The sequence below is a fragment of the Stenotrophomonas sp. 22LJNL06-5-1 genome (assembly GCF_056861455.1).
Genome location: NZ_JBSPUE010000007.1, coordinates 1 through 55,131, shown reverse-complemented (window position 1 = coordinate 55,131; position 55,131 = coordinate 1). Strand labels below are relative to the sequence as shown.

General features: G+C 66.6%; 52 protein-coding genes and 1 pseudogene. 27 read left to right on the top strand and 26 right to left on the bottom strand.

Going from position 1 to position 55,131, the window contains the following annotated elements; translation table 11 throughout:
• Positions 1–30 precede the first annotated feature (30 nt).
• On the top strand, positions 31–351 hold the full coding sequence (locus AC13GF_RS15320; protein WP_005411369.1) for a DUF6122 family protein: 321 nt from the start codon (positions 31–33) through the stop codon (positions 349–351).
• Positions 352–610: 259 nt separating this feature from the next.
• Here the strand turns inward: AC13GF_RS15320 and AC13GF_RS15315 are convergent, their stop codons facing one another.
• Genes AC13GF_RS15315 through AC13GF_RS15305 form a run of 3 tightly spaced genes read right to left on the bottom strand, consistent with a single transcriptional unit; the run spans position 611 to position 2,876 of the window.
• Positions 611–1,930, bottom strand: a complete 1,320-nt coding sequence (locus AC13GF_RS15315) for a sensor histidine kinase (protein ID WP_483005179.1) — start codon at positions 1,928–1,930, stop codon at positions 611–613.
• Positions 1,927–2,586, bottom strand: coding sequence for a response regulator transcription factor (locus AC13GF_RS15310; RefSeq protein ID WP_154264680.1), 660 nt, complete (start codon positions 2,584–2,586; stop codon positions 1,927–1,929). Before AC13GF_RS15310 ends, AC13GF_RS15315 begins: the two co-directional genes overlap by 4 nt.
• A complete protein-coding gene (locus AC13GF_RS15305) occupies positions 2,586–2,876 on the bottom strand; it encodes a PepSY domain-containing protein (RefSeq protein ID WP_483005178.1) in 291 nt (96 codons plus the stop codon). Before AC13GF_RS15305 ends, AC13GF_RS15310 begins: the two co-directional genes overlap by 1 nt.
• A 151-nt stretch (positions 2,877–3,027) precedes the next feature.
• On the opposite strand from AC13GF_RS15305, the gene AC13GF_RS15300 reads away from it, so the two are divergent.
• Positions 3,028–3,462 carry a PepSY domain-containing protein gene (locus AC13GF_RS15300; RefSeq protein WP_483005177.1) on the top strand — a complete coding sequence of 145 codons (435 nt, stop codon included), beginning with the start codon at positions 3,028–3,030 and terminating at the stop codon, positions 3,460–3,462.
• Positions 3,463–3,607: 145 nt separating this feature from the next.
• On the opposite strand, the gene AC13GF_RS15295 is transcribed toward AC13GF_RS15300, so the two are convergent.
• The 3 genes from AC13GF_RS15295 to AC13GF_RS15285 all read right to left on the bottom strand — a co-directional run bounded on the left by AC13GF_RS15295 (position 3,608) and on the right by AC13GF_RS15285 (position 5,933).
• Positions 3,608–4,090 carry a hypothetical protein gene (locus tag AC13GF_RS15295; protein ID WP_005411364.1) on the bottom strand — a complete coding sequence of 161 codons (483 nt, stop codon included), beginning with the start codon at positions 4,088–4,090 and terminating at the stop codon, positions 3,608–3,610.
• A gap of 126 nt (positions 4,091–4,216) precedes the next feature.
• Positions 4,217–5,425 (bottom strand): NAD(P)/FAD-dependent oxidoreductase, encoded by a 1,209-nt coding sequence (locus AC13GF_RS15290; RefSeq protein ID WP_483005176.1) that lies wholly within the window; start codon positions 5,423–5,425, stop codon positions 4,217–4,219.
• Between the two features lie 13 nt (positions 5,426–5,438).
• Positions 5,439–5,933 (bottom strand): lipocalin family protein, encoded by a 495-nt coding sequence (locus AC13GF_RS15285; RefSeq protein ID WP_483005175.1) that lies wholly within the window; start codon positions 5,931–5,933, stop codon positions 5,439–5,441.
• A 182-nt stretch (positions 5,934–6,115) separates the two neighbouring features.
• Here AC13GF_RS15285 and AC13GF_RS15280 point away from each other — a divergent pair, with 182 nt between their 5' ends.
• Both AC13GF_RS15280 and AC13GF_RS15275 read left to right on the top strand, forming a co-directional pair.
• Positions 6,116–6,364, top strand: coding sequence for a hypothetical protein (locus AC13GF_RS15280; protein WP_049422925.1), 249 nt, complete (start codon positions 6,116–6,118; stop codon positions 6,362–6,364).
• 147 nt (positions 6,365–6,511) lie between these two features.
• A complete protein-coding gene (locus AC13GF_RS15275) occupies positions 6,512–8,881 on the top strand; it encodes a DUF3772 domain-containing protein (RefSeq protein WP_483005174.1) in 2,370 nt (789 codons plus the stop codon).
• Positions 8,882–9,413: 532 nt separating this feature from the next.
• Here AC13GF_RS15275 and AC13GF_RS15270 read toward each other — a convergent pair.
• Both AC13GF_RS15270 and AC13GF_RS15265 read right to left on the bottom strand, forming a co-directional pair.
• The gene (locus AC13GF_RS15270) at positions 9,414–11,519 is read right to left on the bottom strand and encodes a phosphoglycerol transferase I (RefSeq protein ID WP_483005173.1); all 2,106 of its coding nucleotides are present in this window, start codon (positions 11,517–11,519) and stop codon (positions 9,414–9,416) included.
• Between the two features lie 244 nt (positions 11,520–11,763).
• Positions 11,764–13,410: pseudogene (locus tag AC13GF_RS15265) on the bottom strand (ABC1 kinase family protein); the annotation flags it as partial.
• A gap of 206 nt (positions 13,411–13,616) precedes the next feature.
• Between AC13GF_RS15265 and AC13GF_RS15260 the strand changes: the two are divergent.
• On the top strand, positions 13,617–14,543 hold the full coding sequence (locus tag AC13GF_RS15260; protein WP_483005172.1) for a DUF808 domain-containing protein: 927 nt from the start codon (positions 13,617–13,619) through the stop codon (positions 14,541–14,543).
• A gap of 108 nt (positions 14,544–14,651) precedes the next feature.
• Here the strand turns inward: AC13GF_RS15260 and AC13GF_RS15255 are convergent, their stop codons facing one another.
• Entirely contained in the window at positions 14,652–16,190 is a 1,539-nt protein-coding gene (locus AC13GF_RS15255; RefSeq protein WP_483005171.1) for a GGDEF domain-containing protein, read from the bottom strand.
• A 105-nt stretch (positions 16,191–16,295) separates the two neighbouring features.
• Between AC13GF_RS15255 and AC13GF_RS15250 the strand changes: the two genes are divergently transcribed.
• From AC13GF_RS15250 to AC13GF_RS15240, 3 genes are all read left to right on the top strand, one after another.
• Positions 16,296–16,931: a Rossmann-fold NAD(P)-binding domain-containing protein gene (locus AC13GF_RS15250; protein WP_483005170.1), complete on the top strand. Its 636-nt coding sequence runs from the start codon at positions 16,296–16,298 to the stop codon at positions 16,929–16,931.
• Complete coding sequence (locus AC13GF_RS15245) at positions 16,931–17,638, top strand: helix-turn-helix transcriptional regulator (protein WP_483005169.1); 708 nt, start codon at positions 16,931–16,933, stop codon at positions 17,636–17,638. The genes AC13GF_RS15250 and AC13GF_RS15245 overlap by 1 nt, the downstream gene beginning before the upstream one ends.
• A 248-nt stretch (positions 17,639–17,886) precedes the next feature.
• Positions 17,887–18,273 (top strand): VOC family protein, encoded by a 387-nt coding sequence (locus AC13GF_RS15240; protein WP_483005168.1) that lies wholly within the window; start codon positions 17,887–17,889, stop codon positions 18,271–18,273.
• Positions 18,274–18,470: 197 nt separating this feature from the next.
• Here AC13GF_RS15240 and AC13GF_RS15235 read toward each other — a convergent pair whose 3' ends face one another.
• From AC13GF_RS15235 to pdhA, 4 genes are read right to left on the bottom strand one after another with little or no spacing between them, the layout of a single operon-like run.
• Entirely contained in the window at positions 18,471–19,859 is a 1,389-nt protein-coding gene (locus tag AC13GF_RS15235; protein WP_053496443.1) for a dihydrolipoamide acetyltransferase family protein, read from the bottom strand.
• Entirely contained in the window at positions 19,856–20,209 is a 354-nt protein-coding gene (locus AC13GF_RS15230; RefSeq protein ID WP_012512332.1) for an SH3 domain-containing protein, read from the bottom strand. Before AC13GF_RS15230 ends, AC13GF_RS15235 begins: the two co-directional genes overlap by 4 nt.
• Before the next feature lies 1 nt (position 20,210).
• Positions 20,211–21,278 (bottom strand): alpha-ketoacid dehydrogenase subunit beta, encoded by a 1,068-nt coding sequence (locus AC13GF_RS15225; RefSeq protein WP_005419896.1) that lies wholly within the window; start codon positions 21,276–21,278, stop codon positions 20,211–20,213.
• Positions 21,271–22,353, bottom strand: coding sequence for a pyruvate dehydrogenase (acetyl-transferring) E1 component subunit alpha (gene pdhA, locus AC13GF_RS15220; RefSeq protein ID WP_099554048.1), 1,083 nt, complete (start codon positions 22,351–22,353; stop codon positions 21,271–21,273). The genes AC13GF_RS15225 and pdhA overlap by 8 nt, the downstream gene beginning before the upstream one ends.
• A 335-nt stretch (positions 22,354–22,688) precedes the next feature.
• Between pdhA and AC13GF_RS15215 the strand changes: the two genes are divergently transcribed.
• From AC13GF_RS15215 to AC13GF_RS15200, 4 genes are all read left to right on the top strand, one after another.
• The gene (locus AC13GF_RS15215; RefSeq protein ID WP_483005167.1) at positions 22,689–23,564 is read left to right on the top strand and encodes a tryptophan 2,3-dioxygenase; all 876 of its coding nucleotides are present in this window, start codon (positions 22,689–22,691) and stop codon (positions 23,562–23,564) included.
• Between the two features lie 181 nt (positions 23,565–23,745).
• On the top strand, positions 23,746–25,245 hold the full coding sequence (locus AC13GF_RS15210; RefSeq protein WP_483005166.1) for a peptide MFS transporter: 1,500 nt from the start codon (positions 23,746–23,748) through the stop codon (positions 25,243–25,245).
• Between the two features lie 19 nt (positions 25,246–25,264).
• Positions 25,265–25,870 carry a thioredoxin family protein gene (locus tag AC13GF_RS15205; RefSeq protein ID WP_277779207.1) on the top strand — a complete coding sequence of 202 codons (606 nt, stop codon included), beginning with the start codon at positions 25,265–25,267 and terminating at the stop codon, positions 25,868–25,870.
• 264 nt (positions 25,871–26,134) lie between these two features.
• Complete coding sequence (locus AC13GF_RS15200; RefSeq protein WP_483005165.1) at positions 26,135–27,274, top strand: hypothetical protein; 1,140 nt, start codon at positions 26,135–26,137, stop codon at positions 27,272–27,274.
• 31 nt (positions 27,275–27,305) lie between these two features.
• Here the strand turns inward: AC13GF_RS15200 and AC13GF_RS15195 are convergent, their stop codons facing one another.
• Positions 27,306–28,361, bottom strand: coding sequence for a PDDEXK nuclease domain-containing protein (locus AC13GF_RS15195; RefSeq protein WP_483005164.1), 1,056 nt, complete (start codon positions 28,359–28,361; stop codon positions 27,306–27,308).
• 379 nt (positions 28,362–28,740) lie between these two features.
• Positions 28,741–29,298 carry a MarR family winged helix-turn-helix transcriptional regulator gene (locus tag AC13GF_RS15190; RefSeq protein ID WP_483005163.1) on the bottom strand — a complete coding sequence of 186 codons (558 nt, stop codon included), beginning with the start codon at positions 29,296–29,298 and terminating at the stop codon, positions 28,741–28,743.
• 66 nt (positions 29,299–29,364) lie between these two features.
• Between AC13GF_RS15190 and hppD the strand changes: the two genes are divergently transcribed.
• Together hppD and hmgA are read left to right on the top strand one after the other, a co-directional pair.
• The gene (gene hppD, locus AC13GF_RS15185; protein WP_483005162.1) at positions 29,365–30,477 is read left to right on the top strand and encodes a 4-hydroxyphenylpyruvate dioxygenase; all 1,113 of its coding nucleotides are present in this window, start codon (positions 29,365–29,367) and stop codon (positions 30,475–30,477) included.
• An 85-nt stretch (positions 30,478–30,562) separates the two neighbouring features.
• Entirely contained in the window at positions 30,563–31,861 is a 1,299-nt protein-coding gene (hmgA, locus tag AC13GF_RS15180; RefSeq protein ID WP_483005161.1) for a homogentisate 1,2-dioxygenase, read from the top strand.
• A gap of 84 nt (positions 31,862–31,945) precedes the next feature.
• Here hmgA and AC13GF_RS15175 read toward each other — a convergent pair whose 3' ends face one another.
• Entirely contained in the window at positions 31,946–32,482 is a 537-nt protein-coding gene (locus tag AC13GF_RS15175) for a hypothetical protein (protein ID WP_483005160.1), read from the bottom strand.
• Positions 32,483–32,607: 125 nt separating this feature from the next.
• Between AC13GF_RS15175 and AC13GF_RS15170 the strand changes: the two genes are divergently transcribed.
• The gene (locus AC13GF_RS15170; RefSeq protein ID WP_483005159.1) at positions 32,608–33,219 is read left to right on the top strand and encodes a hypothetical protein; all 612 of its coding nucleotides are present in this window, start codon (positions 32,608–32,610) and stop codon (positions 33,217–33,219) included.
• Between the two features lie 73 nt (positions 33,220–33,292).
• Positions 33,293–34,258, top strand: coding sequence for a sodium:calcium antiporter (locus AC13GF_RS15165; RefSeq protein WP_483005158.1), 966 nt, complete (start codon positions 33,293–33,295; stop codon positions 34,256–34,258).
• A 111-nt stretch (positions 34,259–34,369) separates the two neighbouring features.
• Here AC13GF_RS15165 and AC13GF_RS15160 read toward each other — a convergent pair whose 3' ends face one another.
• From AC13GF_RS15160 to AC13GF_RS15125, 8 genes are all read right to left on the bottom strand, one after another.
• A complete protein-coding gene (locus tag AC13GF_RS15160) occupies positions 34,370–34,759 on the bottom strand; it encodes a Na+/H+ antiporter subunit G (RefSeq protein ID WP_483005157.1) in 390 nt (129 codons plus the stop codon).
• Positions 34,756–35,040 carry a K+/H+ antiporter subunit F gene (locus AC13GF_RS15155; protein ID WP_005411334.1) on the bottom strand — a complete coding sequence of 95 codons (285 nt, stop codon included), beginning with the start codon at positions 35,038–35,040 and terminating at the stop codon, positions 34,756–34,758. Before AC13GF_RS15155 ends, AC13GF_RS15160 begins: the two co-directional genes overlap by 4 nt.
• Entirely contained in the window at positions 35,037–35,543 is a 507-nt protein-coding gene (locus AC13GF_RS15150) for a Na+/H+ antiporter subunit E (protein ID WP_019338585.1), read from the bottom strand. The genes AC13GF_RS15155 and AC13GF_RS15150 overlap by 4 nt, the downstream gene beginning before the upstream one ends.
• A complete protein-coding gene (locus tag AC13GF_RS15145; protein WP_125426928.1) occupies positions 35,540–37,075 on the bottom strand; it encodes a monovalent cation/H+ antiporter subunit D in 1,536 nt (511 codons plus the stop codon). The genes AC13GF_RS15150 and AC13GF_RS15145 overlap by 4 nt, the downstream gene beginning before the upstream one ends.
• Positions 37,072–37,464, bottom strand: coding sequence for a Na+/H+ antiporter subunit C (locus AC13GF_RS15140; protein ID WP_005419863.1), 393 nt, complete (start codon positions 37,462–37,464; stop codon positions 37,072–37,074). The genes AC13GF_RS15145 and AC13GF_RS15140 overlap by 4 nt, the downstream gene beginning before the upstream one ends.
• The gene (locus AC13GF_RS15135; protein ID WP_483005156.1) at positions 37,464–40,295 is read right to left on the bottom strand and encodes a monovalent cation/H+ antiporter subunit A; all 2,832 of its coding nucleotides are present in this window, start codon (positions 40,293–40,295) and stop codon (positions 37,464–37,466) included. Before AC13GF_RS15135 ends, AC13GF_RS15140 begins: the two co-directional genes overlap by 1 nt.
• Before the next feature lie 333 nt (positions 40,296–40,628).
• Complete coding sequence (locus AC13GF_RS15130) at positions 40,629–41,114, bottom strand: Mpo1 family 2-hydroxy fatty acid dioxygenase (RefSeq protein WP_005411329.1); 486 nt, start codon at positions 41,112–41,114, stop codon at positions 40,629–40,631.
• Positions 41,115–41,334: 220 nt separating this feature from the next.
• Positions 41,335–42,261 (bottom strand): phosphoribosylaminoimidazolesuccinocarboxamide synthase, encoded by a 927-nt coding sequence (locus tag AC13GF_RS15125; RefSeq protein ID WP_483005155.1) that lies wholly within the window; start codon positions 42,259–42,261, stop codon positions 41,335–41,337.
• A gap of 141 nt (positions 42,262–42,402) precedes the next feature.
• Between AC13GF_RS15125 and AC13GF_RS15120 the strand changes: the two genes are divergently transcribed.
• The 3 genes from AC13GF_RS15120 to AC13GF_RS15110 are packed head-to-tail and all read left to right on the top strand — an operon-like array spanning position 42,403 to position 43,977.
• Entirely contained in the window at positions 42,403–42,732 is a 330-nt protein-coding gene (locus tag AC13GF_RS15120) for a J domain-containing protein (RefSeq protein ID WP_005411327.1), read from the top strand.
• A gap of 29 nt (positions 42,733–42,761) precedes the next feature.
• Complete coding sequence (gene rpe / locus AC13GF_RS15115; RefSeq protein WP_005414702.1) at positions 42,762–43,436, top strand: ribulose-phosphate 3-epimerase; 675 nt, start codon at positions 42,762–42,764, stop codon at positions 43,434–43,436.
• A 58-nt stretch (positions 43,437–43,494) separates the two neighbouring features.
• Positions 43,495–43,977, top strand: coding sequence for a GNAT family N-acetyltransferase (locus tag AC13GF_RS15110; protein ID WP_180850947.1), 483 nt, complete (start codon positions 43,495–43,497; stop codon positions 43,975–43,977).
• Between the two features lie 109 nt (positions 43,978–44,086).
• Here AC13GF_RS15110 and AC13GF_RS15105 read toward each other — a convergent pair whose 3' ends face one another.
• Entirely contained in the window at positions 44,087–44,641 is a 555-nt protein-coding gene (locus tag AC13GF_RS15105; RefSeq protein WP_483005154.1) for a DUF4240 domain-containing protein, read from the bottom strand.
• Positions 44,642–44,923: 282 nt separating this feature from the next.
• On the opposite strand from AC13GF_RS15105, the gene yegS reads away from it, so the two are divergent.
• Positions 44,924–45,859 carry a lipid kinase YegS gene (yegS, locus tag AC13GF_RS15100; RefSeq protein WP_483005153.1) on the top strand — a complete coding sequence of 312 codons (936 nt, stop codon included), beginning with the start codon at positions 44,924–44,926 and terminating at the stop codon, positions 45,857–45,859.
• 15 nt (positions 45,860–45,874) lie between these two features.
• On the opposite strand, the gene AC13GF_RS15095 is transcribed toward yegS, so the two are convergent.
• Positions 45,875–46,738, bottom strand: a complete 864-nt coding sequence (locus tag AC13GF_RS15095; protein WP_230080636.1) for an ankyrin repeat domain-containing protein — start codon at positions 46,736–46,738, stop codon at positions 45,875–45,877.
• 105 nt (positions 46,739–46,843) lie between these two features.
• Here AC13GF_RS15095 and AC13GF_RS15090 point away from each other — a divergent pair, with 105 nt between their 5' ends.
• The 7 genes from AC13GF_RS15090 to AC13GF_RS15060 all read left to right on the top strand — a co-directional run bounded on the left by AC13GF_RS15090 (position 46,844) and on the right by AC13GF_RS15060 (position 54,922).
• On the top strand, positions 46,844–49,201 hold the full coding sequence (locus AC13GF_RS15090; RefSeq protein WP_483005152.1) for a Tle-like phospholipase domain-containing protein: 2,358 nt from the start codon (positions 46,844–46,846) through the stop codon (positions 49,199–49,201).
• A gap of 178 nt (positions 49,202–49,379) precedes the next feature.
• Positions 49,380–50,855, top strand: coding sequence for an anthranilate synthase component I (gene trpE, locus AC13GF_RS15085; protein WP_483005151.1), 1,476 nt, complete (start codon positions 49,380–49,382; stop codon positions 50,853–50,855).
• A 67-nt stretch (positions 50,856–50,922) separates the two neighbouring features.
• The gene (locus AC13GF_RS15080) at positions 50,923–51,702 is read left to right on the top strand and encodes an SIMPL domain-containing protein (protein WP_483005150.1); all 780 of its coding nucleotides are present in this window, start codon (positions 50,923–50,925) and stop codon (positions 51,700–51,702) included.
• A 2-nt stretch (positions 51,703–51,704) separates the two neighbouring features.
• Complete coding sequence (locus AC13GF_RS15075) at positions 51,705–52,292, top strand: anthranilate synthase component II (protein WP_014038739.1); 588 nt, start codon at positions 51,705–51,707, stop codon at positions 52,290–52,292.
• Between the two features lie 16 nt (positions 52,293–52,308).
• Entirely contained in the window at positions 52,309–53,340 is a 1,032-nt protein-coding gene (trpD, locus tag AC13GF_RS15070; RefSeq protein ID WP_200752376.1) for an anthranilate phosphoribosyltransferase, read from the top strand.
• 74 nt (positions 53,341–53,414) lie between these two features.
• Positions 53,415–54,209, top strand: coding sequence for an indole-3-glycerol phosphate synthase TrpC (trpC, locus tag AC13GF_RS15065; protein WP_049426871.1), 795 nt, complete (start codon positions 53,415–53,417; stop codon positions 54,207–54,209).
• Positions 54,206–54,922 carry a haloacid dehalogenase-like hydrolase gene (locus AC13GF_RS15060; RefSeq protein ID WP_010482651.1) on the top strand — a complete coding sequence of 239 codons (717 nt, stop codon included), beginning with the start codon at positions 54,206–54,208 and terminating at the stop codon, positions 54,920–54,922. Before trpC ends, AC13GF_RS15060 begins: the two co-directional genes overlap by 4 nt.
• Positions 54,923–55,131: the final 209 nt, after the last annotated feature.

The following is a 55,131-nucleotide window of genomic DNA, read 5'->3' as shown; positions in this document are numbered from 1 at the left end:
CGCCGGGTTTGCCCGGCGCTACCGTTGCCGATGAGCGCACGCGCGATCTTCCATCTGTTCCTGCATGCCGCCGTGCCAGCCCTGCTGGCATGGCTGTTCTGGCGCAAGCGCTTTGCCTCGGCGTGGTTGCTGATGCTGCTGGGCTGGATCATCGATCTGGATCATCTGCTGGCCGATCCGATCTATGCACCGAACCGCTGCAGCATCGGTTTCCACCCGCTGCACACCGCACCGGCCATCGCGGTCTACGCCGGGCTGTGCGTGCCGAAGAAAACGCGGTTGTTCGGCATCGGTTTGATCATCCACATCGTGCTGGACGCGATTGATTGCTGGTGGATGCATCACCGTTGATGCTTGGTGCGTGTCGACTAAGGTCGACACCTACCGGGTGCACGATGGCGGACGGAACTGACGGACTGCTCTGGTGGATGCCGACCTTGGTCGGCGCTTTTGATGCGTGTCGACCAAGGTCGACACCTACCGGGTGCACGGCGATCGGTCGGATTGGCGCTTGGTAGAGCCGGCCGCTGGCCGGCTTCCGCGGGGCGTTGCCGGTGACCACGTGGTTGCCGGCCAGCGGCCGGCACTACCCACCGTTAGGTTGGCCGCTTCACGCCACCGGCAACCACAACGTTGCACGCAGGCCGGGCTGCGCATTCTCCAACGCAAAGCGCCCGCCATAACTGGCGGCGATATCGCCCACGATGGCCAGGCCCAGGCCACTGCTGCCCTCGCGCTCATCCAGCCGCACGCCGCGCTGTGTGACCTGTGACAGTGACTCCGCGGCCAGGCCCGGCCCGTCATCACGCACTTCGATGCGCAACTGCCCGTCGCGGGCTTCCGCTTCGACAGTCACCTGCTGTTGCGCCCAGCGCCCGGCGTTGTCCAACAGGTTGCCCAGCATCTCTTCCAGATCCGCACTGGCACCGGCGAACTGCAGCGCCGGATCGATGCCTGCCGCCGTGAACGTGACGCCACGTTCGCCATGCACGCGTGCCATCAGCCGGCACATCGCCTGTGCGACGGCCGCCACGTCGGTGCGCTGGCGATGGTCTGCGGCCAACCCTGCGGCCAGGTAGCGGTCGACACTGGCCTGCATGCGCGCACTCTGCTCGCGCACGGTGGCACGCCAGTGCGCGCCGTCGCCGTCAGCCTCGGTGGCCAATACGCTCAGTGGGGTCTTCAGCGCATGCGCCAGATCCTGTGCACTGGTGCGCGCGCGCGCGACCATGCGTTGCTGGTGGTCCAGCAGCGCGTTGAGTTCTTCGCCCAGTGGCGCGACCTCCGCCCCAAGTCCCTGCGTCTCGATGCGCTGCGCATCGCCGCGCCGAACCCGTTCCAGCTGTGCACCGAGGCGGTGCAGCGGACGCAATCCGAAGTGCACCTGGCTGGCCAGCACCGCCAGCCAGGCCGCGACCAGCACACCCAGCGCGATGGCGGTGCGCCTGCGGAATGCGGCGACATCCGCATCCAGCGCGCTGCGATCGGTGGCGACCGCGGCCACGAACGGTTCGCTGGCGCGTGGCAGGCGAACCTCCTGCACGCGTGCACGCAGGGATTGCTGCAGTGGTCCGGCCAGATTGCGCGTGGCCGCACCTGTGGCCGCGGTTGGCAGGGTTTCATCCCACAGCGAGCGCGACTGCAGCAGCACGCGGCCATCGGCACCGGCAATCTGCCAATAGGCACCGGAGAACACGCGCTGGAAGCGCGCGTCATTCGGTTCCTGGCGCAGGCGCAGCTGTCCTTCCGGGTCCACTTCGGCCTGCGCCAGCAGGGTCAGCATGTCCTGCTGCAGTTCGTGGTCGAGGCGGTCACGCGCGCTGCGTTTGAACAGTTCGCCCAGCAGCGCGCTGGCCAGCAGCGAAACCAGCAGCAGGCCGGCGCCGCCAGCCAGCAGCAGGCGCCGTCGCAGCGAGGGCTGCCGGCTCATGGCGCGGCCAGCCGCCAGCCCTGGCCGCGCACGGTCTGGATCAGATCGATGCCGAGCTTGCGGCGCACCCGACCCAGCAGCACGTCCAGCGCGTTGGAGTCCGGGTCGTGGCCGCCGTCAAACACCTGTTCGCCCAGGCGGTCGCGGCCGATCACCTGGCCGCTGTGGTGGATGAAGTAACTGAGCAGGCGGAACTCCTGCGGGCTGAGCGACAGCGCTTGGCCGTCCAGCTCGAAGCGGCCGGCGTTGACGTCCAGCTGCAGCGGGCCGCAGTGCAGGCGCGGGCTGGCGTGGCCATGGCTGCGACGGATCAGGGCGCGCAGCCGCAGCACCAGTTCGTCGGCCTGGAACGGTTTGGTCAGGTAATCGTCGGCGCCGGCGTCGAAGCCGGCCAGCTTGTCGTGCCAGCGTCCACGTGCAGTCAGTACCAGCACCGGAAACCCCCGGCCGTTGCCACGCCAGCGCTCGATCACGCTCAGGCCATCCAGTCCGGGCAGGCCGAGATCGACGATGGCGGCCTGCAGGTCTTCGATCTGGCCGATCTCCTCGGCCTGGCGGCCGTCGGCGACCACGTGCACCACGTAGCCGGCCTGTTCCAGCAGGGGCACCAGGCGCTGTGCCAGTGCGGCATCGTCTTCGGCCAACAGGATGCGCATCAGTCGTCGAGCTCCGTCTTCAGCAGCTTTCCGCTGCGCGCATCATAGTCCAGCTCCACCACCACGCCGTCGCCGCGCAGGATCTCCACTTCGTAGACGCCGTCGTCCAGCTCCACTTCCAGCAGTTGGCCCGGAAAGCGCTTGAGTGCATCGCGCACCACGCTTTCCAAGGGTACGTAGCGGCCCTGCTGCACGGCGCGGCGCGCGACCTGCTGCGCCGGGTCCTGTACGGGCGCGGCGGCGGTCGGGGCGTTGGCCATGGCCAGCAGCAGGGGCAGGGTGGCGAGCATCGGGGCGCAGGGAGGGCTGTAGGAACAGGCGTGAGTGTGGCGGGGGTGACTAACAGCTGGCTAACAGTGCCGGCTAAGGAGCTGTTAACCACGGGGTGCATTGTGGCGTTGCCGGGATGGTCCGGCCACGAACACGAACAGGAGAACCCCCATGTTGAAGTCGCTCACCCTCGCCACTGTTGCTCTGCTGGTCATCGCGCCGGCCGTACAGGCCGCGCCGCTGGGCATGGCCCAGGTTGAACAGACCCTGCGCAAGGCCGGCTACACCCAGATCCACGAGATCGAACGCGATGATGGCCTGTGGGAGGCCGACGTGAGCCGCGCCGATGGCCGCTTCAGCGAGGTCTACGTAGACCCGAAGACCGGCGAGATCTTCGATGAGCACAGCAGCCGCGCGCTGTTGACCACCGAGCAGGTACTGGCACGTGCACAGGCGCATGGCCTGCGCGAGATCCATTCGCTGGAACGCGATGGTGCGACCTGGTCGCTGGAAGCCCGCAATGCCCGCAACCAGAAGGTGGAAGTGCGCCTGAGCGGCTATGACGGCCGCATCCTGCACAGCGAGCGCGATGGCTGGCTGGATTGACGCCGGCTATGGTGGGCGCCGACCTTGGTCGGCGCGAAGCGCAAAGCGTGTCGACCAAGGTCCACACCCACCGGCACATGCAAGGTCGACACCTACCAAGCGTACGCAGCGGTAGTGGCCGACCTTGGTCGGCCCGACGCGGGGCTTACCAGCCAAACGGCGGCGGGTAATCCCAGTAACCCGGGCCGCGGCCGTAGTAGCCGCCATACGGGCCGAAGAAGCCCGGGCCCTTGCCTTCGCTCACGTGGATGTTGACGTTGACCCCGTGGGTCTTGCCCTCATCGGTGGTGTAGTTCTTGCTCAGGTTCAGCGTGGCGGCGTTGTAGTGGCTGTTGCCACCGTTCTTGGAATAGCCGATGCCGGTGGTGAAGCTGCCGGACACCTTGACCTTGTCGTCGGTGACGTCGGCGATCTTCGCGTCGTCGTGCACGCGCGGGCCGCTCTTGTCACCGTAGTACGTGCCCGGCGGGTCCTGCTGCAGGGCCGGGTCGTTGAGGTAGCGCATCGGCGCCTGCGGCAGCGTCAGGTCCAGGCCGGCAGCCTGCGGCGCGGTGGCGCCGGCAGCGGACTGGGCCAGCACGGTTCCCGGCAGGGCCAGGCACAGCAGCAGGGTCAGGGGGCGGATCATGACGGCGCTCCAGCGGACAGGTGGCCACGCAACACGCGGCGGTACAGGCCGACGCTAGCAGGGGTTGCTTGAATGATGCCTGTCGGCGCCCGCTTGCGGTAGAGCCAGGCCATGCCTGGCTGCACGCTACAACCGTCCGAACCCGAACAGCCCCGCCAGCGGATGCTTGCGCCGTTCGATCCGGGCCCGCAGCAGCTGCGCGCCGATCATTGAATAGGTGATGCCGTTGCCGCCGTAGGCCATGGCGAAATGCACCCGCGGGCCCCACTGATCGTGCGGGCCGAAGAATGGCAGGCCGTCCGCCGTTTCGGCGAAGGTGCCGGCCCAGGAAAACGCCGGCACCGGGTCCAGCCGTGGGAACCAATGCAGCAGCTGTTTCATCAGCGTGTCGGCCTTGCGCTCTACGCGCCGGTCGCGGCGGGCGGGGATGTCGATGGCGTCGTCCAGCCCGCCCACCAGCAGGCGACGCTCGCCGGTGGCGCGCAGGTACAGGTAGGGGCGGGCGCTTTCCCACACCATCGTGTTGCGCAGCCGGCCGAGCACGTCCGCATCGATGGGATCGGTGATGAAGGCGTAGCTGCTGCGGTTGCGTGCGACCCGTTGCTTGAGCCAGCGCTGGTTGGCATAGCCCATTGCCAGCACCGCGTGGCGGGCATGGATCGTGGCGCCGCCCTCGGTGAGGGCGCTCACGCCGCGTGCGGTGGGTGTGAGCGTGTGCAGCACCGTGCGGTCATACACATTGCCGCCGCGCCGGCGCACGCGCTGCAGCAGCGCATAGGTCAGCCGATAGGGATCGACCCGCGCCGCCTGGCGCGTGAGCAGGGCACCACCGGCATTCACGTCGAAGCGTTCCTGCAGTGCCTCCGGGCCCAGCCAGCGGGCATCCAGGCCGATGCTGCGCCGCGCCTCACCTTCGGCCATCAGGCGCGGCACGTCGCGATGGCGGCTGGCCAGGTACAGGCTGTCCATGCGCAGGAAATCCACGTCTTTCAGGCCGCGAGCGACCTCGCCCAGCGCCGGAATCGCCTCCGCACAGGCCCGGTAAGCCAGTGCAGCGGCGTCCTCGCCATGGCGCTGGGCCAGTTCCAGCAGGTGGGTATCGATCTCGTACTGCAGCAGCGCGGTGCTGGCAGCGGTGCTGCCCCAGCCGATGTCGCGCTGCTCGATCACTGCCGCGTCGTGGCCATGCCGGGACAGTTCGTCGGCAATCAGCGCACCGGTGATGCCGCCGCCCACCACCAGCACGTCGCAGCGCAGGTCGTTCTCCAGCGGCGGGAACGCCTGGATCAATCCATTGCGTACCGCCCACCACGGGTAGCCGCTTTTCAGGTCCATGGCCGTGTGCTGCTCAGGCGGTGGGACGGCCGGTGTGCGGGGTCTGGATAAGTTCGGACAGATCGAAGCCCTGCAGGCGGGCGGTGGCCAGATAATGGTCCTGCACGGTGGCGTCCAGCTGCGGTTCGCGGGCCAGCAGCCACAGGTACTTGCGGTCCGGGCTGCCAACCAGCGCCACGCTGTAGTCCGGAGCGACCTGGATCACCCAGTAGTCGCCCTTGGCGAACGGCAACCAGCGCAGGCCCTTGGGCAGGAAGCTCACCTCCAGGCGCGCGCTGTCATTGTCGACGGCGCAGGCCTCGCCGTTGGCCTCCTCGACCTCGCCATCCATACGGCAGCGGTTGGTGACGCCGACGTTGCCGTTGTCGAGCAGGGTGTAGTGCGCCGACACGTCGGTGCAGCCTTCCGGTTCATGGCGCATCGGCAGGCGCGCGATCTCGTACCAGGTGCCCAGGTAGCGGGGCAGCTTGAGGTCGGCAACGGTCTTCAGCGGCGGGTGCTCGGTCATCGGTCATCGTGGCAGGGGTGGGCCTCCACGATGCCGATGGCCTTGCCATGGGCGGGTGAAGCCGGGGCGATGGCCGTGTCCAGAACGTTCCGTCGCCCCGGCGGAGTGCCCGTTGTCACCGGCGTGGCGGTATCCTGCAGCCAGCGCCGTGTTTTCCTGATCCAACCGAGGTGGAGGTGCCGATGTACCAGGTGATCCTGTTGAAGAGTGAATCCGCGTTCGCACGCGAACAGTGGCCGCAGGTCGATGATCTGGTCGACTATGAAGGCGTGGCCTACAGCCTGCGTGCCGGCCCGCGCCAGCCGCTGCCGACCGACCACGACTGGCACCCGGTGGCGGTGTACGCGCCCGATGAGATCACCGAGGAAGAGTTCCAGGACTGGTACGCGCTGCAGCAGCCGGCTGTGGAAGAGCTGCGCCTGAAGTACTGATGCTCGACGCTGCCAGGGCCGCCGATCCGCCCTTTACCGCCTCTGCCGTATAGTCGCGCGCAGGCGCGGTGGTCCGCGCGAACCGGTGTGGCTGGCTTGTCTTCTTTCCTGCGATCGATCCGTGCACGGGGGCCCTGGTGGGTCCTGATGCTGTGCGCCGCCCTCCTGCTGTCCGCGCCGGTGCTGGCACAGGATGAGGCCCCTACGCCAAAGCAGCAGCTGGCGGATATCGATTCCAGGCTGAAGGAGATCGATCGCAAGCGCGGCGATGCTGAAGCCATCGAGACGCTGGCGATGCTGTCCGAGAATGCCTCGCAGGCGCGGCGTGACGCTGAGGCACTGGAAAAGGAGCTGCAGCCACAGCTGGTTCGCTTCGACGAACAACTGGCGCAGCTGGGCACGCCTGCCGAGGGCACCACCGAGCCGCCCGAACTGGCGGCGCAACGGCGCACCATCAACAAGCAGCGCGATGGCCTGGCCGCTTCAGTGGCGCAGGCCAAGACCAGTGCCGTGCGTGCCCAGCAGCTGGCAACCGACATCGACCAGCAGCGCACTGCACAACGCGCCGAAGACATGGGGAAGAAGGTCGCCTCGCCGTTGTCTCCGGCACTGTGGAGCAAGGTTGCCGAGCGCCTGCCGATCGATATCGCACGCGTCGCGCCGTTGGCCGAGCAGGGGCGCGATACGTTCGTCGCCGGCGTCCGGGCCAATGGCTGGGGCACGCCGTTGCTGGGCCTGATCGCCGCGTTGGTGATGATGTTCCCGCTGCGGCTGTGGCTGCGTAGGCTGGGTCGCGGGTTCGCAGCCTCCGAGCGCGCGCCGGACGGTCGCCTGCGCCGCTCCGGCCTGGCCATGTGGTTGTTGCTGGTCGGTACGCTGCTGCCCGGCTATGCCGTGGTGGTGTTCATTGCCTCGCTCAACGCCGTCGATGCGATCGCCCCGCGCCTGCAGAACGTGGCCGACGGCGTGCAGCAGGCGACCTTCGCCGCTGCGTTCATCGCCGCGCTCAGCGCCTGCTTGCTGGTGCCCAATCGCCCGTCGTGGCGGTTGTTGAACCTGGATGACACCGCCGCGCTGAAGCTGCGCAAATATGCGTGGGGCGCCGCAGCGCTGGCCTGGTTGAGTACGGTGCTGGTCGCCCTCGATCAGGCCACGCGCACCAGCGACGTCACCACGGTGGCGCTGGACGGAGTGATCGCGCTGACCTACCTGGGTCTGATCATGGCGATGCTGGTGACGCTGGCGCGCCTGCACCGACGGCAGACCGCCGAGGCCGAGGCCAAGCTGGAGGCACAGGCCGACGGGCTGACGGCGAGCACGCCGGTGCGGCGCAGCAGCTGGTTGGTGCTGGCGCGCGTGGCGGGCAACATCGCGGTGGTGGCTGCGATCATCGCCACCCTGCTGGGCTACGTGAATTTCGCCAAGTTCGTGAACCAGCAGCTGATCGGCGGCAGCATTGTGGTGATGGCCGCGATGCTGTTGTTCAAGTTCGTCGATGACTTCAGCACGTGGCTGCTCAACGCGGACAGCAAGGTCGGCCAGACCATCCTGCTCAGCACTGGCCTGAGCGTGTCGAGGCTGGAGCAGGCGGGTGTTCTGCTGTCTGCGATGTTGCGCACGCTGGTGGTGCTGGTCGCGCTGCTGGCCCTGGCCGCACCGTTCGGCAACGTCGGCACGATCGTCGAACGCATCGCCTCGCTGGCCAACGGCATCGAGATCAACAAGGACCTGACGCTACAACCCGGCCGTATCGTCACCGGCGTGCTGGTGCTGCTGGTGGGCATGGGGCTGACTCAGCTGTTGCAGCGCTGGCTGACCGACACCTATCTGCCCAAGACCGAGCTGGATCTCGGCGCCCGCAACTCGATCAGCACGATTGCTGGCTACGTCGGCATCATCCTGGTGGGGCTGTGGGCGCTGACCGCGATGGGCCTGAACCTGAAGAACCTGGCGCTGCTGGTCAGCGCCTTGTCAGTGGGTATCGGTTTCGGCCTGCAGGCGATCATCCAGAACTTCGTCTCCGGCCTGATCCTGCTGGCCGAGCGTCCGGTGAAGATCGGCGACTGGGTGAAGCTGGGTGACCAGGAAGGCGACATCCGCCGCATCAACGTGCGTTCGACCGAGATCCAGGTCGGCGACAAGTCGACGCTGATCGTGCCCAACTCCGAGCTGATCACCAAGACCATCCGCAACATGACGATGGGCAACAACCAGGGCCGCATCCAGATCCAGTTCGCGGTGCCGCCCAGCACCGATGTAGGCAACCTGCGCCAAGCGCTGCTGGATGCGTACACCGCGCACACCAACGTGCTGAAGCAGCCGGCGCCGACGGTCTACATCGACAGCATTGCTGGTGGCCAGATCACCATCAACAGCTTTGCGTACGTGGCCAGCCCGCGGCAGGTCTACGCCACCCGCAGCGATCTGTACTTCAGCCTGCTGCAGATCCTCGCCGAGCGGAACATCCCGCTGTCGACCCCGACCGATATCCACATCACCCGCGATCCGCAGGAGTAGGGGTTGTTTTGCAGGGCTGCGCCCTGCACCTGCTACGAGCCGGAGCAACGGCAACAGCCGAAGCAAAAGCTGGATTCCTGTGGGATGGCGGGGCGGGTCCGGTTGCGGGGGACGCCGTGAATCCGTCCGTGGAGGCTTGGCAGCCGCATCCATGCGGCTGACACCCCCGCAACCGGACCCGCCCCGCCTTCGACAGATTTCTGCGACCTGTTGGAGTTGCTTTTGGGGTCAGATCCGTTTTCCGGAGGAAAACGGATCTGACCCCATTTTGATTTTCGATATCTGACAGATTGTGTCGACCAAGGTCGACACCCACCAACAGCACACGAAATCTGTCAGAGGTGGGGCGGTGTCGGAGTGCGGGGTGTCAGCCGCATGGATGCGGCTGCCAAGCCTACAGGGACGTACTTGCGGCGTCCCCGCACTCCGGCACCGCCCCGCCATTCCACGGAATGCACGCCGTTGCCGTTGCCTTTGCCTTTGCCTTTGCTTCTGCTCGTAGCGGGTGCAGGGCGCAGCCCTGCAAAGAACCCTACCCCCGCGGTCGGCTGCGCGAGGGCACCAGTGCGAACGTATCCACTGCCAGCTTCTCGGCATGGTTCAACCACGCGCGGATCTCCAGATCATCCACTTCGTGGTCCAGCCCGAACGACACGTTGATCTTGCCGTTGGCATCGGGCTGCACCCACTGCTGAGCCAGCACCACCTTGCGCTGCGAGGACACCGCTTCGATCCAGAAGCCGCGATCCGGGCGCGTGCTCGCCACCAGCTGCAGCATGTACTGGCCAGCGCGGGTACGGCGGCCCTTCTGGGTGATCATGTGCGCCTGGCGTACGCTCGGGCGCGGGCCCTGGAATGCGTCCAGCGGTGCATCCACCGCGATGCCGCCGCGCAGGTCGTTGTCGCGGTAGAGCTTGATGCCGTTGTCGCGGTTGACCAGCAGGGCGCACCAGTCGCCGTCGGCCGAGCCGTCCTCGAATGCGGTGCAACGGTCGACGTAGGCCAGGGTGTTGTCCGGGTTGGCATCATCGAACTGGCGCGAGGTGTTTTCCAGGTACACCGACATCAAGCCCCAGTCCTTGTCGTACTCCAACAGCACCGGTGGCTGTACGTGCTGCAGGCCGACCACCACCTGGTCGTCGCCATCGATCTTCAGCTCGCGGGTCGGTTCGCCCAGCCATAGCGAACGGGCGAAGGCGAGGTACTGCGGGTAATCGCGGCCGCCGTCGCGCTGGGTGGCCACGCTGGCGCTGGGCGCGCGCTGGGTATCGATCAGCGAACGGCCAAAGCCCATCGTCTTCAGGTTCGGGTCCAGCAGGCTGAGCAGGGTCGCACCCGAATCCAGGGTGGTGCCGGCGTCGGCGCTGAGCTGCTGCGGGGCAATGCCATCGCCCAGGAACAGCAGCAGGTTCTCGCGCTTCTGCCGGGTCAGGATGTGGGTCAGATCGTTGGGCATCGCCAGGTGGTCGGAGGCGATCACGATCAGCGTGTCCTTGCCGTACGGGCTGGCCTGGATGCGCTGCACCAGCTGCGAGATCAGCCGGTCGCTGCACTTGAGCGCGTTGAGCATGTTGATGTTGCCGTACTGGCTCTGGTAGCGCTCACCCTTGCACGACACCGGAAGGTGGCCCGCCGGGTGGTGGGTGTCCATGGTCAGTGTGGTCAGCATGAACGGCGAGCCGGCGCGCGAAAGTTGTTCGAAGCGCTGGTAGGCGGTATCCAGCAGCACGTCGTCGTGCACGCCCCAGGCCGAGTAGTGGATGCGGCCGATCTTCTTCTGCTGCTTGAACCACGCCAGGTCGTGCACTTCATCGAAACCGTGGCTGGCCAGGAACTGGCCCTTGCCGGCGAACTGGCCGTTGGCACCGCCAAGATAATGATTGGTGTAGCCCTGCTGCTTCAGGTAGTCGCCCAGGCACACCGCCTTGGGCAGGAAGCTGCCCATGCGGTCCATGCTGTTCTCATCGCCCTGCGAGGTGGTCAGCGGCACGCCGCACATCGACGACACCAGGCCGGCGATGGTCCAGCCGCTGCCTTCGGCCGAGGCCAGCCCGCGTACGTCCAGCGACTTCGTGGCCAGGCGGTTGAGATTGGGCATCAGGCCCGGGAACACGTTCTCGTCCAGGTAGGTGCGCTCCAGGCTTTCGCCATAGATCCAGACGATGTTGCGCGGACGTTGCAGCGGCTGTGTCGGCACCTGGTACTCGGGGGCGATGCGGGCGAAGTCGACCGGACGCAGCTGCTGGTAGAGGCGCTGGCCGTCGCGGGCCAGCGGGCTGATCATGATCGTGGCCACCCACACGGCCGCGAACCCGGCGAACAACACGCCACCGTGGCCGGGCCGGCGCCAGCGCTTCACCCGCGTGGCGAACAGCGGCAGCAGCGAGACCAGCGCCAGTACGATGAAGCCGGCGATGTAGCCCTTGAAGTCGGAGACACCGGCGCCTTCCATGTCGGCGCCGAGGTGGTACAGGGTTGCAGCGTTGAGCCCATCACCGGACAGCTTGTCGATCAGCCACCACGCGCTGAGCATGAGCAGCAGCAGCGAGAATGCGCTGGCCTTCCACCACACCCACTTGTTGGACGCGAGGAACAGCCAGCACAGCAGCAACAACGACAGCAGCAGTATCCAGAGCATAGGCAGCTTCGGCAGTGACGGGGTGGTGGTGATGGACGTCGTACCGACGCGTGTCCATCCGACCGACGCTGCCACAAGCACATGCACATGACAGGCCGATGACCCGATAGTGCATGCACGAACCTGACTGAAATGTTTGTTGAAATGACGCGCGCGAAATCGCGCTCAGAAGGTAAAACGAGCGTGAAATGGTTCGTTGGATTGCATTAAAAACCGCATGAATACGGGTGTTTTCGCTGACGCGCTAGCGATGCCCGCGTTCTTCGCGTGCCCGCGCGCGACGGTCGAACAGCAATGCACTGGTCACGATGCCAAGGCCGAGCACCACGCCGATGAACAACAGAATCAGGGCAATGAGCGGGTAGCCGAACAGATGCCAGCCAGTGTCGATCTTCATCATCATTGCCGCAGCCATGATCAATGCCGCACTGATGATGCCGGCCGCCACGCGGTTGGCGATCTTCTGCAGGTTTTCCATCAACCGCGATTCTTCCAGGCCGGTCACCTTCATCTGCAGGCGGTTCTCGGCTAGCAGCGCCATGATGTCCGACAGCTTGCGCGGCCCATCGCGCAGCAGCTGCTGCAGCTCCATTGCCTCGCTGGCGAGGTTGGCGGCAGACAACGATTTCTTCAGGCGCGCGCGCATCACGTGCTGCAGCTGGCGCTCGACGATGCGGCGGGTATCCAGGTCCGGTGCCAGCAAGCGGCATACGGTTTCCAGGTTGAGCAGGGCCTTGCCGAGCAGGCTCAGTTCCGGCGGTGTGCGCAGGCCGCAGGCGGTGGCGATGCGCACCATGTCCAGCACCACGCGGCCTTCCGAGAAGCTGCCGCTGGCGGCGTAGCGCGCGATCAGCTGGCCGGTCTCGCGCAGGTAGCGCTCTTCGTCGAACGCCTCCAGCCGCGTGCTGATGCTGATCAGGTCATCGGCCACTTCCTCGCCGCGGCCATCGACCGCGGCGAACAGGATCTTCAGCAGGCGCTCGCGCAGGCGCGGCGGCATGTGCGCGACCATGCCCAGGTCGAAGATCGCCAGCCGTCCATCGGGCATCACCCGCAGGTTGCCGGGATGCGGGTCCGCATGGATCTCGCCATGCACGAAGATCTGGTCCAGGTAGCCGCGGATCAGCGCCGCCGCCAGCGGGTCCATCGATTGCTCGGTGCGGCGCACATCGGGAATCGCATCCACGCGCACGCCGGTGGCCAGTTCCATGGTCAGTACGCGCTGGCTGCTGTAATCCCACAGCGGCTGCGGAATCCACAGGCGGCGGAACGGCTTCAGGTGTCGGCCGAAACGGGCCAGGTTCTCGGCCTCGGCGTGATAGTCCAGCTCCTGCATCAGGGTCTTGGCGAACTCGTTGAGCCAGTCGCGCAGGCGCACGCGGCGGCCCACCTGGGTCAGGTGGTCGGCGGCCAGCGCGAAGCTGCGCAGCGCCTCCAGATCCGAGCGCAGTTGTGCAGCCACTTCAGGCTTCTGCACCTTCACCGCCACCTCGCGGCCATCGTGCAGCACCGCGCGATGCACCTGCGCGATCGACGCACAACCCAGCGGCTCGGGATCGAACGCGGCGAACAGCTTGTTCACCGGGGCGCCCAGTTCCTGCTCGACGATGGCATGGATGCGCTCGACCGGAATCTCGGCCACCTTTTCCTGCATGCGCTCCAGCGCCGTGGCGAACTCCACCGGCACCATGTCCGGACGGGTGGACAGCATCTGGCCCAGTTTGACGAAGGTCGGCCCCAGCGCTTCCAGGTCGCTGACGAACTGCTCCGGGTTGCCGTCGGCGGGGACGTCGGCCTGGTTGCTGGCGGCATCCAGGTTCATGCCCGAGAACACGCCCGAATGGCGGTAGCGCATCAGCAGGCGCAGGATCTGGCTGCGCCGGTTCATGCCTTTGACCAGCGGGGGATTGCCATTGGCGGTGGGCGGATTGCTCAAGCGGAACTCCCATGCGGCAAAGACGGTCGTGCCGGCCGCTGGCCGGCAATGTCCGGATTCCGCAGTGTCGCCGGGGGGCGGTGGGCACGCGGTGAATCCGACCGCTTCCGCAGCCGCCCCGGTATCGGTCAGAATCCGCTCATTCCCTCTCTGGACTTCCCATGGCCGGTGCCAGCCTGTTCGCCCTGCTCGACGATATCGCCACCCTCCTCGACGATGTCTCGGTCCTGACCAAGGTCGCGGCGAAGAAAACCGCCGGCGTGCTGGGCGACGACCTGGCGCTGAACGCGCAACAGGTCACCGGGGTCAACGCCAACCGCGAACTGCCGGTGGTGTGGGCGGTGGCCAAGGGCTCGCTGGTCAACAAGGTGATCCTGGTGCCGGCGGCACTGGCGATCAGCGCGCTGGAGGCCTGGTTGCACAGCCGCGGCTGGAACGTGCCGCTGATCGTGCCGCTGATGATGATCGGTGGTGCCTTCCTCTGTTTCGAAGGCGTGGAGAAGCTGGCGCACCGCTTCCTGCACTCAGCCGAGGACGACGCCGAGCATCAGGCCGAGCGGCGCAAGGCGCTGGCCGATACGCAGGTGGACATGGTGGCGTGGGAGAAGGACAAGGTAAAAGGCGCGATCCGCACCGACTTCATCCTCTCGGCCGAGATCATCGTGCTGACCCTGGGCGTGGTCGCCACCGCGCCGTTCACCAACCAGATCGTTACCTTGGCCGTGGTTGCACTGGCGATGACGGTCTTCGTCTATGGGCTGGTCGCGGGCATCGTGAAGCTTGATGACGTCGGCCTGTACCTGTCGCACAAGGGTGGGGCTGTGGCCGCCTTCGGTCGTGGCCTGGTGGCCTCGGCGCCGTGGCTGATGAAGTTCCTGTCGGTGGCCGGCACCATTGCCATGTTCCTGGTGGGTGGCGGCATCCTGGTGCACAACGTGCCAGCGCTGCACCACGCGGTGCAGGCGCTGGGTGGCGAGGGGCAGTGGGGGTGGCTGATCAGTGCCGCGGCCAACATGGTGGTCGGCATCATCGCCGGCGCCATCGTGCTGGCGGCGGTGACCGGGTTCCAGAGGCTGCGGGGGAAGTAATCACCGGCGGGTCGCAAGGTAGAGGCCGGCCTTGGTCGGCGCTTTGTTTCCCGCGCGTACCAACCAAGGTTGGCACCTACCGAAGCTGTTGCCGGTGCACGGGAGGAATTACCCCGCCTGCACCCGGTTCTTGCCCTGCCGCTTGGCCGCATACAGCGCGTCATCGGCACGGCGCAGCAGGGTTTCGGTATCGTCACCCGGCTGCCATTGCGCCAGCCCGGCGCTGAAATGCACCGGCACGCGGCGGTCCTGCACGGTCAGCACGCGGTGCGCCAGTGAACGCTGCAGGCGCTGCACGGTGGCCATGCTGTCGGCGCCCTGGGTTTCCGGCAGCACCAGCACGAACTCGTCGCCACCCAGCCGTGCGATGCCGTCGGTGGCGCGCAGCAGCAGCTTGCACACGGCCACCAGGTGCTGCAGCAATGCATCGCCACCGGCGTGGCCGTGCGCCTCGTTGGTCAGGTGGAAATCATCCAGGTCGATCACAGCCACGCCCAGCGGTGAGTTGTTGCGCGCGGCACGCGCCAGTTCACGCTGCAGCAGTTCGTCCAGGCCGCGGCGGTTCAGTGCCTGGGTCAGCGGATCGATGCGCGCCAGGTCACCGGCGGCACGCAGTTCCTGTTCCAGCTCGGCGATGCGCTGTTCGGCGCGTTCCACTTCCTGCCGCGCGCTGGCCAGATGATCGCGGGCCTGCGCGGCCTGCTGCTGCACCTTGCCGGTATCGCGCATCACCTCCTGCAGCAACTGGTTGAGGTCGGCGATGCTGCGCGCTTCGCGCAACTGCAGTGCATAGCTGCCGATGCGGTCGTGGTACTCACCGGTACTGGTGGCCATGCCATCCATGCGTTCGATGAACTCGCCCATCAACCCGCGCATCGCCGCCTTCGAATCGTCGATGCCCTGGCGCAGCAGGCCCTGCTTGTAGATCACTTCGCGCAGTTCAGCGCGGGTACGCTCGACCGCTTCAGCTTCCAGCGGCCCGTCCAGCAGCTGGCGTACCGCAGCGATCTGGCCCTGCAGCCAGCTGCGGTCGTCCAGCAGTTCGCTCACGTTTTCCAACAGCAGCGCGAACAGCTCCAGCAGCAGCGCCTGCTGTTCCTGCCAGCTCTCGGCGCGCACGCCGACCTGGTGGCCGAGTTCGCGCACGCCCTGTTCGATCGGTTCCAGTGCGGTACCCGGCTGCCACTGGCGCAGGCGCGTGGCCAGGGCCTGCGCCTGCTCGCGCAGGTCCGGGTCGTGCTGCAGCAGGGCCACCACGGCGCCACCCAGCAGCAGCCGCAGCTGCTCGGACAGGCGCAGGCTTTCCGGCTGCCCGTCCGGCGAATGCTGCTCGATGGTGCGGATGTACTTGTCGATCAGCTGCCGCATCGCGCGCCCATAGCGCGGCCAATCGGCGCTGGCCTGTGCCGATTGCAGGCGGTCGCCCATGTCGCCCAGTTCGCCGGGCAGGGTGGCCATGCCGTTGGCGAACGCGGCCAGCAACGGCTCGGGCGCGTCGGCGCCGGCGAACAGCTGCTGCAGCGCCACGCCACCGCCGCCCTGCAGCACCACACGGTCGCCCAGCCCATCGTCCACCACCGCGCGCACGCGTGCCGGCGGCCCAAGGGCGGTACCGGGGGCAGGGCGGTGGTCGGGCTGGTCCGTCATGGAGCGAATCCTGGGGCTGGCAGGGACTGGTTCCAGCATATCGGCGCGGCCGCCGACGGCTTGAACGGCTAGGATGGGCGACAGGATGCCGCAGTGGAGGTGGTGATGCGCGTGATGTTGCTGGGGGCGACCGGCCTGGTCGGTGGGCTGACCCTGCCCAGGCTGCTGGACGACCCGCGCTGCAGTGGCGTGGTGGCGCCCACCCGCCGCCCGTTGGGCATGACCCACGGGAAGCTGGAGAACCCGATGCTGGCCTTCGATGCGCTGCCGGCCGCACCGGAGTGGGCGCGCGTGGACGCGGTCATCTGTGCGCTGGGCAGCACCATTGCCCAGGCTGGCAGCCGCGAGGCCTTCCATCGCATCGACCATGACTACCCGCTGGCGTTCGCACGGCTCGCACAGGCACAGGGGGCCAGTACCTATGTGCTCAATTCTGCGGCTGGCGCCAACCCGCAGTCGTCGATCTTCTACAGCCGAGTGAAGGGCGAGCTCGAGCGTGACCTGCGCGCGCTGGGCTTCAACTCGTTGACCCTGGTCCGCCCAGGGCTGATCGGGGGCGAGCGTAACGAGGTGCGTCGTGGCGAGCGCCTGGCACTGACGGTTCTGGGCGCACTGGGGCCGGTGTTGCCACGGGCGTGGCGGATCAACCCGGCCAGCGAAATCGCCAAGGCACTGGTCGAGGCCGCGCTGGCCCCGCAACCGGGGCAGCATGTAGTGGCGTCGAGCGCGCTGGTCGGCTGATGTCGCGTGCGCTGCGCCTGACACAGCTTCAACAGCTGCTGCGCCGCCATCGACGGCCGGTGGCTGGGCAGGTGCTGGCCGAAGCGTTGGGCATCAGCCTGCGCACGCTGTACCGCGATATCGAGACCCTGCGCGAGCAGGGCGCTGATCTGCGTGGCGAGGCCGGCGTCGGCTACCAGTTGGCGCCGAGCGATACCCTGCCACCGATGACCCTGCCGCCGGCCGAGATCGATGCGCTGGTGCTGGGCCTGCGTTGGGTCGCCGCGCGCACCGAGCCTGCGCTGGCCGAAGCCGCGCGTGATGCTCTGGCGCGTATCGCGCATGTGTTGCCAGCAGCACGCCGCGAGGCCTTGCGTGACAGCGGTCTGCGCGTTGGCCCTTCGCGCGCTGCGGCCAAGGTACCGCCTGCACGCCTGCAGGTCGTGCGGGAGGCCGTGGGCTCGCAGCAGCGCCTGAAGTTCGGCTACCAGGATGCGCAGGGCCAGCGCAGCGAGCGCATCGTCTGGCCGTTCGCGCTGGGCTACTTCGATGAGGTGCCGATGCTGGCGGCGTGGTGTGAGAGCCGCGAGGATTTCCGTCATTTCCGGCTGGACCGCATCCGCCAGGTGCGCGTGATGGAGGATCACTACCTCGTGCCACGCGCCACGCTGCTGCGGCGCTGGCAGAAGGCGCAGGGCATTGCGCCGGACTGGTTGGACCGTTCGTAGCGTCGGGCTTGTCCGCCTGCTTCCGCGCCTCGCTTCCTGCTGCTGGCGCGATGGGTTGGCGGCCTTTGCCGTTTGCTCCTGGTAGAGGTCGAGCTTGCTCGACCGCCTTTGATCATCGCGAACGGCAGTCGAGCAAGCTCGACCTCTACCAGGGCGAGGGCAACAGCAGTCGAGCAAGCTCGATGCTACTGACAGAATCTGTCAGTAGGGCCATACCACCATGAAGGCTCCCAACAACGGAGCTTTCCATGTTCAAGCCCAGCACCCTGCTGCAGTACGTGCGCGACGTCGCCACCAGCGCCACTTTCTACAGCGGCATCCTCGGCAAGCCGCCGGTCGAGCAGTCGCCCGGCTTTGCCCTGTTTCTGCTCGGCGATGGCGCCGCACTGGGCCTGTGGCAGCGCGACGGCGTGCAACCGCCGGTGTCCGCACAGGCCGGCGCCGCCGAACTGGCGATGGTCGTCGCCAACCCGGAGGCTGTGCAGCAGATGCACGATGCGTGGCGCGCACTCGGCGTGCAGATCCTGCAGGCGCCGGTGACGCTGGAGTTTGGCTACACCTTCGTCGGTGCCGATCCTGATGGGCACCGCCTGCGCGTGTACAGCCGCGCCGAAGGCATGGTCGCGCGCGATTGATCGCATGCGTTCTGTAGAGCCGAGCCCATGCTCGGCTGCTTCATGCCCTCATCCACGCGTGGCGTGGATCTACTGAAAAGCAGCCGGGCATGGCTCGGCTCTACAGTAGAGCAGGCACAAAAAAACGCCGGGCAATGCCCGGCGTTTTTCCCGTTCATGTGCCAACCAACGGTTGGCACCCACCGATCAGATGCCGATCAGCTGGCCAGCGCCAGGTCGTCCATCATCGCGCGCAGGAAGCGGGCGGCTTCGCCGCCGGTCGCCGCGCGGTGGTCGAAGGTGACCGACAGCGGGATCACCTTGTGTGCTTCCACGCCGCCCATCACCGGGGTCATCTGGTGGCGGGCGCGGCCGGCACCGACGATGGCCACGCACGGCGGCACCACGACCGGGGTCGCGTAGCGGCCGGCGAACATGCCGAAGTTGGACAGCGAGATGGTGTAGCCGCTCAGTTCCGAGGCGGCGATCGAACGCGATTCCACCTGCTCGCGCAGGCGGTTGACGCCTTCGCGGATGCCACGTGCATCGAGCATGTCGGCATTGCGCAGGGCCGGCACGAACAGACCGTCGTCGGTGTCCACGGCGATGCCGATGTCCACCTGCGCATGCAGGGTACGGGTCAGCGCTTCACCGTCGAACCAGGCGTTCATCGCCGGCACCTTCTGTGCGGCGACCACGATCGAACGCACCAGGCGGGCGGTGACGTCGTTGCCCGGCAGCCAGGCATGGATGTCGGCGTCGTCGTTCAGCGTGGTCGGCACGACCTTGCTGTGCGCATCGGCCATCACGCGGGCCATGTTGCGGCGCACGCCCTTGAGCGGTTCCGGCTGGCCCTTGGCGACCACGCCCGGCGGCTGGGTGCGCATCGGCTTGCCGGCGGCAGACAGCGGGGTGCGGGCTTCGCTCTGCACCGGGGCAGACACCTGCGCCGGGGCCGGCGCGGCATACGCGGCGGCAGCGACCGGCGCCGGAGCAGCGCCGAGCTTGGCGGTGCCGTTGGCGGCGGCCTGCTTGACGTCGGCCATGGTGACCGCGCCATCGGTGCCGGTAGCGGCCACGCGGCTCAGGTCCACGCCCAGCTTGCGCGCCATCGCACGCACGGCCGGCACGGCCTTGACGCCACCGACGGCCAGCGCCTGTTCGGCGTGCACGGCATTGGAGCTCTGCATGGCGCCGACCACGGTACCGGCGTCATCACGCTCGGCCGCGGCGGGCTTGGCTTCTTCTGCGGCCACCGGTGCGGCAGCAGCGGGAAGCGGCGGCGGGGTCGGTGCGGCGGCCGGTGCAGCGTGGCCATGGCTGTGGCCGGTGTCCTGGCCATCGGCACGCTGCGGCAGGTTCGGGTCCAGTTCGAAGCTGGCCAGCACCGAGCCGGTCGGGATGATGTCGCCGGCGCCGCCGGACAGCTTCAGCACCTTGCCGGAGAACGGCGAGGGTACTTCCACCACAGCCTTGGCGGTCTCCATCGACACCAGCGGCTCGTCCAGCTTGATCACATCGCCTTCCTTCACGAACCACTCGACGATGGTCGCGTCCGGCAGGCCTTCGCCCAGGTCGGGCAGGTTGAAGTTCTTGGTCTGGCTCATTTGCAGTTCTCTTCCAGCAGTTCCAGTTCGCGGGCCGGCAGCCAACCCGTCGCGCCATTGGCGCGCTCGGACCACCACCACCCGCCGTGTTCGTGATGAAGCTTCACCATCTCGCCGCTTTCCACATCCAGCTCGCGGGCGTCGTAGTCGCACAGCGCTTCGGCGCGACCCTCGTCCAGCAGCTGCAACCAGGCGATGGGCGCCCATCCAGCGCGCCCATCGTTGGTGCGTACCCAGGCAAACGCCGGCCATTCCTCGTCACGTACACCTACTTCGACGATCTGGCCGGTGCGGAACCGGAGCGGGTTGGGATACTGGCTGCGGTAAGCCCCCAGAAGGCGGGCCCGCATGTCAGCCGGCCGCCACCGCGCGCTTGGCCGCAGCCACGATCCGCTCAACGCTCGGCAGGTACTTCATTTCCAGGCGGAACAGCGGAATGTGGGTGTCGTAGCCAGTAACGCGCTCGACCGGGGCCAGCAGGTCGTAGATCGATTCCTCGGCCAGGCGCGCGGCGATCTCGGCGCCGAAGCCCGCGGTCTTCGGGGCCTCCTGCACGATCACGCAGCGGCCGGTCTTGGCCACCGATTCGGCGATGGTGGCGAAGTCCAGCGGACGCAGCGTGGCCACGTCGATGACTTCGGCACTGATGCCTTCGCCGGCCAGTTTGTCGGCCGCTTCCAGCGCTTCCTTCACCTGTGCGCCCCAGGTCACCAGGGTCACGTCGGTGCCGTCGCGCAGCACGAAGCAGACGTCCAGCGGCAAGGCTTCGCCGTCGTTGACGACCACTTCCTTGTACTGGCGGTAGATGCGCTTGGGCTCCATGTAGATCACCGGATCCGGCTCGCGGATCGCGGCCAGCAGCAGGCCGTAGGCACGCTGCGGCGACGACGGCAGCACCACGCGCAGGCCCGGCACGTTGGTGAAGATCGCCTCGTTGGCTTCGCTGTGGTGTTCCGGCGCGCGGATGCCACCGCCCCACGGCACGCGCAGCACCATCGGGCAGTGCAGGCGGCCACGCGTGCGGTAACGCAGGCGGGCGGCGTGGCAGACGATATGGTCGACCATCGGGTACATGAAGCCATCGAACTGGGCTTCGGCCACCGGCTTCATGCCCTGTGCGGCCAGGCCGATGGTCAGGCCGGCGATGGTGGTTTCATCCAGCGGGGTGTCGAGGATGCGGTCCGAGCCGAAGCGCTGCTGCAGACCGGCAGTGGCGCGGAACACGCCACCGTTGACGCCCACGTCTTCGCCCAGCACCAGCACCGACGGGTCGTGTTCCAGCTCCCAGGCCAGCGCCTGGGTGATGGCTTCGATGAGGGTGATCGGGGTGGTGGTCATGCTGTCATCTCCGCGCGCGACAGCAGCGCTGTCGGCGGCGTTGGTGTGCGCGCCGGGCGCGCCGTTCTTGATCTCATCCATGGCGCTTCTCCAGGGCAATCGCCTGGGCACGCTGGGCCAGCAGGTCCGGCGGCGGATCGGCATACAGGAAGTCGAACATCGCCTCGACCGGCTGCACCGGCGTGTTGAGGTACAGGTTCACTTCCTCGTCCACGCGCTTGCCGCACTCGGCAACCCAGGCGGTCTCTTCGTCTTCGCTCCACACACCGGCGTTGATCAGGTACTTGCGCAGGCGCAGCATCGGCTCGCGTTGCCAGGCATCCTTCACTTCGGCGTCGTCGCGGTAGCGGCGCGCGTCATCGGCGGTGGTGTGGTCGGACAGGCGGTAGGTCATCAGTTCCAGCACGGTGCCGCCGTCGCCGGCCAGCGCACGTTCGCGCGCCTGCTCCATTGCCGCCAGCACTGCGATCAGGTCGTTGCCGTCCACCTGCAGGCAGTGCAGGCCGCCGGCCAGGCCTTTCTGCGCCAGCGTTTCGGCACCGGTCTGGGCCGAACGCGGGACCGAGATGGCCCAACCGTTGTTGACGATGCACAGGATCAGCGGGAGCTTGTAGGCGCCGGCCGAATTCAGTGCTGCGTAGAAGTCGGTCTTGGAGCTGCCGCCGTCGCCGCACACGGCCACCGCGATCTGCGCTTCCTTGTTGAGCTTGAACTTCAGCGCCGCGCCGGCGGCATGCAGGCACTGGGTGGAAATCGGCACGCAGAACGGGAAGTCCTTGGCCGCGTTGCCGCCGTAATCGTTGCCGCGTTCGTCGCCGCCCCAGTACATCAGCACGTCGTGCGGGCGCACGCCACGCATGAACATCGCGCCATACTCGCGGTACGAAGGTGCGAACACGTCGTCCTTCTGCATCGCAGCGCCGATACCCACGTGCGCGGCTTCATGGCCCAGGCAGGCGGCATAGGTGCCGAGCTTGCCGGTGCGCTGCAGCGCGATGGATTTGCTGTCGAACGTACGTACGAACAGCATCTGCTTGAACAGCGGTACCAGGACCTTGGGGTCGCGCAGCGACGCGGGCAGGTCATCGCGGACGAGCGTGCCGTCCGTATCCAGGTACTGCAGGTATTCGATCTTGAATTCAGCGGCAACCGTCATTGCGTACTGCACCTTCGACAGAGAAGTTACAAATGATATGAATCGCCATGTTAAGGAACGCGTACGGAATAGCCTTCCTGCGCCGCAACACGGCGATTCCCCGTTTTACCCCTGCCGGCGGGTGGGGGGCCAATAACAACAACGTATTCAGTCGTTGCTGCAAAGCATCAGAATACGCCTCTGGCTGACCGCCAGTACAACGCCCTGGACGGTTCCACGCGCAGGCCCGGGATCGGCCGATGCTCCACGGCCAACCGCACGCCCGGGTATGGATCTGGCGGCTGCCAGCGCGGCGGCAACGCGCTACCCTTGCCGCCCCCGATCTGGTCCCGCCCATGTCCGTCGACAACAACCAACGCGATCTCGAAGCCGGCATCCACACCGACCTGCACGGACGCCTGACCTACGGCGGCTACCTGCGGCTGGACCAGCTGCTCAGCGCGCAGCAGCCGCTGTCCAACCCGCCGCACCATGACGAGATGCTCTTCATCATCCAGCACCAGACCTCGGAGCTGTGGCTGAAGCTGCTGGGCCATGAGCTGCGTGCCGCAATCGGCTTCCTGCAGCGCGATGAAGTCTGGCAGTGCCGCAAGGTGCTGGCGCGCAGCAAGCAGGTGCTGCGCCAGCTGACTGAGCAGTGGTCGGTGCTGGAAACGCTGACCCCGTCCGAATACATGGGCTTCCGCGACGTGCTGGGCCCGTCCTCGGGCTTCCAGTCGCTGCAGTACCGCTACATCGAGTTCCTGCTGGGCAACAAGAACGCGCAGATGCTGCAGGTGTTCGAGCACGATGCGGCCGGGCAGGCGCAGCTGCGCACCGTGCTGGAGGCGCCCAGCCTGTACGAGGAATTCCTGAAGTACCTGGCCCGCTTCGGCCATGCCGTGCCGGCGGTCTACGAGGCTCATGACTGGACCCAGCCGCATGTGGCCGACGACGCACTGCAGCCGGTCTTCGAACGCATCTACCAGGATACCGACCGCTACTGGCGCGAGTACTCGCTGTGCGAGGACCTGGTGGACCTGGAGACCGCCTTCCAGCTGTGGCGATTCCGACACATGCGCACCGTGATGCGGGTGATCGGCTTCAAGCGCGGCACCGGCGGCTCGTCCGGCGTGGGCTTCCTGGCCAAGGCGCTGGAACTGACCTTCTTCCCCGAACTGTTCCAGGTGCGCACCAGCCTGCAGGCCGCGCCCCCGGCAGAACAGGGCTGATCCGTATTCAGCTTGGATCCCGGCCGGCGGCTGGATCGTTTCAGATGCAAGTTCAGGGAGCAGGCTGGCACCTGCCTCAAACGGCGTGTATTTGACGTGAACGCCAGAAGTCGGTGATCCTCGCGCGTTGCTCCAACTGCACACCGGACGTGCTCGTCATCCACCGAACCAGGAAATCCGCATGAGCGTAAACGCCACTGCGAACACCCCAGAGCCGGCGCTGCCGGACTTCAAGACCACGCTGGGCCACCCGCGCCCGTTGTGGATGCTGTTCATGACCGAGTTCTGGGAGCGCTTTGCGTTCTATGGCATCCGCTGGGCCTTGGTGCTGTACATCGTTGCCCAGTTCTACAACGGCAGCGCTGCCGGTGAAGGCGACGCCAGCCGCATCTACGGCGCCTACCTGGCCCTGGTGTATGCCGCGGCGATCTTCGGTGGCTACGTGGCCGACCGGGTACTGGGCTACCAGCGCTCGATCCTGACCGGCGCGATCATCATGGCCGCCGGCCTGTTCATGATCTCGCTGCCGCAGGAGCACATCTTCAAGCTCGGCCTGGCCACGATCATCGTCGGCAACGGCCTGTTCAAGCCCAACATCTCGACCATGGTCGGCAAGCTGTATGGCCTGAAGGACGAGCGCCGTGATTCGGGCTTCACCATCTTCTACATGGGCATCAACATCGGCGCGATGATCGCCCCGGTGCTGACCGAGTACCTGGCCCGCAAGGTCTTCGGTACCGACGCGATGCCGTCCTACAAGGTCGTGTTCATTGCTTCGGGCGTGGGCATGCTGATCTCGCTGGTGTGGTTCTACATCGGTCGCGCCGGCCTGAAGGGCATCGGTGCACCGCCGGCCGGCGCTGAAGGCTTCGGCCGCATCATCATGGTGCTGGTCGGTGCCGTGGTCGCCATCCCGGTTGCGTACTTCCTGCTGGCTACCGGCGCCACCGCGCTGGCCTGGATCCTGGGTGCGATGTTCACCGCCCTGGCGGTCCTGCTGCTGGTCGAGGGTATCCGCGAGGGCAAGGTGCAGCGCGACCGCGTGATCGCGATGCTGATCATCTTCGCCTTCAACGTGATGTTCTGGATGTTCTTCGAACAGGCCGGCAGCTCGTTCACCTTCCTGGCCGAGAACATCGTCAACCGCCAGATGGGTGACTGGACCTTCCCGACCGCGTGGTTCCAGTCGGTCAACTCGGTGGCCATCATCACCCTGGCGCCGATCATCGCCTGGATCTGGGTGGCCCTGGGCCGCGCCAATCCGTCTATCCCGCGCAAGTTCGGCCTGGGCCTGCTGTTCAACGGCGCCGCCTTCGCCCTGCTGATGTATGCGCTGTCGCAGATGGTCGTGGACGGCAAGATCCCGTTCTGGACCCTGTTCATGGTCTACGTCATCCAGTCGGTGGGTGAGCTGTGCCTGTCGCCGATCGGCCTGTCGATGGTGACCAAGCTGGCCCCGGTGCGCCTGGTCGGCTTCGGCATGGGTGGCTGGTTCCTGTCCACCGGCATCGGCAACAACCTGTCGGGCATCTTCGCTGGCGTGGTCAGTGGTGAAGGCGGCATGACGGTCGAGTCGGCCCTGAAGGGGTATACCTTCGGGTTCTGGGCCCTGATCGGCTCCGGCGTGGTGCTGTTCCTGGTTGCCCCGCTGATCAACAAGCTGATGCACGGCGTCAAGTAATGATGAGAGGGTAGAAGGCATGCGTAGCAAGCTCGGTGGTGCAATGGTGGTGGTCTGTGCGGCGCTGATCGGCGCCTGTTCCCAACCGCAACCGCCTGCCGCCGCCGAGCCCACGCAGCCTCTGGATACCCGACCCACCGAGCCACCGGTCGCTGACCCCAGCGAACCGGTGGCCTCGGGCAACACCCCGGTGGCGGCGGACATCGCCGCCATCGCCGGGCTCGGCGCGCAGTTCGACCCGGCCCGCAACCCCGCCGATGATCTGGCCACCGCCAAGGTGGAAGCCCAGCGCGGCAAGAAGCGCATCCTGCTCGAGGTCGGCAACGCCGCCTGCGAGCGCTGCCGGGCGCTGGACGAGGTGGTGGAAGGCAACGGCGACCTGCGCCGCTTCCGCGATGCCCACTACGTGTGGGTGAAGGTCAACGCCAGCGACGAACAGCCCAACACCGCTTTCTTCGCCCAGTTCCCGATGATGGAGCGCGACTACCCGTACCTACTGGTGCTCGATGCCGATGGCGGACTGCTGGTGTCGCAGGCGACCGGCGAGCTGCGCAAGGGCGAAGCCTTCCAGCCCGCACGGGTGACCGCGTTCCTCAAGCAGTGGGCACCCGACAAACCGGAATAGGGTAGTGCCGGCCGCTGGCCGGCATGCTCTGGTGGGTGCCGACCGCTGACCGCCAACCCCTGGTGGGTGCCGACCGCTGGCCGCCAACCCCGGTGGGTGACGACCGTTGGTCGGCACTGATGTCGGGTCGCATCCACGCATGGCGTGGCTCTACTGTGGTTGCCGTCACATTCCCGGAATCGGCATCTCAATATCGCAACGCGCTCGCCGTTACCGGCAAGGACCTCAGTCGACATCCCGTCGATGCAACCTTCCGGAACGCCCATGCACAGCGACCACGCCGAACGACTGCCCGAACCTGCCAGCGACCTGGCCGAGGCTGGGGCAGGCGAGGGCGTGACCTTGCCCCCGCAGGAGGCGCTTCTAGATGATGCCGGTACCGGCGAGGACACCGTTGAACTGGCGCCGCCGCGCCACCGCTTGCCGCAGATCGCGCTGCCCGACAACGTGGTGCTGAAGGGGGCGGTGCAGAAGCTGGTCGAGCAGAAGGCGCGGCTCGATGCATTGGCTGCCGACGGCCAGCTGGCCGGGCTGCTGCCGCCGGAATGGCAGGGCCATGGCGTGCGCGCGATCGAACTGTCCACCTTCATCCAGGGCGTGCTGCCGTTCCTGCAGCCAGGCGAGCGTGGCGAGACCGCATCCGCCCGCCTGCCGGTGCGCCATGTGCTGGGTGACGACAGCCGCTGGGGCCTGGACGATGTCGCCGAACCGAAATCGCTGGCCTGGTATCTGGCCAGTGACGAACGCGCCACCGCCGGCAGCAAGGATGTGGCCGAGGCGTATCTGGTGGGTGCACTGGGGCTGGCGTGGATGCAGGAAGGGCGCAGCCGCCCCGGCTTCCTGCGCGCGATGGGCCAGGACAGCCTGGCGGCGCGGGTGACCATGCTCGGCTATCCGCCGGCCAACGAACTGGCGCTGTACAGCGTCACCGCACACGGCCAGCCGCAGATCTGGTGCGTGCATGGCCGCCGCCGCATGCGCCCGCTGGTGGCGCCGTGGCTGAGCGTGCCGGTGCTGACCGCCTACGGCGTGCCGGCGCCCGTCGCGTGGCCGTCCAGTTTCCCGCCGGTGGAGGCCGTGGCCGAGCTGCTGGCGACCGCACGGCAGGGGCGCGCGCTGCCGGAAGTGGACCTGGCCAAGGCGGTGGCGAAGATCGCCGAAGATGCCGCATCCGATGCCTGGCAGCCGGTCAGCCTGCTGCAGCTCAACACCTGGTCACCCCGCTGGCACTTCTTCCTGGGCACCTTCGTCGGCCTGCCGTCGCTGCTGCTCGTAGCTGCCGCGCTGGCGCTGCCGGGGGCGGTCGAAGCGGCCACGGTTGCCGCCTCGCTCGGCTTCGCTGGCGGTGCCATTGCCGCACTTGCGGTGCCGTGGATCCATGCACGCCGCAAGCATCTGAGTTGAGGCGTGAGTGTCATCCACGCGCGGCGTGGATCTACAGGGGGCTGGGTGCCGCGGTCTGCAGCTGTTGCCGGGCCCGCTCCATGGCGGTCTGCAATCTTTGCTTGAGGACCTCACGAGAGGGCAGGGTGGTCAGATATTCCGCAACATGGATGCCTGAGCGGTCCAGCTCCAGCAATTCGATCTGGCCCGCCTTCTTCCCTGTGCAGAGGATGATGCCCAACGGCGCCTGCTCGCCGTCCTCACGTTCGTAGCGGTCCAGCCATCGCAGATAGAGTTCCATCTGCCCTTTGTAGGCGGGCTTGAACTCGCCGATCTTCAGCTCGATGGCGATCAGCCTGCGCAGACGCCGGTTGTAGAACAGCAGGTCCAGGTGGAAATCATCGCCGTCGATCTGGATGCGCTTCTGGCGGGCGACGAAACTGAAGCCCGTGCCAAGTTCGAGTAGGAAGCCCTGCATTTCGCGAAGGATGGCGCTTTCAAGGTCCTGCTCGTCCCAGCTGTCCTTCAGACCAAGAAAATCCAGTACGTAGGGATCACGCAGTACCAGCCCCGGTGACAGCTGCTGGTTGCCGCGCAGTGCCGCCAGCTCATCGGCGATGGTCTGCTCTGGTTGACTGGAAAGCGCCGTGCGCTCGTACAGCATCGAGTCGATGCGTTGGCGCAATGTGCGCACACTCCAGCCCTCGGTGGCGGCCATCTGCGCATAGAAGTCGCGCTTGAGTGGATCCGCCAGTGGAATCAGCGCGATGAAGTGGGTCCAGCTCAATTGTCGTATCAGCGATACGACAATCTGCTCATCTGCAAATGCGGTAGAGAACTGCACCATTCGGCGCAGGCTCTTCTCACCGAAGGAGGTACCGAATTCGGTCGTCAGCGCCTTGGCTATCCGGGGGAAGGCAAGCTCTCCGTAGCGGGCCCGTCGCCCCCTCAACTGATCAACGTGGATGCGATGCCCGATCCGCCAGTACAACAGCGTGAGCTCGGTGTTGATGGTCCTGTGCATTCTGTTGCGCGCCGCGCAGATCAGCTCTCTGAGATCGGCCAGCAACTCCTGGCCATGCGGCAGCGTTGATCGCGAGTCATCCATGAGGGAGCCCGTCCGATGTGGATCCATGGCCGGGCAGATACCCGTTGGACGCTTACCGTCAGGCCGCGCACACGGACAGTCCAATAGGGGAATTCATTGGATCAGCTCGTTTCGATACACCAGCCTTGCGGAAGCGGGCCGTATTGGGCCAATGCGGAAATGCCGCCGGGCGAGGGCGACACTTCAGGACGGGTTCTGCGGGAAGTGAATGTGTCCGATGGCCTTGTTTGTGGCCGGCCCACAGCTCGCCAAAGAGCGGGTCACGTCAGATCAAAGGGGGCGGACGACAATCGCCAAGCCGCTGTTCCGCTACCGGCCAGGGTCGGCACCCGCGACTTGGGGCCCAAAACGACTTAATCCCCTCCGTCCCCTTTTTCTTTCAGACCCCTTCGCCCATCCGCTCCAGGCCTTCGCCGGCCAGGCGCAGGATCAGCTTCTCCAGCACCTGCTCTTCGTCTTCGCTCAGCACCGACATCAGCTTGCGGGTGATCTCGATCACCATCGGCGCAATGGTCTCGTAGACCTCGAAGCCGGCTGCCGACAGCGCCAGCACCGAACGGCGGCGGTCGTCGCCGTGGGTCTCGCGCTTGATGAAGCCGCGCTCCAGCAGGCGGGCCACGGCGCGGCTGACCGCCACCTTGTCCATCGCCGTGCGGTCGGAGACCTCGCTGGCCGAGGAGCCCGGGTACAGCGCCAGGATGGTGATCACCCGCCACTCGGGGATCGCCAGACCGTAACGATCGCCGTATAGCTTGGCGATGTTGCCGCTGACCCGGTTGGACAGCACGCTCAGCCGATACGGCAGGAACTGTTCCAGGTCGAGCAGGACGTGCGAGGAACGCAGGCGGGTCGAAACGGGATCGGCGGGGCTCATGTTGCGGTGCACCTTGCTGGTGGTTTCAAGTGTAACTATAAGGGGTAGGTCCAGACCCTGCATTCTCGCCGGGTCCCTACCTGCCCGCACCTGGTTTGTACCGATGCGGTACCGATTCGGAGCCACGCCATGAATACCGCAGTCCCGACCGCCTCGCATCCCAACCCCGGCATGCAGGTCACCACCTTCGAGAACCCGATGGGCATCGACGGCTTCGAGTTCGTCGAGTTCGCCGCCCCGGCCGGCCGTGGCCAGGAGCTGCACGAGTACTTCCGGAAGATGGGCTTCAGCGCGGTGCTCAAGCACAAGCAGCGTCCGATTACCGTCTATCGCCAGGGCGACGTCAACTTCCTGGTCAATGAAGACCCCGATTCGTTCGCGGCCGACTTCGCTGAAAAGCATGGTCCGTGCGCCTGCGGTTTCGCCATCCGCTTCAAGAAGCCGGGCGCGGAGGTCTACCAGACCGCGCTGGGCAACGGCGCTGAAGCCATCGCCTTCAAGCCGGACAGCAAGGCGGTCAGCGCGCCGGTCATCAAGGGCATCGGCGACTGCATGCTGTACCTGGTCGACCGCTACGGCAGCGCCGGCAGCATCTTCGACGGCGACTACGAGCCGATCGCCGGTGCCGACCTGCACCCGGTGGGCTTCGGCCTGACCTTCATCGATCACCTGACCCACAACCTGTACTTCGGCAACATGCAGCAGTGGTCGGACTACTACGAGCGTCTGTTCAACTTCCGCGAGATCCGCTACTTCGACATCAAGGGCCTGAAGACCGGCCTGGTGTCCAAGGCGATGACCGCGCCGGACGGCATCGTGCGCATTCCGCTGAACGAATCGTCCGACCCGAAGAGCCAGATCAACGAGTACCTGGACGCGTACAAGGGCGAAGGCATCCAGCACATCGCCTGCTTCACCGAGAACATCTACGAGACCGTTGAAGCGATGCGCGCGCAGGGCGTGGACTTCCTCGATACGCCTGAGACCTACTTCGACGTGATCGACCAGCGCGTGCCGAATCACGGTGAAGACGTGGCGCGCCTGGCGAAGAACAAGATCCTGATCGATGCCGATCCGGAAACCCACCAGCGCAAGCTGCTGCAGATCTTCACCCAGAACTGCATCGGCCCGATCTTCTTCGAGATCATCCAGCGCAAGGGCAACGAAGGCTTCGGCGAAGGCAACTTCACCGCACTGTTCGAGAGCATCGAGCGCGACCAGATCCGCCGCGGCGTGCTGTAAGGTCTGCAGGCAATGTCGGCTTCCCGCCGGCATTGCCTGTCCGAATGGTAGTGCCGGCCGCTGGCCGGCAATCTCTGGAGTTCCCATGTCCCCCGCCATCACCGCCCGCGGCTACCAGTCCGGCTTCGGCAACGAATTCGCCACCGAGGCCGTCGCCGGCGCGCTGCCGGTCGGGCAGAACTCACCGCAGAAGGTGGCCCACGGCCTGTACGCCGAACAGCTGACCGGCACCGCCTTCACCGCGCCGCGTGGCAGCAACCGCCGCAGCTGGCTGTACCGGATCCGCCCGGCGGTGACCCATGGCGAGTTCACCCCGTTCGCGCAGTCGCAGCTGCAGTGTGATTTCGGCGCTCAGCCGGCCTCGCCCAACCAGCTGCGCTGGAGCCCGCTACCGCTGCCGGAGCTGCCGACCGACTTTGTCGAAGGCCTGTACACGATGGGTGGCAACGGCTCGCCCGACGCGCATGCCGGCGTGGGTATCCATCTCTATGCTGCCAACCGCGACATGGTCGGCCGCTACTTCTATGACGCCGACGGCGAACTGCTGATCGTGCCGCAGCTGGGCGCGCTGCGCCTGCTGACCGAGCTGGGTGTGATCGAGATCGAGCCGCAGCAGATCGCGGTGATCCCGCGCGGCGTGCGCTTCCGCGTTGAGCTGCCCGATGGCCCGAGCCGTGGCTACATCTGCGAGAACTACGGTGCGCTGCTGAAGCTGCCCGACCTCGGCCCGATCGGTTCCAACGGCCTTGCCAACCCGCGCGACTTCGAGACGCCGCACGCAGCGTTCGAGGATATTGATGGTGATTTCGAACTGATCGCCAAGTTCGAAGGCCGACTGTGGCGTGCACCGATCGACCATTCGCCGCTGGACGTGGTGGCCTGGCACGGCAACTACGCGCCGTACCGCTACGATCTGCGCCGCTTCAACACCATCGGTTCGATCAGCTACGACCACCCGGATCCGTCGATCTTCCTGGTGCTGCATTCGCCCAGCGACACGCCGGGGACCAGCAACATGGACTTCGCGATCTTCCCGCCGCGCTGGCTGGTGGCGCAGAACACGTTCCGCCCGCCGTGGTTCCACCGCAACATCGCCAGCGAGTTCATGGGGCTGGTGCATGGCGCCTACGATGCCAAGGCCGAAGGCTTCGTGCCGGGCGGCGCATCGCTGCACAACTGCATGAGCGGTCACGGCCCGGACGCGCCGACCTTCGACAAGGCGTCCAATGCCGATCTGTCCAAGGCCGATGTGATCAAGGACACGATGGCCTTCATGTTCGAGACCCGCGCAGTGATCCGCCCGACCGCACAGGCGCTGGACGCCGGCCACCGCCAGGGCGATTACCAGCAGTGCTGGAACGGCCTGCGCAACAACTTCCGCTGACCCGGAAAAGGGGACGGAGGGGATTAAGTCGTTTCAAGCACACGTGTGCTGTTTGCGACTTAATCCCCTCCGTCCCCTTTTTCTTTAGGCGGCCTCGGCGAACGCGTCGCAATGCTCCAGCGGCAGCGCCTCCAGCAGGCGTTGGCGCACGCGCTGGCAATAGCCATCCGAGGTCAGCCCGGGCAGCATCTGCATCGCCGATTGCAGCCGCTGCAGCACCTCTTCTTCCGCGCGCGCCTGCTGCAGGTCGCGGAACAATGCTGCTGCCTGCGGGTGCCGCTGCATCTCCAGGATGCCCAGCACATAGATGCGCGCGGCCACCAGCGAGCGGCGGCGTTCGACCACAGGTGCAGCAGGTGTGGCTGCCGGCGATGTGGGCACCGGCGCTACCGCGGCCGCGGGCGATGGTGCTGGGGCCGTGGCGCCCGTGCCGGTGCTCAGGTACCCCGCCTGCACCAACTGGATGACCATGGCCGGTGCGTCCTGGCCGAGCAGGCCGGTCAGGTCGGCGACGGTGCGCTGGCCATCGCACAGGATCAGCAACCGGCGCTGGCGCATGTCCAGTGGCGCGCGGTGGGCCTGCAGCGCGGTTCGGGCGAGATCGGTCTTGCGCGGTTGCATGGAAGGGACGGCCAGGTCGGTGCTCGCCGAGCCTGAACGAGGGCGATGAAACCGCGATGACAATGCAGCGCCTGCACACAGGATGGGCTAGCGTGCAGCCATCTTCGTGCCAGGGAACCGCACCGATGAAGCACCTCCCGCTTGCTGGTCTGTTGCTCCTTTCGCTCACCGCCTGCAACCGCAATGCCGAGGCACCCGCCGCGGTTGATGCGACTCCCTCACCCGCCGCCGCTGCTCCTGCTGTGCCTGCACCGGCAGCAGAACAGGGCCCGGCGCACCTGGATGGCTTCGCTGGTGCGAAGCTGGGCACCGGCATCGCCGAGGTCCGCGCCGGCTTCGGCACGCCGCTGCAGGGGCTGGGTACCGATGCCAGTGGCAAGCCGCTGCCGGCCGACGACGGCAACGACGGCTGCTACTTCCTGCGCCCGCAGGATGCCGAAGACCCGCGCCTGATGATCGAAGGCCGCAAGCTGGTGCGCTACGACGTGCGCAGCGCCGCCATCACCGCGCCGGGTGGTGGCAAGGTCGGCATGACCCTGGGCGAGCTGCAGGTGCTGTATCCCGAGCGCGGTGACGTCGGTCCTGACAAGTACGACGAGAAGGCCCAGCACCTGCGTGTACGCCCGGCGCAGGAGGGCGGGGCGGTGATCGACTTCGCACTCGGTGCCGATGGCCGGGTCGGCGCCTGGCGGGTCGGGCAGACCCCGCAGGTCGATTATGTGGAAGGCTGTGGCTGATCCTTGATCCACCGCCCAGCCATGCGCTGGGGCCAAGCGTAGAATCGCGCCACCACTGCTGGGGGAGTGCTCGATGATCGCCATTGCCATTGCCTGGTTCCTGCTCGGCCTGCTGTTGCTGGCGCTGGGCGGGGACTCCATCGTCAAGGCCGTGTCCGGCCTGGCCCAGCGCTTCGGGGCCAGCCCGTTCACTGCGGGCCTGCTGTTGCTCGGGGTGACCACTTCGTTGCCGGAACTGGCGGTCAACGCGCGCGCGCTGGCGGTCGGCCAACCCGAGCTGGCGCTGGGCAATGCGGTAGGCAGCAGCATCGTCAACGTGGGCCTGACCCTGGCCCTGGCGGCGATCGCCGCCCCGCTGTTGTTGCGCGCGCGTCTGCAGACGGTGCTGTGGTGGTCGCTGCTGGCGGCCGGTGTGCTGCTGATCCTGTTCGGTCTTGATGGCGGCCTGGCACGCTGGGAGGGCGGCGTACTGCTGGCTGGCTTCATCGTGGTGCAGGTGCTGCTGCTGCGCCGTGGTCGCAGCGAGAGTGTGGAGGTGCAGGCGGCCATTGCCGAATCCGCGCTGAGCCGCACCAGCCTGCCGTTGAACGTGCTGCGGGTGCTGATCGCGGCGTTTGCCCTGTACTGGGGTGCGCGCCTGGTGGTGGGCGCCGCAGCGGACTTCGGCGTAGCGCTGGGGTGGACGCCGTTGCTGGTCGGCCTGCTGCCGGTAGCGATCGGCACCGCGTTGCCGGAGGTGGCCACCGCCATTGCTGCCGCACGCCGTGGTCATGGCGACATGGTGCTGGGCCACGTACTGGGTTCCAGCGTGGTCAACCTGTTGCTGGTGATCGGTGCGATGGCGGTGCTGCAGCCGCTGGCGCTGCCGGCCTCGTTCGTGCGCCTGGAACTGCCGGCGCTGCTGGCCTTCGCGCTGGTGCTGTACCCGATGCTGCGTGGCGACCTGAAGATCAGCCGTGGCGAAGGCGTGATCCTGCTGGTCGCGTTCGTCGGCTGGTTCGTGCTGGAGCTGCTGCTGGTAGGCGCACCGGCGTTGTAGGTTGATTTCGTGCCGACCAACGGTCGGCACCCACCACCGATCGCCCGGTGGGTGCCAACCTTGGTTGGCACTCGGGGGAAAAGCGCCGATCAAGGTCGGCCTCTACCGGAATCATCGGCTCTGCGAGGTTTCTTCTTCCCGCACCGGTTCCGGCGGCGGCAGCTGCTCTTCGGCGGCCGGCTCGTTGCCGGGCAGGCTGGGGCGGGTTTCCATCAGCAGCGACAGCGCGGCCTTGGCCATCATGTGTGCGCTGATCGGCGCGGTGATGAACAGGAACACGGTGATCAGCAGCTCGCGCGGCTGCGGGTCCTGGCCGAGGAAGATGTGGTAGCAGACCGAACACACCAGCACGCAGCCCACGCCGAGCGTGCTGGCCTTGGTCGGCGCGTGCAGGCGCTTGAAGAAGGTGGACAGCTTCACCAGGCCCAGTGCGCCGACCAGGATGAAGAAGCAGCCGAACAGCAGCAGGATCGACAGGCCGATCTGGATCGCGGTGATCATTCGACGATGTCCCGGCGCAGCACGAACTTGCTCAGCACCACGGTGCTGCCGAAGCCGAGCATGGCGATGATCAGCGCCGCCTCGAAGTAGATCGGCGAGTTGAGGTACATGCCGAACAGCATCAGCTCGGCGATCGCGGTCACCGACAGGGTGTCCAGCGCAAGAATTCGGTCGGGCACGGTCGGCCCGCGCAGCAGGCGCCAGGTGGCCAGCAGCATGGCCAGGCCGACCACGTGCATGCACACCACCAGCGTGGTCTGGATGACTTCAAAACCGGTCATGGGAAGATCTCCATCAACGGCGCCTCGTAACGGCGCTTGATCGTATCGATCAGGTCCTGTGGGTCCTCCAGGTGCAGCACGTGCACCAGCAGGAACTTGCGGTCGTCACTGAGCGCGGCCGAGACCGTGCCCGGGGTCAGCGTGATCATGCTGGTCAGCGCGGCGATGCCGTGGATGTTGGCGATGTCCAGCGGCAACCAGATGAAACCCGGGTGGATGTTCTTTTCCGGGCCGAGCACCTGGATGGCGACGCGGATGTTGGACATCAGGATGTCCCACAGGGTCACGCACAGCAGTTTCGGCAACGGGCGCAGGGTGCCGATGCGGGCGAACTCGCGGTCCAGGCGCGCGGCGAACAGCGGCACCACCACGCCCAGTACCAGCCCCAGCACGATCTGGCCGAGGGTGAAGCTGTCGGACATCAGCAGCCAGAACGCCACCACCATGATGCTGAGCATCGGCGAGGGAATGACGCGGCGGAACAGGGAGCGCTGGGCGGTCATGGCTGGCGGATCTCCGGCGTGGTCGCGCGCAACTGCTGCACGTACTCGCTGGGTTGCAGCAGCTGTGCGGCGGTGGCGTCGGTGTAGCGCATCAGCGGTGCAGCGGCCAGGGTCATGCCGATGCCGTAGGCCAGCAGGATGCAGGCCGCGTACAGCTCGACCCGGCGCAGGCGTGCCTTGCGCGGCTTCGGTGCATCGGCCTCGACAGGCGGCACGCGCCAGAACAGGCGGATACCGCCGCGGGTCAGACCCATGATCACCAGCAGGCTGCTGACCAGCACCGCAGTCCAGACCGGGGCGGTGTACTGCGCCGGCATGCCGGCCAGCAGCGCGGCCTTGGCCAGGAAGCCGGACAGCGGCGGCAGGCCGGCCACCGACACCGCGCCGATCAGGAACAGCACCGCCGGCGTTTCCTTGCCCGGCATCGGCGCCACCACTTCCTTGCGGTCGCTGGCACCACCACGTCGGCGGCGGATCAGGTCGGCAATCAGGAACAGCGCGGCGGCGACGAAGCTGCTGTGTGGCAGGTAGTACAGGCCGGCCGACAGCACCTGCGGCGTGCCCACCGAGAACGCGATGAACAGCGTGGCTGCCGACACGATCACCAGGTAGGAGATCAGCACGCGCAGGCGGGTCGCGGCCAGCGCACCCAGGCCACCCAGCACCAGCGTTGCCACGCCGGCCCACAGCAGCCAGTCGCGGCCATAGCCGGCCATCGCGCCGGCATCGTCGCCGAACCACAACATCTGGATGCGCAGCACCGAATACAGGCCAACCTTGGTCATGATCGCGAACAGCGCGGCCACGGCGGCCGGTGCGCGCGAATAGGCCTCCGGCAGCCACAGGTACAGCGGCATCAGCGCCGCCTTGGCGCAGAACACCAGCAGCAACAGGCCCATCGTTGCCTTCACCAGGGTCAGCTGCGCCGGCGGTACCTCGGCGATTCGCTGCGACAGCTCGGCCATGTTCAATGAACCCAGCGAGGCGTACAGCAGGCCCAGCGCGATCAGGAACAGGGTCGAGGCGGTGACGTTGAACACCACATAGTGCAGGCCGATGCGCATGCGCAGGCCACGGCCGCCACTGAGCAGCAGGCCGTAGGAGGCGATCAGCATCACCTCGAAGAACACGAACAGATTGAAGATGTCGCCGGTCAGGAACGCACCGTTGAGGCCGACCAGCTGGAACTGGAACAGCGCGTGGAAGTGCGGTGCGCGGCGGTCCCAGCCCGAGCAGGCATGCAGCAGGCAGGGAATGGCCAGCAGCAGGGTGGTCAGCAGCATCCACGCCGACAGCCGGTCGGCCACCAGCGCGATGCCCAGCCGCGACGGCCAGTCGCCGAGCAGGTAGACGTTGATCTCACCATTGGCGGTGGTGGCGAACAGCAGGCCCACCGCCAGCGCCAGCGCCGACAGCGCAGTCCAGGCCACCGCGCGCTGCACCTTGGGGCCATAGCGGCGGTGTTCGACGAACAGCGACAGTGCAGCACCCAGCAGCGGAATCAGGATCGGCAGGATCACCAGGTGGTTCATGCGCGGTCCTCGCCCTGGCGTGGCGGCACGCGCTCATCCTGCAGGTCGTCATCCGGCTCGTGGGCGTCCACATGGTCGCTGTGGTTGTCGCTGCGGCTGCGCATGGCCAGCACGATGCTCACTGCGGTCATCGCGAAGGCGATCACGATCGCGGTCAGTACCAGCGCCTGCGGCAGCGGGTCGGTGTAGTTGCCCAGGTGGCTGTCCACACCTTCCTGCAGCACCGGCGCCTTGCCCAGCACCACGCGGCCACCGGCAAAGATCAGCAGGTTGGTGGCGTAGGACAGGAAGGTCATGCCGAGGATCACATCGAAGCTGCGCGCGCGCAGCAGCAGGTAGATGCCGATGGCGGTCAGCACGCCGATCGCGGTAGCCAGGGCCAGTTCCATCAGTGCATCTCCCCGGTGCGGGCCGAACGGCGTTGCAGGTCGATCTCACCCTTGCGGGCAGTGCGGGTACGCGACGGCTTGATCGTGCCCATCATCGACAGCATCAGCATGGCGCCGCCGAACACCACCAGATAGACGCCGATGTCAAAACCAATCGCGCTGGCCAGCGGCACGTCGCCGATCAGCGGCAGGTGCAGGTCGAGGTGGCCGCTGGTCAGGAACGGCACGCCGAACAGCATCGAGGCACTGCCGCTGAGCAGGGCGATCAGCAGGCCCATGCCGATGCAGCGGATGTAGTCGAAGCCGAAGCGCGATTCCACCGACGCGGTGCCCTGGATCACGTACTGGATCAGCAGCGGCACCGCCAGCACCAGGCCGGCGATGAAGCCACCGCCCGGCGCGTTGTGGCCGCGCAGGAACAGGAAGATCGAAACGGTCAGGGTCAGCGGGAACATGATCTGCGCCAGGTCAGCCGGCACCGGCAGCTTGATCGGCGGGCCGGGCATGATCTGTTCCGGCGCCATCCGCGTGCGCCGCAGCAGCGCATGCACCACCAGCGCGGCGATGCCGAACACGGTGATCTCGCCGAAGGTATCGAAACCGCGGAAGTCGACCAGGATCACGTTGACCACGTTCTGGCCGTAAGCCTCGGGCAGGGCACGGGCGAGCAGCTCGCCGGCCATGGTGTTCGGCGGCAGGGTCATCGCGGAGTAGGCCAGCGCGCCCAGGCCGGCACCGGCGATGATCGCGATCACCGCATCGCGGCGCTTGCGCCAGCGCGGTCGCTCAGGCCCGGACTGCGCGGGCAGGTAGTTCATGCCCAGCAGCATCAGCACCAGGGTCACCATCTCCACCAGCAGCTGGGTCAGGGCCAGATCGGGTGCGGACAGGAACACGAAGGTCAGCGCCACCATCAGGCCGACACCGCCCACCAGCAGTACCGCCAGCAGGCGCTGCTTGTAGACGCGCAGGGTGGCAACGGCGCAGGCCATCATCACCAGCCACAGCACCCAGCCCAGCAGCGGGATCGGCTGTGGCGCGGTCCAGTTCGGCGAGGCCGGGTTGGCCACGAACGGCGCGGCGGCAACCGCGATCGCCACCAGTACCAGGCCCAGCAGCATGCGCTGCAGGCTGCCATTGGCGATGCCGTTGGTCAGGCGCATGGCCAGCGCGGAAAGGGCATCCAGCTGCGCATGGAACACGTTGCGGCCGGTGGTGCGGGTTTCCACGCCATGCAGGTTGATCAGCTTGCGCAGGCCGAAGTACAGCGCCACGCCACCGACCACGCCGATCGCGCTCATCGCCAGCGGCAGGTTGAAGCCGTGCCACACCGCCAGGCTGTACTCGGGCATGGCCGGGCCGAGGATCGAGGCCGCAGCGGCATGCAGTACCGGCGCCACGGTCAGTGCAGGGGCGATGCCCACGGCCACGCAGATCACCACCAGCAGTTCCACCGGTACCTTCATCCAGCGCGGCGGCTCATGCGGCACGCGGTCCAGGTCGTGCGGGCCAGGGCCGAAGAAGGTGTCGTGCACGAAGCGCAGGCTGTAGGCCACGCCCAGTACGCCGGCCAGCAGCGCGGCGACCGACACCGCCGTGCGCATCGCACCTGGGCCGCCACCGGCGGTCAGGGCCTCGGCGAACAGCATTTCCTTGGACAGGAAGCCGTTGAGCAGCGGGATGCCGGCCATCGCCAGTGAGGCGATGATCGCCAGCGCGCTGGTGAACGGCATCAGCCTGCGCAGGCCACCCAGCTTGCGCATGTCACGGGTGCCGGTCTCGTGGTCGATGATGCCGGCGGCCATGAACAACGACGCCTTGAAGGTGGCGTGGTTGAGGATGTGGAACACGCCGGCCACCACCGCCATCGGCGTGGACAGGCCGAACAGCAGGGTGATCAGGCCCAGATGGGAAATGGTCGAGTAGGCCAGCAGGCCTTTCAGGTCGTGCTGGAAGATCGCATTCCAGGCGCCGATCAGCAGGGTCAGCGCGCCGATGCCGCTGACCGTGTAGAAGAACAGGTCGCTGCCGGCCAGGACCGGGTGCAGGCGCGCCAGCAGGAACACGCCGGCCTTCACCATGGTGGCCGAGTGCAGGTAGGCCGAGACCGGGGTCGGCGCCGCCATCGCGTGCGGCAGCCAGAAGTGGAACGGGAACTGCGCGCTCTTGGTGAAGATGCCGGCCAGCACCAGGAACAGCGCGTACGGGTACAGCGCACTGGCGCGGATCTGCTCGCCGGCGGCCAGCACCACGTCCAGGTCGAAGCTGCCGACGATGCGGCCGATCAGCAGCACGCCACCAAGCAGGGCCAGGCCGCCGCCGCCGGTGATCACCAGCGCCATGCGCGCGCCTTCGCGGGCGTCCTGGCGATGTGACCAGAAACCGATCAGCAGGAACGAGCTGATGCTGGTCATTTCCCAGAAGATCATCAGCAACAGCAGGTTGCCCGACAGCACCATGCCCAGCATGGCGCCCATGAACAGCAGCAGGTAGCAGTAGAAGCGGTGCGCGTTGTCCTGCTGGCTCAGGTAGTAGCGCGCGTACAGCACCACCAGCGCGCCGATGCCCAGCACCAGCCCGGCGAACATCCACGCCAGCCCGTCCAGGCGCAGGGTGAAGTCCAGGCCGATCTGCGGCAGCCAAGGGACCATCGTCCGCACCACCTGGCCGTCGAGTACGGACGGGGTCAGCCAGCCAAGGATGGCCAGCCCACCCAACGGCGCCAGCGCCGCCAGCCAGGCAGCAGTCGAGCGCGAACTACGGGGGAAGGCCGCAACAGCCGCTGCCATCAGGAACGGCAGGGCCAGCAGCAGGGGCAGGCTGGGGAGCATGCAGGGAATCCATGATTCACGAGCAGGTCAGGGAGAATAACAGGCTGCGAAATGTCGCCGAAACCCATCGAACAGCGATCAATTGCATGTAACGTTCGCTGATTCATTTTTTCTGCGGTGCAGCATCGCGTTCCTGCATCTCTTCCCCGCTAGCCCTGGGAGGACACCCTACGCCCACGCAGGGAGACCGCAGGCCCTGTCGCACAGGGGCTGCCGTCGACGGGCGGGAAGTGGGGAGCGAGTCACCGGCGCAGGCTGGCAGGGCCGTCGTGGAGTGCGGGTGACGGAATCTGCCCGTTCAGGAAACGATGGGCACCGTCGGCCATGGGCAGGTCAGTAGCGCCAGTCGAGCTTTCGGTAGAACTTGGCCATCACCCAGGCCGGGCCGATCAGCAGGTAGGTCAGGTCGGTCAGGAAGCTGGGCTTGCGGCCCTCGAACTTGTGGCCGATGAACTGCGCGATCCAGGCCACCACGAACACGCCCACCGCCAGCCAGAACAGGTTGTGCAGGCCGATCTCGGCCTCCAGCAGGCGGCACAGGCAACCGAACACGAAGAACTGGATGAGCATGCCGATGCCCAGCGGGCGCGACAGCTTGTTGTAGAAGCACCAGGCGCTGAACATCGCGAACGCCGACCAGATGCCGTACTGGAACCAGGTGATCAGCGGTGGCAGGCACCACAGCAGGGCCACCACCGACCACAGGATCGCCGGAACCGCCACCACGTGGATGCGCTGGTTGATCACATTGCGGTGGTCGTCGGAATAGCTGGCGAAATAGCGGTCGATCGGCCGCGCAAGCTCGGTGGATGTCTGCATGCTGCGTTGCTTCCTCGGACAACGGTAGTGCCGGCCGCTGGCCGGCAATCCAGAGCATAGCCGAGTTCGCGAGGTTGCCGGCCAGCGGCCGGCACTACCCGGGGCAACCGGCAGTAGAGCCAGGCCATGCCTGGCTGCAGGCATGCCGAAGTTGCCGGCCAGCGGCCGGCATTACCCCTTCAGAGCGCCCCCCGCCTTTCCGGCCGGGGGCGCAGGCGGATCAGTCGACGCTGATCCCGGCCAGGCGCTGCAGCGCCTCGGCGTACTTGGCGCGGGTGCGCTCGATGATCTCGGCCGGGATGGCCGGGCCCGGGGCGGTCTTGCCCCAGTCCAGCGTCTCCAGGTAATCGCGCACGAACTGCTTGTCGTAGCTCGGCGGGCTGGTGCCCACTTCGTACTCGTCGGCCGGCCAGTAACGCGAGGAATCCGGCGTCAGCATCTCGTCCATGATGTACAGGCGGCCATCGGCGTCGGTACCGAACTCGAACTTGGTATCGGCCAGGATGATGCCGCGCTCGCGCGCGTAATCGGCGGCGAACTTGTAGATGCGCAGGGTGGCGTCGCGCACGCGCTCGGCCAGCTCCGCACCGACCTGCTTCACCATCGCATCGAAATCGATGTTCTCGTCATGGTCGCCCACGGCGGCCTTGGTCGAGGGGGTGAAGATCGGCTCGGGCAGCTGCTCGGCCTGGCGCAGGCCGTCGGGCAGGTCGATGCCGCTGACCTTGCCGGTGCGCTGGTAATCCTTCCAGCCGCTGCCGATCAGGTAGCCGCGGGCGATCGCTTCCACCGGCACCGGCTTCAGCTTGCGGGTGACCACCGCGCGCTTGGCGTACAGGGCCGGGTCCACGCCTTCGGGCAGTACGCTGGCCACGTCGATGCCGGTCAGGTGGTTAGGCATCAGGTGCGCGGTCTTGGCGAACCAGAAGTTGGACACCTGGCAGAGCATCTCGCCCTTGCCCGGAATCGGGTCGGGCAGGACCACGTCGAACGCCGACAGGCGATCGGTGGCCACCATCAGCAGGTAGTCGCCCGGCGGGGTCCCTGCGGGCAGCCGCTCGCGCGGGATATCGAACACATCACGCACCTTGCCGCGGTGGCGCAAGGGCAGGCCGGGGAGATCGGATTGCAACAGCGTGGTTGGCACGGGCACTCCTGGGGCGTTGTCGATACGGCTGCCCAACGGACCCGGCGGGCCCGCTGACCAGCGGGCGGCCTAGTGTAAAGCCGTCCGGGCCCGCTGTGACGTAAAATGAGCGTCCATTTCGTCGGTCGACCCCGGAGCGCCATGCGCTGGTACGGAAAACTGCTCGGATTCATCGCCGGCGCCCTGCTGTTCCGGCCCAATCCGCTGTTTGGTGCGGTGGTCGGCCTGCTGATCGGCCATGCCTTCGATTCGGACTGGTTCCGCCTGAACAAGGAGAACCCGTACCGGGAGCTGGGGCTGACCTCCGAGGCCACCGATGCCGAGGTCGAGCGCGCCTACCGCAAGCTGATCTCGCAGTACCACCCCGACAAGCTTGGCGGCGCCGCCCCCGAGCTGCAGCAGCAGGCCGAGCAGAAGTCGCGGCGGATCAATGCCGCCTACGATCGCATCAAGACCCTGCGCAAGCGCTGACCCCTTTCCCCTCGTTGCAAGGCCCGGCCATGTCCCACTGCCTCATCGCCCCCTCCATCCTGTCCGCCAACTTCGCCCGCCTCGGCGAGGAAGTCGACAACGTCCTCGCCGCCGGCGCGGACTGGGTCCACTTCGACGTGATGGACAACCACTACGTGCCGAACCTGACCATCGGCCCGATGGTCTGCCAGGCGCTGCGCAAGCACGGCGTCACCGCCCCGATCGACGTGCACCTGATGGTCGAGCCGGTGGACCGCATCATCCCGGACTTCGCCGAGGCCGGAGCCACCTACATCAGCTTCCACCCGGAGGCCAGCCGCCACGTGCACCGCACCATCCAGCTGATCCGCTCGCTGGGCTGCAAGCCGGGCATCGTGCTCAATCCGGCCACCCCGGTGGACATCCTGGACTGGGTGCTGGATGACCTGGACCTGGTGCTGCTGATGTCGGTCAACCCGGGCTTCGGCGGCCAGGCCTTCATCCCCTCGGCGCTGGACAAGCTGAAGGTGGTGCGCAAGATGATCGACGCCAGCGGCAAGGACATCCGCCTGGAGATCGACGGTGGCGTGAAGGCCGACAACATCGGCGAGATCGCGGCTGCCGGTGCCGATACCTTTGTCGCCGGCTCGGCCATCTTCAACGCCAAGACCAGCTACCAGGACGTGATCGCGCAGATGCGCGCCAACGTCGCTGCCGCACGCTGACAAAAAGGGGACGGAGGGGATTAAGCTCGCTTAATCCCCTCCGTCCCCTTTTCCGCCCATGGCACTGTTGAACATCCGCCCGGCCACCGTCGCCGATGCGGGACTGATCCTGCATTTCATCCGCGAACTGGCCATCTACGAGAAGGCCGAGCATTCGGTGCAGACCGATGAGATCGGCATCGCCGAGAGCCTGTTCGGTGCCGACGCCACGGCGCGCGCGCTGATCTGCGAAGCCGACGGCGAAGCGATCGGCTATGCGGTGTATTTCTACAACTACTCGACGTGGCTGGGGCGCAAGGGCATCTACCTGGAAGACCTGTACGTCAGCCAGGAAAAACGCGGCGCGGGCGCCGGCAAGGCGCTGCTGAAGTACATCGCGCGCCAGGCTGTGGCCGAGGGCTGCGGTCGCTTCGAATGGTCGGTGCTGGACTGGAATACCCCGGCCATCGAGTTCTACACCGCCGCCGGTGCCAAGCCGCAGGACGAGTGGACCGTGTACCGGCTGCAGGGCCAGGCGCTGCACGACTTCGCCAACGGTTGAAGCGAAGTGCATCCACGCATGGCGTGGATCTACTGAAGAGCGTGCATGGGCACGGTAGATCCGCGCCATGCCAGATGGAATACAGGCGGAATTCCTTGGTCAGAATCCCTTAGTAGAACCGTGCCGCCAGCCTTGGTACTACCGCTTCCAATGACTCTTCTTCCCAGATTACATTGATGTCTGCGGCAAAGTGGATCTCCTTCTCAATTTCCGCGGCTTCTGCCTCGCTCAATGCATGGCGGTTGCAGACCTGATCGAAGGCATCGTAGTCAGGCTCATCCAGGCCTATGCGCTTGAAGTACGCCGTCGGGCCGGCCGAGAGCATATCCTCGTCCTCGGCAGTATCGAATTCCACCTGCACATCGGCGAGGCTGTCAGGGTTTTCGAGCGCTTGCATGAAGGTATCCCGGCCCTCTGCAATCAGCCAACCCCGGAAATAATCGAACCCATCGTCACTGCAACCTCCATTGATGACATAAGCCGCAGCCCACAGTTTGTTCTTGTAGGAGAGCTTCTGATAGTGGTCCAGGATGCAGTGCCAGTGAATGATCTGTTCTGGGCTGTACTGCAGCAGGCTCACGACAACGTGTTCTGCGACGCTGCCTGAATCCCCGGCCACACTCCGCGCGTCTTTGATCAGCTTCCAGAACACATTCTTGTCCATGACATACTCGTTAGAAGTAGGCTGTAGAACATACTGATTGTGCTGGCGACGAGCGAGAGTTGATTGCGTCGTGGATACACCACCGTTGATTGAGAAACCAAAAAAAAGACCACGCCAATCACTGGCGTGGCCTCGCTGCATGCGTGGGAGGCTGATCCTGCCTCCATCCGTCGTCCCTGCTATGGCCTTCCATTCTCCGGTTGCTGAATGACATCTGCGTGACATTCACCGCGGACAAACAGGGCATTGCTAGCCTGTGCGCCCCCGTCCTGGAAGCACCACATGGCCGCACCGCGCTGGCGCCTGATCCTCAATGGCAAATCCGCTGGCAACGATGAGTTGCGCGACGCCGTCGGCCATTGGCGCGGGCAGGGCGTGCAGCTGGAAGTGCGGGTGACCTGGGAGGACGGTGACGCCGAACGCTACGTGGCCGAGGCGATCGATCATGGTGTGGACGTGATCGTGGCCGCCGGTGGCGATGGCACGCTCAGTGCGGTGGCCGAGACCCTGGCCCACCGTGAGGAACCGGCGGATGCGCTGCCATCACTAGCACTGATTCCGATGGGGACCGCCAACGACTTCGCCACGGCTGCCGGCATTCCCACCGAGCCGAAGCAGGCCTTCGCCTTGATCGGGCAGGCGACGCCGCGTGCGATCGATCTTCTGCGCGTGGATGCCGATGGCATCCAATGGTGGTGTGCCAACCTTGCCAGCGGTGGTTTCGGCACCCAGGTGACGGTGGAAACCGATGCCGGCTTGAAGAAGATGCTGGGCGGGCTGGCGTATGTGATCACCGGTATCGCCAAGCTTGGTCGCATCGAGCCGATCACCGCACGGTTGACCGGCCCGGACTTCGCGTGGGAAGGCGACTTCATCGCGCTCGGCATCGGCAATGGCCGCCAGGCCGGCGGTGGTCAGCAATTGTGCCCGCAGGCGCTGATCGATGATGGGCAGCTGGACGTGACGGTGCTTCCGGAGCTGGAAGGTGAAGTCACCGCCACGCTTGGCCAGATGCTGAAGTCCGGCACCCAGGCCGCGCTGGAACAGCTGGCGACGCGCGCGCGGCTGCCATGGCTGCAGGTGGAATCCGAGCGCCCGTTGACGCTCAACCTGGACGGCGAACCGGTACAGGCGCGCCTGTTCCGCATCGCGTGCGTGCCGGGCAGGGTGCGGATGCACCTGCCCGTGGGCTGTGCACTGTTGTCCGAGCCGCGCTGAGCCGGACCGGAACTCCTACAACGGTGGTATGTCCTGCTCCTTCGCCGGGAACCCGAATGCTTCGCGCTTCTCGCGGATGTACTGCGGCAGCGGCGGCCGGGCAATGCCGTGATCGATCAGCCACTGCTGGCACTTCTTCTGCCAGGGCAGCAGGTCCGGTGTGGTGATTTCCCAGTAGATGGCTTCGACCATGGCCATCCGATCGGGCGCGCCCGGTTGCGCCGATGACGGCGATGCAATCGTGGGGTCCGCGCCATGCTCAAGCAGCCAGTAGGCCTGCTCGAAGCCGCCACGGCCGGTGTACCAGCTGAGAACGGTATCGGCCTGGCCGATGTTGGATTCGTTGACGTGTGCGCCTCGCTCTACCAGCAGCTGGATGTTCTTCCACAGGTTGCCGGAAATGAAAGCCTGGAACAGCAGCGTTTCGGTATTGGAGGTGCGCGTGTCCGGGTCGCCGCCATGATCGAGCAGCAGGGCCAGGTAGCGCGGATCGTCCATCTTCGCGGCATAGACCATGGCGTTGTTGTGGCGGAACGTCTCGCCGTCCAGCGTTTCAATACGCCGTGCATTCGGGTCGGCGCCGTTGTCGAGCATCGCGCGCAGGCCTTCCAGGTTCTGTGCGCGCAACGGCCACGCGATGAGCGGAATGCCATCCTGCTTCGAGAACTCCTTGTCGGGGTTCACGCCTTCGGTCTTGATCAGGCGCGTGATCGTCGCCGCATCACCCTGTTCGGCGGCGATGGCCAGCTCAAGTGCCTTGCCCTCGAAATAGCGCTCCGCGCCATGTGAAGACGTGCGCGCGCAGGCGCTCAGCAGCATCAGCAGCATCAGCGCCAGGCAGGAAAATGGCGTAAAGGAACTGTGAGGGTGACGGTGCATGTGATTCCTTGACATGGACGCGTTCGGGGGATGATAGCGTTGGGCGTGGTCATTCCAGCAGGTCCTGGATGACCGCGTCTTCACTGATGAGCAATGGAGTCTGCCATGAGCGGTCACGATCCCGAGCAGCAGGAACGCCTGTTGCAGGCCCGCGCCAAGAGCGTCCAGGCGCAGCAGCACCTGGTCGAGCAACTGCAGGGCGGTGGACATGCCACCGAAGCGGCGCGCTTGCGCGAGACCTATCACGCCCGCGAGCTGGGTTCGCTTGCGGGTGATGTGTACGCCTCGGCAAAGGGCAAAGGAGAACCGCCGGTCGGGTGGACGCGGGCCAGTGCCGTGACCGACCCGGACACGCTCAAGGCGGCGGGCATCAGCCTGGGTGCAGCCGACCTGAAGAAGCTGATGCGGCCGAACGACTCGGGTTTCCGCGCAGAGATCTACATTCCGGACAAAAGGGTGTTCGGTGATGACGCCAAGCCGGTGCTGGTGTTCAAGGGATCAACCGGCGGAATCATCGATCCCCGCGCGAAAGGCGGGCGGCGTGAGTCCGGAGGCGAGGATTTCCTCAACAACGGACGCCAGGGCGTGGGCATGCAGAGCGACTACTACGATCGGGCCATGGCACTGGCGAGTCGCTTGAAGTCCTCTGGTACCCACTTTGAACTCGCCGGTCATTCGCTTGGCGGCGGCATGGCCTCTGCCGCTTCGGCGGTTACCGGCGTACGTGCGACCACCTTCAATTCGGCGGGGCTGCATCCGGCCACCGCCGATCGCTACGCGAAATCCCACGGATTGCCGGTGTTCAATACGCGCGACACGGTGCACACCTACCAGACATCAGGTGAAGTGCTCAACGATGTGCAGAACGGATTGAAGCGGCTCAACGAGCATCACCGGCAGGGCTTTGGCCTGTTGGCTAGCGAGACCAGCCAGCTGCTGCGCCAGCCCGGCGTGCAGCAGATGGTTACCCGCAAGCTGCAGGAGATGATGCCAGCCGGCGCGCAGACGGCCACGGCCCAGCTGGTTGACCAGCTGGCGTCGAAGTCCGGTGCCGAGGCATTGCGCAATGTTCCGGTGGCCGCGGGCAGGATGGAACTGTTGCTGGACGCCAAGACCGAAGTGAACGGGAAGGTAGTGGACCGTCGTCATCGAGAAGCACCAAGCCAGCTTGCCGAATACGGTGGCCCGCTGGCCGAGGTGCTGATTGCAGGTGCGCGCGGCATGCGTGCCGGACGGGTTGCCGGTGAACATGTCGAGCAGGTCGGCGCGCTGGCGGGCCGGGGCATGAGCCTGTCCGGCGTGGCCGTCGAGCGTGCGTCGACCCTGCAGGGAAATGCGATCGGCACCGTGGTCGACTACGGTGGCAAGAGCATGCGGGTGGGCATCGAAGGCGGTGCGACGGTCATTGCCAAGGGACGCGAGCTGCAGGGTCTGGTCGAATCGGTCAGCCACCGCGTGCAGGCCAAGGGCAGTTACGGCTGGAACATCGGGGCCAGCGTGCTGGGGGCGCTCGGTGCCGACGACATGGCCAGACAGATGCGTGAGCACGGTGACGCGGCGCGCAATCAACACGAGACCAAGGCCCGTGAAGCCACCCGTGAAGCGGCGGCGGATGCCGGCCGCATCCGCGCCGGCGGCCATCATCTGGGCGGCCAGCTGCAGCAGGGCGTGCATGGCGTGGCCAATGGCCTGCGCAACGGCTATGCCGTGTATGGCGCGACTTTCCACATGGGCATGAACTGGAGCAGCCATCAGATCACCGGGCTGACCTCGCAGGCGCCGGCCGTGCTGGCCGGTACCGTCGGGCTGGGCGCGATGGCCAACAAGGGCATTGCCACACACTTGCCGACGCCGGCATTGCCGCAGAACCTGGTCAATCTGGCCAAGACGTCGTGGGTGATCGGGCGCGGCAGTGCGACCATGGGGGAGTCGGTGGACCGGCACGGCATGAGCGAGACGATGAACCCCAGTCTCGACGCGGCAATCGCCAGCCAGGAGGCGGCCGCGCGCAAGCTGCTGGGACGGTCGCATGCGCAGCTGCAGGAGGGGGGCGCGAAGATACCCGCGCTGAACGATCCGGGGCACATCGATTTCCATCTGTTCAAGGGCGCGCAGACCGGCGTGCACGGCCTCGATGTGGCACATGGCCGCATCCCGAACCTGCAGAGCGACCAGCTGGCCGGGGCGTTGGCTGCGCAGGCCAAGCGCGATGGGCTGCAGGCCATCTCCCATGTGCTGCTCAGTGACGACCGCACGCGGGCATTCGCGGTCGACACCCCGGATCTGCAGGCGGCCCACCGCCGACATGCGCATGTGGACGTGGCGGCCGGCATGGCCCAGCCGCTGGCCGTGAGCACGGCGCAGGTTGACGCTCTGAACACTGGTCGCGAACAGGCGACGGCGGCCGGACTGGCCCAGCAACAGGGGCTGGAGGCCCAGGAGAACGCCCGGCGGATGGGCTAATGGCCGAATGAACCGCGACGCCGCGGCGGGGTTCCCCTCCCGTCCCGGCTGCGATACAGTCAAGGGGTGTCCAGCCTGACGACCCCGCATACCCTTTCTTCCGCACGCCGTTGGTGGCGATGGTGGCCCGTTGCCGTCGTCCGCCCCCATAACGCTGTGTCCCGGAAGGAAAGTCGTCTTGAACTCGCACGCTCAGTTTCAGCAGCAGGCCGCTGAAGGCCACACCCATATTCCCGTCGTCCGTGAAGTGCTGTCCGACCTGGACACGCCGCTTTCGGTCTATCTGAAGCTCGCCGACGGCCCCAATACCTACCTGTTTGAATCCGTCGAAGGCGGCGAGCGCTTTGGTCGTTACTCGATCATCGGTCTGCCGGCGCGACGCGTGTACGCCTTCCACGGCCATACGCTGACCGTGCGCGAAGACGGCCAGGTGGTGGACACCCGCGAGGTGGCCGACCCGTTCGCCGAGGTCGAGGCGCTGCGCAGCGCCCACTCGGTGCCGAAGCTGGATGGCCTGCCGGGCTTCACCGGTGGCCTGGTCGGCTGGTTCGGCTTCGAGTGCATCGGCTACATCGAACCGCGCCTGGCCCCGCCGGCCGGCCGCGATGAGCTGGGCACGCCGGACATCCTGCTGCTGGACTCCAACGAGCTGGCGGTGTTCGACAACCTCAAGGGCCGCCTGTACCTGATCGTGCACGCCGACCCGCGTGTCGACGGCGCCTTCGAACAGGCGCAGTCGCGCCTGGATGCACTGACTGCCAAGCTGCGCGCGCCGGGCGCCGGCTATCCGGCACCGCTCAACAGCGATGTGCTGGACGAGTCCGATTTCGTCTCCGGTTTCACCCGCGAAGGCTTCGTCGATGCGGTCCAGCGCAGCAAGGAATACATCCGCGCCGGTGACATCTTCCAGGTGGTGCTGAGCCAGCGCCTGAGCGTGCCGTTCAAGGCGCGGCCGGTGGATGTGTACCGTGCGCTGCGTGCACTGAACCCGTCGCCGTATATGTATTTCCTCGATGTCGGCGATCTGCAGGTGGTCGGTTCCTCGCCGGAAATCCTGGTGCGCCTGCAGGACGGTGAAGTCACCGTGCGTCCGATCGCCGGCACCCGTCCGCGCGGTGCCACCGTCGAGCAGGACCTGGCGCTGGAAGCCGAACTGTTGGCCGATCCGAAGGAGCGTGCCGAGCATCTGATGCTGATCGACCTCGGCCGCAACGATGCCGGTCGCGTGTCCAAGGCCGGCACCGTGGAAGTGGGCGAGCAGTTCGTGATCGAGCGCTACAGCCACGTCATGCACATCGTCAGCGAAGTGACCGGGCAGCTGCAGCCGGGCCTGAGCTATGCCGACGTGCTGCGTGCCACGTTCCCGGCCGGCACCGTCAGTGGTGCGCCGAAGATCCGCGCGCTGGAAGTGATCCGCGAGCTGGAACCGATCAAGCGCAATGTCTACGCCGGCAGCATCGGCTACATCGGCTGGCACGGCGATGCCGATACCGCGATCGCGATCCGCACTGCGGTGATCAAGGACGGCCGTCTGTACGTGCAGGCCGGCGCCGGCATCGTCTACGACTCGGACCCGGACAAGGAATGGGACGAGACGATGAACAAGGGCCGCGCGCTGTTCCGCGCCGTTGCCCAGGCCGCCAAGGGCCTGTAAGCCTGCCTCGCCACGGCCGCCGCGCCGTGGTCGTTTCGCTGTTCCCATTCAAGACAAGGAGTACCGCATGAAGCTGCTGAGCGCATTGCTGTGGTCGTCACTGCTGGCCACGATGGCCCCGTCTGCGTGGGCACAGGCCAATACCATTCCCTCGCAGCCGCACCTGCTGGTGAAGGGCGAGGCGCGCCGCGTGGTGATGCCGGACCGGTTCGGCCTGCAGTTGAACATCGAAGAGACCGACATGGACGCCGATGCGGCGCGGCGCCGCGTGCAGGACAACGTCGCCCGCGTGCTGGCGCTGTTCAGGCAGCACAAGGCGGTGGAAGGCAGCGTGCGTGCGGACAACCTCCAGATCGGTCCAGCTACCCGCTACGAGCAGAGCCGGCAGGTCTTCATCGGTACCCGCGTGTCGCGTCAGCTGCGTGCCAGCTTCGCCAGCGTGAAGGCGATGCAGGACGTGCTGGGTGCGCTGAAGGCCAACGAGAACGTGCAGGTCAGCAGCATTGCCCCGACCTATTCGGGCGAAGTGGCGCTGCGACGCGAACTGAAAGGCGAGGCAGCGGCCAAGACCCGCGAGTCCGCGCAGGGCCTGGCCAAGGCCTATGGAACAAAAGTGCGTGGCCTGTACAGCATCTCCGACGTGGCGCCGGACTTCGCCTACGGCATCCAGGCCGGGCAATGGCCGCAGCCAGGCGAGGATGGTGAGTATCTGGACAGGATCTCGGTGACCGGCAGCTATGCACCGGCCCCGGCACCTGCGCCCGGTGCACCGGAGTCCATTGAAGCCGGCCCCATCACCTACACCGAAAACGTGTACGCCATTTTCCTGATAAGCGACGGAACCTGACCATGTTGTGGATGATCGACAACTACGACAGCTTCACCTACAACCTCGTGCAGTACCTGCAGACGCTGGGCGCCGAGGTGAAGGTGGTGCGCAACGATGCGATGAGCGTGGACGAGATCGCCGCGCAGAAACCCGAGCGCATCGTCATCTCGCCCGGCCCGTGTACGCCCAACGAAGCGGGCGTGTCGCTGGAGCTGATCCAGCGCCTGGGCCCGACCACGCCCATCCTCGGCGTATGCCTGGGCCACCAGGGCATCGGCCAGGTCTACGGCGGCACGGTCATCCGTGCCGGCAACATCATGCACGGCAAGACCTCGCCCATCCGCCATGAAGGCAAGGGCGTGTTCGCCGGCCTGCCGGACCGTTACCAGGCCACCCGCTACCACTCGCTGGTGGTGGACAAGAACAGCCTGCCCGATGTGCTGGAAGTGACCGCCTGGACCGAGAACGACGACGGCTCGATCGAAGAGATCATGGGCCTGCGCCACCGCCAGTTCCCGGTGGAAGGCGTGCAGTTCCATCCCGAATCCATCCTCACCGAACATGGCCACGCCCTGCTGCGCAATTTCCTGCAGCGTCCGGCGGCCTGATCCAAGGAGCATTCCCATGAGCTTCTCCCCCCAGGAAGCCCTGCAACGCACCATCGAACACCGCGAAATCTTCTTCGACGAAATGGTCGACCTGATGCGGCAGATCATGCGCGGCGACGTGTCGCCGATGATGACCGCCGCCATCCTCACCGGCCTGCGCGTGAAGAAGGAAACCATCGACGAGATCGCGGCCGCGGCCACGGTCATGCGCGAATTCGCGCTGGCGGTGCCGGTGGCCGATACCACCCACCTGGTCGACATCGTCGGCACCGGTGGCGATGGCTCGCACACCTTCAACATTTCCACCTGTGCGATGTTCGTCGCCGCTGCCGCCGGTGCGCGCGTGGCCAAGCATGGCAACCGCAGCGTGTCGTCCAAGTCCGGCAGCGCCGATGCAGTCGAGGCGCTGGGTGCGGCCATCGAGCTGCAGCCGGCGCAGGTGGCTGCTGCCATCGAGCAGACCGGCATCGGCTTCATGTTCGCGCCCATCCATCATCCGTCGATGAAGGTGGTCGCGCCGGTCCGCCGCGAGATGGGCGTGCGCACCATCTTCAACATCCTTGGCCCGCTGACCAATCCGGCCAGCGCACCGTCGGTGCTGATGGGTGTGTTCCATCCCGATTTAGTGGGTATCCAGGCGCGCGTGCTGCGCGAGCTGGGCACCGAGCGCGCCATGGTGGTCTGGGGCCGCGACAACATGGACGAGATCTCGCTGGGTGCCGGCACCCTGGTGGGTGAGCTGCGCGACGGCAAGGTGCGCGAGTACGAGATCCACCCGGAGGACTTCGGCATCGCCATGTCGGCCAGCCGCAACCTGCGCGTGGACAGCCCGGAGCAGTCCATCCAGATGCTGCGTGCGGTGCTGGATAACACCCCGGGCCCGGCACTGGACATCGTGGCGCTGAATGCCGGCGCCGCGCTGTACGTGGCCGGCGTGGCCAGCGACATCGGCGATGGCCTGGCCCGCGCCCGTGCCGCCATCGCCAATGGCAGCGCCCGCCAGCGCCTGCAGCAGTATGTGGACACCACCCGCGCGCTGGTTGCCTGAGCGCGCGGTTCAGCCTGACCCTCTTGATGGCCGATAATGGCCGTCCTCACCGCCCCCGCATTGAACCGACGACGATGAGCGATATCCTGCAGACGATCCTGGCCCGCAAGGCCGAAGAAGTGGCCCAGCGCCGCGCCCAGCGCCCGCTCGAGGAGCTGCAGGCCGCCCTGGCCAGCGCCCCGCCGGTACGTGGCTTCGTGCGCGCGCTGCAGGCGGCGGTGGCCAACGGCGACCCGGCGGTGATCGCCGAGGTGAAGAAGGCCAGCCCCTCCAAGGGCGTCATCCGCCCGGATTTCCGCCCGGCCGACATCGCCGTCAGCTACGAGTTCGGTGGCGCCAGCTGCCTGTCGGTGCTGACCGACGTGGACTTCTTCCAGGGCGCCGACGCCTACCTGCAGCAGGCGCGCGAGGCGTGCACGCTGCCGGTACTGCGCAAGGACTTCGTGATCGACGCCTACCAGGTGTACGAGGCGCGCGTGCTGGGCGCCGACTGCATCCTGCTGATCGTCGCCGCGCTGGACGACACCCAGCTGGCCACCCTGTCCGAACTGGCGCTGTCGCTGGGCATGGACGTGCTGGTGGAAGTGCACGACATCGACGAGCTGGAGCGTGCGCTGCAGGTGCCGGCGCCGATGATCGGCATCAACAACCGCAACCTGCGCACCTTCGAGGTGTCGCTGCAGACCACGCTGGACATGCAGAAGGCGGTGCCACGTGATCGACTGCTGGTGACCGAGAGCGGCATTCTCGGCCCGCAGGACGTGGCGCTGATGCGCGATGCCGGCATCCATGCGTTCCTGGTCGGCGAGGCCTTCATGCGCGTGGAAGAGCCGGGCGAGGGCCTGCGTCAGCTATTCTTCGCGGCATGAAAACGCACTATCCGACGCCGCGCGACGATGCGCCGCTGGTGGTCTTCGATTTCGACCACACCCTCTACGACGGCGATTCGGGCACCCATCTGTTCGCCTCGCTGATCAAGCGCAACCCGTTGCGCATGCTGGCCGCGCTGCTGGTCACGCCGATCGCCGGGCCGATGGTGGCGCTGCTGCCGACTCGTCGTGCCGGTATTTCGGTCTATGTGTGGATCGGCAGCTTCGGCCTGCACCGTGCGCGCGATTTCAACAAGGTCATCGACGCCTATGTGCTGCGCAACGAGGCGCAGATGCGCGCCAAGCTGCTGCCGCAGGCGCTGGAGGTGTTCGCCGCGCACCGGGCCAAGGGTGACCGGGTGGTGGTGGCCACCGGCGCGCCGCCGGAGCTGGCACGGGCGATCCTGGCCTTCGTGGCCCACCAGGACGTACCGGTGATCGGCACCGAGGTTGGCCCGCGGCTGGGCGGGGTCGGCCCGACCCGCCACTGCCACAACGAAGAGAAGATGCGCATGCTGCGCGAGCGCGGCTACGGCGACATCGACATCGCCTACTCCGACAGCACCGCCGACCTGCCGCTGCTGCTGGCCGCCAAGGCGCCAGTGGTGGTGAACCCGAAGCCGGGCCGGGTGGACTTCTTCCGCCGCGTGCTGCCGGCCGGCACCCGCATCCTCAACTGGGGCTGCGTGGACCGCGGTGGCGACAAGGCGTAACGCGCGGAATCCGCCGGGGATGGGATGACGGAGTGCCGGGCTGCGACCCGGTAGTGCCGGCCGCTGGCCGGCAACTTCATGATCTGCGGAAGGGCTTGCGGGGTTGCCGGCCAGCGGCCGGCACTACCGAATCCCGTGCAGCTAGCGCCGGGCCATGCTCGGCAAACGCTCAGCGGTACAGGTGCCCGTATACCGCGTGGCCGATCTGG

Excerpts from the sequence above, each read along its gene's own strand:
- AC13GF_RS15320 (WP_005411369.1), top strand. The coding sequence starts at position 31 with ATGAGCGCACGCGCGATCTTCCATCTGTTCCTGCATGCCGCCGTGCCA.
- AC13GF_RS15315 (WP_483005179.1), bottom strand. The coding sequence starts at position 1,930 with ATGAGCCGGCAGCCCTCGCTGCGACGGCGCCTGCTGCTGGCTGGCGGC.
- AC13GF_RS15310 (WP_154264680.1), bottom strand. The coding sequence starts at position 2,586 with ATGCGCATCCTGTTGGCCGAAGACGATGCCGCACTGGCACAGCGCCTG.
- AC13GF_RS15305 (WP_483005178.1), bottom strand. The coding sequence starts at position 2,876 with ATGCTCGCCACCCTGCCCCTGCTGCTGGCCATGGCCAACGCCCCGACC.
- AC13GF_RS15300 (WP_483005177.1), top strand. The coding sequence starts at position 3,028 with ATGTTGAAGTCGCTCACCCTCGCCACTGTTGCTCTGCTGGTCATCGCG.
- AC13GF_RS15295 (WP_005411364.1), bottom strand. The coding sequence starts at position 4,090 with ATGATCCGCCCCCTGACCCTGCTGCTGTGCCTGGCCCTGCCGGGAACC.
- AC13GF_RS15290 (WP_483005176.1), bottom strand. The coding sequence starts at position 5,425 with ATGGACCTGAAAAGCGGCTACCCGTGGTGGGCGGTACGCAATGGATTG.
- AC13GF_RS15285 (WP_483005175.1), bottom strand. The coding sequence starts at position 5,933 with ATGACCGAGCACCCGCCGCTGAAGACCGTTGCCGACCTCAAGCTGCCC.
- AC13GF_RS15280 (WP_049422925.1), top strand. The coding sequence starts at position 6,116 with ATGTACCAGGTGATCCTGTTGAAGAGTGAATCCGCGTTCGCACGCGAA.
- AC13GF_RS15275 (WP_483005174.1), top strand. The coding sequence starts at position 6,512 with ATGCTGTGCGCCGCCCTCCTGCTGTCCGCGCCGGTGCTGGCACAGGAT.
- AC13GF_RS15270 (WP_483005173.1), bottom strand. The coding sequence starts at position 11,519 with ATGCTCTGGATACTGCTGCTGTCGTTGTTGCTGCTGTGCTGGCTGTTC.
- AC13GF_RS15260 (WP_483005172.1), top strand. The coding sequence starts at position 13,617 with ATGGCCGGTGCCAGCCTGTTCGCCCTGCTCGACGATATCGCCACCCTC.
- AC13GF_RS15255 (WP_483005171.1), bottom strand. The coding sequence starts at position 16,190 with ATGACGGACCAGCCCGACCACCGCCCTGCCCCCGGTACCGCCCTTGGG.
- AC13GF_RS15250 (WP_483005170.1), top strand. The coding sequence starts at position 16,296 with ATGCGCGTGATGTTGCTGGGGGCGACCGGCCTGGTCGGTGGGCTGACC.
- AC13GF_RS15245 (WP_483005169.1), top strand. The coding sequence starts at position 16,931 with ATGTCGCGTGCGCTGCGCCTGACACAGCTTCAACAGCTGCTGCGCCGC.
- AC13GF_RS15240 (WP_483005168.1), top strand. The coding sequence starts at position 17,887 with ATGTTCAAGCCCAGCACCCTGCTGCAGTACGTGCGCGACGTCGCCACC.
- AC13GF_RS15235 (WP_053496443.1), bottom strand. The coding sequence starts at position 19,859 with ATGAGCCAGACCAAGAACTTCAACCTGCCCGACCTGGGCGAAGGCCTG.
- AC13GF_RS15230 (WP_012512332.1), bottom strand. The coding sequence starts at position 20,209 with ATGCGGGCCCGCCTTCTGGGGGCTTACCGCAGCCAGTATCCCAACCCG.
- AC13GF_RS15225 (WP_005419896.1), bottom strand. The coding sequence starts at position 21,278 with ATGGATGAGATCAAGAACGGCGCGCCCGGCGCGCACACCAACGCCGCC.
- pdhA (WP_099554048.1), bottom strand. The coding sequence starts at position 22,353 with ATGACGGTTGCCGCTGAATTCAAGATCGAATACCTGCAGTACCTGGAT.
- AC13GF_RS15215 (WP_483005167.1), top strand. The coding sequence starts at position 22,689 with ATGTCCGTCGACAACAACCAACGCGATCTCGAAGCCGGCATCCACACC.
- AC13GF_RS15210 (WP_483005166.1), top strand. The coding sequence starts at position 23,746 with ATGAGCGTAAACGCCACTGCGAACACCCCAGAGCCGGCGCTGCCGGAC.
- AC13GF_RS15205 (WP_277779207.1), top strand. The coding sequence starts at position 25,265 with ATGCGTAGCAAGCTCGGTGGTGCAATGGTGGTGGTCTGTGCGGCGCTG.
- AC13GF_RS15200 (WP_483005165.1), top strand. The coding sequence starts at position 26,135 with ATGCACAGCGACCACGCCGAACGACTGCCCGAACCTGCCAGCGACCTG.
- AC13GF_RS15195 (WP_483005164.1), bottom strand. The coding sequence starts at position 28,361 with ATGGATGACTCGCGATCAACGCTGCCGCATGGCCAGGAGTTGCTGGCC.
- AC13GF_RS15190 (WP_483005163.1), bottom strand. The coding sequence starts at position 29,298 with ATGCAGGGTCTGGACCTACCCCTTATAGTTACACTTGAAACCACCAGC.
- hppD (WP_483005162.1), top strand. The coding sequence starts at position 29,365 with ATGAATACCGCAGTCCCGACCGCCTCGCATCCCAACCCCGGCATGCAG.
- hmgA (WP_483005161.1), top strand. The coding sequence starts at position 30,563 with ATGTCCCCCGCCATCACCGCCCGCGGCTACCAGTCCGGCTTCGGCAAC.
- AC13GF_RS15175 (WP_483005160.1), bottom strand. The coding sequence starts at position 32,482 with ATGCAACCGCGCAAGACCGATCTCGCCCGAACCGCGCTGCAGGCCCAC.
- AC13GF_RS15170 (WP_483005159.1), top strand. The coding sequence starts at position 32,608 with ATGAAGCACCTCCCGCTTGCTGGTCTGTTGCTCCTTTCGCTCACCGCC.
- AC13GF_RS15165 (WP_483005158.1), top strand. The coding sequence starts at position 33,293 with ATGATCGCCATTGCCATTGCCTGGTTCCTGCTCGGCCTGCTGTTGCTG.
- AC13GF_RS15160 (WP_483005157.1), bottom strand. The coding sequence starts at position 34,759 with ATGATCACCGCGATCCAGATCGGCCTGTCGATCCTGCTGCTGTTCGGC.
- AC13GF_RS15155 (WP_005411334.1), bottom strand. The coding sequence starts at position 35,040 with ATGACCGGTTTTGAAGTCATCCAGACCACGCTGGTGGTGTGCATGCAC.
- AC13GF_RS15150 (WP_019338585.1), bottom strand. The coding sequence starts at position 35,543 with ATGACCGCCCAGCGCTCCCTGTTCCGCCGCGTCATTCCCTCGCCGATG.
- AC13GF_RS15145 (WP_125426928.1), bottom strand. The coding sequence starts at position 37,075 with ATGAACCACCTGGTGATCCTGCCGATCCTGATTCCGCTGCTGGGTGCT.
- AC13GF_RS15140 (WP_005419863.1), bottom strand. The coding sequence starts at position 37,464 with ATGGAACTGGCCCTGGCTACCGCGATCGGCGTGCTGACCGCCATCGGC.
- AC13GF_RS15135 (WP_483005156.1), bottom strand. The coding sequence starts at position 40,295 with ATGCTCCCCAGCCTGCCCCTGCTGCTGGCCCTGCCGTTCCTGATGGCA.
- AC13GF_RS15130 (WP_005411329.1), bottom strand. The coding sequence starts at position 41,114 with ATGCAGACATCCACCGAGCTTGCGCGGCCGATCGACCGCTATTTCGCC.
- AC13GF_RS15120 (WP_005411327.1), top strand. The coding sequence starts at position 42,403 with ATGCGCTGGTACGGAAAACTGCTCGGATTCATCGCCGGCGCCCTGCTG.
- rpe (WP_005414702.1), top strand. The coding sequence starts at position 42,762 with ATGTCCCACTGCCTCATCGCCCCCTCCATCCTGTCCGCCAACTTCGCC.
- AC13GF_RS15110 (WP_180850947.1), top strand. The coding sequence starts at position 43,495 with ATGGCACTGTTGAACATCCGCCCGGCCACCGTCGCCGATGCGGGACTG.
- AC13GF_RS15105 (WP_483005154.1), bottom strand. The coding sequence starts at position 44,641 with ATGGACAAGAATGTGTTCTGGAAGCTGATCAAAGACGCGCGGAGTGTG.
- yegS (WP_483005153.1), top strand. The coding sequence starts at position 44,924 with ATGGCCGCACCGCGCTGGCGCCTGATCCTCAATGGCAAATCCGCTGGC.
- AC13GF_RS15095 (WP_230080636.1), bottom strand. The coding sequence starts at position 46,738 with ATGCACCGTCACCCTCACAGTTCCTTTACGCCATTTTCCTGCCTGGCG.
- AC13GF_RS15090 (WP_483005152.1), top strand. The coding sequence starts at position 46,844 with ATGAGCGGTCACGATCCCGAGCAGCAGGAACGCCTGTTGCAGGCCCGC.
- AC13GF_RS15080 (WP_483005150.1), top strand. The coding sequence starts at position 50,923 with ATGAAGCTGCTGAGCGCATTGCTGTGGTCGTCACTGCTGGCCACGATG.
- AC13GF_RS15075 (WP_014038739.1), top strand. The coding sequence starts at position 51,705 with ATGTTGTGGATGATCGACAACTACGACAGCTTCACCTACAACCTCGTG.
- trpD (WP_200752376.1), top strand. The coding sequence starts at position 52,309 with ATGAGCTTCTCCCCCCAGGAAGCCCTGCAACGCACCATCGAACACCGC.
- trpC (WP_049426871.1), top strand. The coding sequence starts at position 53,415 with ATGAGCGATATCCTGCAGACGATCCTGGCCCGCAAGGCCGAAGAAGTG.
- AC13GF_RS15060 (WP_010482651.1), top strand. The coding sequence starts at position 54,206 with ATGAAAACGCACTATCCGACGCCGCGCGACGATGCGCCGCTGGTGGTC.